At 52.4% G+C, this 50,171-nt stretch carries 39 protein-coding genes and 1 pseudogene (1 of these 40 running past the window's edge); 16 read left to right on the forward strand and 24 right to left on the reverse strand.

Annotated features, from left to right (window positions below; all coding sequences use genetic code 11):
- Positions 1-661, forward strand: partial view of a choline transporter gene (locus tag ABEH87_RS19885; protein WP_346578923.1) — the final stretch only. It extends 1,379 nt beyond the left edge of the window; only the last 661 of its 2,040 coding nucleotides appear in the window; the start codon falls outside the window, past its left edge; its stop codon occupies positions 659-661.
- An 80-nt stretch (positions 662-741) separates the two neighbouring features.
- On the opposite strand, the gene ABEH87_RS19890 is transcribed toward ABEH87_RS19885, so the two are convergent.
- Entirely contained in the window at positions 742-1,662 is a 921-nt protein-coding gene (locus tag ABEH87_RS19890) for a LysR family transcriptional regulator (protein WP_346578925.1), read from the reverse strand.
- 80 nt (positions 1,663-1,742) lie between these two features.
- Between ABEH87_RS19890 and ABEH87_RS19895 the strand changes: the two genes are divergently transcribed.
- Positions 1,743-2,696 carry an MBL fold metallo-hydrolase gene (locus tag ABEH87_RS19895; protein WP_346578927.1) on the forward strand — a complete coding sequence of 318 codons (954 nt, stop codon included), beginning with the start codon at positions 1,743-1,745 and terminating at the stop codon, positions 2,694-2,696.
- Positions 2,697-2,823: 127 nt separating this feature from the next.
- On the opposite strand, the gene ampR is transcribed toward ABEH87_RS19895, so the two are convergent.
- A complete protein-coding gene (ampR, locus tag ABEH87_RS19900) occupies positions 2,824-3,702 on the reverse strand; it encodes a LysR family transcriptional regulator AmpR (RefSeq protein WP_346578929.1) in 879 nt (292 codons plus the stop codon).
- A 110-nt stretch (positions 3,703-3,812) separates the two neighbouring features.
- Here ampR and ampC point away from each other — a divergent pair, with 110 nt between their 5' ends.
- Complete coding sequence (gene ampC, locus ABEH87_RS19905; protein ID WP_346578995.1) at positions 3,813-4,952, forward strand: class C beta-lactamase; 1,140 nt, start codon at positions 3,813-3,815, stop codon at positions 4,950-4,952.
- 177 nt (positions 4,953-5,129) lie between these two features.
- Positions 5,130-5,702: a hypothetical protein gene (locus ABEH87_RS19910; RefSeq protein ID WP_346578931.1), complete on the forward strand. Its 573-nt coding sequence runs from the start codon at positions 5,130-5,132 to the stop codon at positions 5,700-5,702.
- A 61-nt stretch (positions 5,703-5,763) separates the two neighbouring features.
- Here the strand turns inward: ABEH87_RS19910 and satP are convergent, their stop codons facing one another.
- The 3 genes from satP to ABEH87_RS19925 form a co-directional block, all read right to left on the reverse strand.
- Positions 5,764-6,330 carry an acetate uptake transporter gene (gene satP / locus ABEH87_RS19915; RefSeq protein WP_346578933.1) on the reverse strand — a complete coding sequence of 189 codons (567 nt, stop codon included), beginning with the start codon at positions 6,328-6,330 and terminating at the stop codon, positions 5,764-5,766.
- A 419-nt stretch (positions 6,331-6,749) separates the two neighbouring features.
- Positions 6,750-7,910 carry an MFS transporter gene (locus ABEH87_RS19920; protein ID WP_346578935.1) on the reverse strand — a complete coding sequence of 387 codons (1,161 nt, stop codon included), beginning with the start codon at positions 7,908-7,910 and terminating at the stop codon, positions 6,750-6,752.
- A gap of 129 nt (positions 7,911-8,039) precedes the next feature.
- A complete protein-coding gene (locus ABEH87_RS19925) occupies positions 8,040-9,038 on the reverse strand; it encodes an ROK family protein (protein ID WP_346578937.1) in 999 nt (332 codons plus the stop codon).
- 246 nt (positions 9,039-9,284) lie between these two features.
- On the opposite strand from ABEH87_RS19925, the gene ABEH87_RS19930 reads away from it, so the two are divergent.
- The gene (locus ABEH87_RS19930) at positions 9,285-9,452 is read left to right on the forward strand and encodes a YhfL family protein (protein ID WP_346578939.1); all 168 of its coding nucleotides are present in this window, start codon (positions 9,285-9,287) and stop codon (positions 9,450-9,452) included.
- A 328-nt stretch (positions 9,453-9,780) separates the two neighbouring features.
- Here ABEH87_RS19930 and ABEH87_RS19935 read toward each other — a convergent pair whose 3' ends face one another.
- Entirely contained in the window at positions 9,781-10,656 is an 876-nt protein-coding gene (locus ABEH87_RS19935) for a LysR family transcriptional regulator (protein WP_346578941.1), read from the reverse strand.
- Between the two features lie 116 nt (positions 10,657-10,772).
- Here ABEH87_RS19935 and ABEH87_RS19940 point away from each other — a divergent pair, with 116 nt between their 5' ends.
- On the forward strand, positions 10,773-11,954 hold the full coding sequence (locus ABEH87_RS19940; RefSeq protein WP_346578943.1) for an MFS transporter: 1,182 nt from the start codon (positions 10,773-10,775) through the stop codon (positions 11,952-11,954).
- Here ABEH87_RS19940 and ABEH87_RS19945 read toward each other — a convergent pair.
- Both ABEH87_RS19945 and ABEH87_RS19950 read right to left on the reverse strand, forming a co-directional pair.
- A complete protein-coding gene (locus ABEH87_RS19945) occupies positions 11,951-12,601 on the reverse strand; it encodes a Qnr family pentapeptide repeat protein (RefSeq protein ID WP_346578945.1) in 651 nt (216 codons plus the stop codon). The genes ABEH87_RS19940 and ABEH87_RS19945 overlap by 4 nt on opposite strands.
- Position 12,602: 1 nt before the next feature.
- Positions 12,603-13,709 (reverse strand): site-specific integrase, encoded by a 1,107-nt coding sequence (locus ABEH87_RS19950; RefSeq protein WP_346578946.1) that lies wholly within the window; start codon positions 13,707-13,709, stop codon positions 12,603-12,605.
- A gap of 1,312 nt (positions 13,710-15,021) precedes the next feature.
- Between ABEH87_RS19950 and ABEH87_RS19955 the strand changes: the two genes are divergently transcribed.
- Complete coding sequence (locus ABEH87_RS19955) at positions 15,022-15,426, forward strand: H-NS family nucleoid-associated regulatory protein (RefSeq protein WP_346578948.1); 405 nt, start codon at positions 15,022-15,024, stop codon at positions 15,424-15,426.
- Positions 15,427-15,461: 35 nt separating this feature from the next.
- Here the strand turns inward: ABEH87_RS19955 and ABEH87_RS19960 are convergent, their stop codons facing one another.
- Both ABEH87_RS19960 and ABEH87_RS19965 read right to left on the reverse strand, forming a co-directional pair.
- Positions 15,462-16,823 carry a pyridoxal-dependent decarboxylase gene (locus ABEH87_RS19960; RefSeq protein ID WP_346578950.1) on the reverse strand — a complete coding sequence of 454 codons (1,362 nt, stop codon included), beginning with the start codon at positions 16,821-16,823 and terminating at the stop codon, positions 15,462-15,464.
- Positions 16,824-16,826: 3 nt separating this feature from the next.
- On the reverse strand, positions 16,827-18,020 hold the full coding sequence (locus ABEH87_RS19965; protein ID WP_346578951.1) for an MFS transporter: 1,194 nt from the start codon (positions 18,018-18,020) through the stop codon (positions 16,827-16,829).
- A 91-nt stretch (positions 18,021-18,111) separates the two neighbouring features.
- Here ABEH87_RS19965 and ABEH87_RS19970 point away from each other — a divergent pair, with 91 nt between their 5' ends.
- Entirely contained in the window at positions 18,112-18,558 is a 447-nt protein-coding gene (locus ABEH87_RS19970) for a helix-turn-helix domain-containing protein (protein WP_346578953.1), read from the forward strand.
- Between the two features lie 45 nt (positions 18,559-18,603).
- Here ABEH87_RS19970 and map read toward each other — a convergent pair whose 3' ends face one another.
- Both map and ABEH87_RS19980 read right to left on the reverse strand, forming a co-directional pair.
- Positions 18,604-19,383 carry a type I methionyl aminopeptidase gene (gene map, locus ABEH87_RS19975; protein ID WP_346578954.1) on the reverse strand — a complete coding sequence of 260 codons (780 nt, stop codon included), beginning with the start codon at positions 19,381-19,383 and terminating at the stop codon, positions 18,604-18,606.
- A 5-nt stretch (positions 19,384-19,388) separates the two neighbouring features.
- Entirely contained in the window at positions 19,389-19,628 is a 240-nt protein-coding gene (locus tag ABEH87_RS19980) for a ParD-like family protein (RefSeq protein WP_346578956.1), read from the reverse strand.
- Positions 19,629-19,862: 234 nt separating this feature from the next.
- Here ABEH87_RS19980 and ABEH87_RS19985 point away from each other — a divergent pair, with 234 nt between their 5' ends.
- Positions 19,863-20,240 carry a hypothetical protein gene (locus tag ABEH87_RS19985; RefSeq protein WP_346578957.1) on the forward strand — a complete coding sequence of 126 codons (378 nt, stop codon included), beginning with the start codon at positions 19,863-19,865 and terminating at the stop codon, positions 20,238-20,240.
- Positions 20,241-20,448: 208 nt separating this feature from the next.
- Here ABEH87_RS19985 and ABEH87_RS19990 read toward each other — a convergent pair whose 3' ends face one another.
- Positions 20,449-20,793 carry a metalloregulator ArsR/SmtB family transcription factor gene (locus tag ABEH87_RS19990; protein WP_346578959.1) on the reverse strand — a complete coding sequence of 115 codons (345 nt, stop codon included), beginning with the start codon at positions 20,791-20,793 and terminating at the stop codon, positions 20,449-20,451.
- 51 nt (positions 20,794-20,844) lie between these two features.
- Between ABEH87_RS19990 and ABEH87_RS19995 the strand changes: the two genes are divergently transcribed.
- Entirely contained in the window at positions 20,845-21,837 is a 993-nt protein-coding gene (locus ABEH87_RS19995) for a threonine/serine dehydratase (protein ID WP_346578961.1), read from the forward strand.
- 139 nt (positions 21,838-21,976) lie between these two features.
- Here ABEH87_RS19995 and ABEH87_RS20000 read toward each other — a convergent pair whose 3' ends face one another.
- Positions 21,977-22,678, reverse strand: coding sequence for a helix-turn-helix transcriptional regulator (locus tag ABEH87_RS20000; protein ID WP_346578963.1), 702 nt, complete (start codon positions 22,676-22,678; stop codon positions 21,977-21,979).
- Positions 22,679-22,804: 126 nt separating this feature from the next.
- On the opposite strand from ABEH87_RS20000, the gene ABEH87_RS20005 reads away from it, so the two are divergent.
- Positions 22,805-24,181: an MFS transporter gene (locus ABEH87_RS20005; RefSeq protein WP_346578965.1), complete on the forward strand. Its 1,377-nt coding sequence runs from the start codon at positions 22,805-22,807 to the stop codon at positions 24,179-24,181.
- A 340-nt stretch (positions 24,182-24,521) separates the two neighbouring features.
- On the opposite strand, the gene ABEH87_RS20010 is transcribed toward ABEH87_RS20005, so the two are convergent.
- The gene (locus tag ABEH87_RS20010; RefSeq protein ID WP_346578997.1) at positions 24,522-32,972 is read right to left on the reverse strand and encodes a glucoamylase family protein; all 8,451 of its coding nucleotides are present in this window, start codon (positions 32,970-32,972) and stop codon (positions 24,522-24,524) included.
- Positions 32,973-34,652: 1,680 nt separating this feature from the next.
- Between ABEH87_RS20010 and ABEH87_RS20015 the strand changes: the two genes are divergently transcribed.
- From ABEH87_RS20015 to ABEH87_RS20030, 4 genes and pseudogenes are all read left to right on the forward strand, one after another.
- On the forward strand, positions 34,653-34,925 hold the full coding sequence (locus tag ABEH87_RS20015) for a hypothetical protein (RefSeq protein ID WP_346578966.1): 273 nt from the start codon (positions 34,653-34,655) through the stop codon (positions 34,923-34,925).
- Positions 34,926-35,023: 98 nt separating this feature from the next.
- Positions 35,024-35,241 (forward strand): annotated as a pseudogene (locus ABEH87_RS20020) (transposase); the annotation flags it as partial.
- Positions 35,242-35,786: 545 nt separating this feature from the next.
- On the forward strand, positions 35,787-36,494 hold the full coding sequence (locus ABEH87_RS20025) for a DUF1266 domain-containing protein (RefSeq protein ID WP_346578968.1): 708 nt from the start codon (positions 35,787-35,789) through the stop codon (positions 36,492-36,494).
- Positions 36,491-39,163 (forward strand): hypothetical protein, encoded by a 2,673-nt coding sequence (locus ABEH87_RS20030; RefSeq protein ID WP_346578969.1) that lies wholly within the window; start codon positions 36,491-36,493, stop codon positions 39,161-39,163. Before ABEH87_RS20025 ends, ABEH87_RS20030 begins: the two co-directional genes overlap by 4 nt.
- Before the next feature lie 41 nt (positions 39,164-39,204).
- On the opposite strand, the gene ABEH87_RS20035 is transcribed toward ABEH87_RS20030, so the two are convergent.
- The 4 genes from ABEH87_RS20035 to ABEH87_RS20050 all read right to left on the reverse strand — a co-directional run bounded on the left by ABEH87_RS20035 (position 39,205) and on the right by ABEH87_RS20050 (position 44,679).
- A complete protein-coding gene (locus ABEH87_RS20035) occupies positions 39,205-40,896 on the reverse strand; it encodes a molecular chaperone HscC (protein ID WP_346578971.1) in 1,692 nt (563 codons plus the stop codon).
- A gap of 182 nt (positions 40,897-41,078) precedes the next feature.
- A complete protein-coding gene (locus ABEH87_RS20040) occupies positions 41,079-42,275 on the reverse strand; it encodes a GTP-binding protein (RefSeq protein ID WP_346578973.1) in 1,197 nt (398 codons plus the stop codon).
- Positions 42,276-42,359: 84 nt separating this feature from the next.
- Positions 42,360-43,604, reverse strand: coding sequence for an LVIVD repeat-containing protein (locus ABEH87_RS20045; RefSeq protein ID WP_346578975.1), 1,245 nt, complete (start codon positions 43,602-43,604; stop codon positions 42,360-42,362).
- Between the two features lie 10 nt (positions 43,605-43,614).
- Complete coding sequence (locus tag ABEH87_RS20050; protein WP_346578977.1) at positions 43,615-44,679, reverse strand: sugar ABC transporter substrate-binding protein; 1,065 nt, start codon at positions 44,677-44,679, stop codon at positions 43,615-43,617.
- Between the two features lie 195 nt (positions 44,680-44,874).
- Here ABEH87_RS20050 and ABEH87_RS20055 point away from each other — a divergent pair, with 195 nt between their 5' ends.
- A complete protein-coding gene (locus ABEH87_RS20055) occupies positions 44,875-45,975 on the forward strand; it encodes an oxidoreductase (RefSeq protein ID WP_346578978.1) in 1,101 nt (366 codons plus the stop codon).
- Positions 45,976-46,199: 224 nt separating this feature from the next.
- Here ABEH87_RS20055 and ABEH87_RS20060 read toward each other — a convergent pair whose 3' ends face one another.
- The 5 genes from ABEH87_RS20060 to ABEH87_RS20080 all read right to left on the reverse strand — a co-directional run.
- The gene (locus ABEH87_RS20060; RefSeq protein ID WP_346578980.1) at positions 46,200-47,177 is read right to left on the reverse strand and encodes a replication initiation protein; all 978 of its coding nucleotides are present in this window, start codon (positions 47,175-47,177) and stop codon (positions 46,200-46,202) included.
- Between the two features lie 116 nt (positions 47,178-47,293).
- On the reverse strand, positions 47,294-47,602 hold the full coding sequence (locus ABEH87_RS20065; protein ID WP_346578982.1) for a hypothetical protein: 309 nt from the start codon (positions 47,600-47,602) through the stop codon (positions 47,294-47,296).
- A gap of 808 nt (positions 47,603-48,410) precedes the next feature.
- Entirely contained in the window at positions 48,411-48,623 is a 213-nt protein-coding gene (locus tag ABEH87_RS20070; RefSeq protein WP_346578984.1) for a plasmid partition protein ParG, read from the reverse strand.
- Positions 48,620-49,246, reverse strand: a complete 627-nt coding sequence (gene parA / locus ABEH87_RS20075; RefSeq protein WP_346578985.1) for a ParA family partition ATPase — start codon at positions 49,244-49,246, stop codon at positions 48,620-48,622. Before parA ends, ABEH87_RS20070 begins: the two co-directional genes overlap by 4 nt.
- 515 nt (positions 49,247-49,761) lie before the next feature.
- Positions 49,762-50,171: hypothetical protein (locus tag ABEH87_RS20080; protein WP_346578987.1), on the reverse strand; the 410-nt coding region annotated here is incomplete at its 5' end.

Genomic DNA, 50,171 nt, shown 5'->3' on the forward strand with positions numbered 1-50,171 from the left:
TGGTGTGCTGACGCTGGGGATGCTGATGGTTAACGGCGTTACGGCGTTGCAGAAAACCACGGTGATCATGGGTCTGCCGTTCAGCTTCGTGATCTTCTTTGTGATGGCCGGGCTGTATAAATCCCTGCGAGTGGAAGATCACCGCCGCGCCAGTGCCACGGTGAATACGCCGCCGGTGCCGGTATCGCGTGACGACCGTCTGAACTGGAAACAGCGTATCTCGCGCGTGATGAACTATCCGGGCACCACTCATACCCGTAAAATGCTGGATGACGTCTGTCGCCCGGCCATGGAAGAGGTGGGGCGTGAGCTGGAGCGTCGCGGCGCCAAGGTACAGGTGAACGAACTGCCTGCGGTGGAGGATGAGCGCCTGAACCATCTGGAGCTGCTGGTCGATATGGCAGATGAGCAGAGTTTCCTTTATCAGATCTGGCCGCAGCGTTATTCGGTACCGGCGTTTACCTACCGGGCGCGCAGCGGTAAATCGGATTATTTCCGTCTGGAAACCTTCCTGCTGGAGGGGACACAGGGGAACGATTTGATGGACTATACCAAAGAGCAGATCATCAATGACATTCTCGACCAGTATGAGCGCCACCTGACCTTCCTGCATATTCACCGGGAAGCACCGGGCAACGCCATGCCGTTCCCCGAAGCGTAAAGCGTATGAAAAACCAGACTCCGGTCTGGTTTTTTTTTGCGCAACCAGCGATGAACGATTGTATGGCGATGGCGCAGACCTCAACTTCTCATCTGTGACCGCAGTTTCTCCAGCAGCCACAGCAGGGCCGGATCGTGACTGCGGCGCTTATTCCACATCAGGGAAAGCGTGAAGTCAGGTACGCTGACCGGGGTGGCGCTGTGCTGCAAACCATAGTGCTCAGCCCAGCCTGCTGCCAGCCCCTGCGGAACGGTGGTCAGCGCCGGGATCTGCTTCAGCATCAGCGGAAGTGAAGAGAAATGAGGCGTAACATAGCGCACCCTGCGTGTCCGATTCATGCGCGCCAGCTGTTCGTCAATCAGGCTGTGGCTGGCGCTACGATATGAGACGAGGAGATGATCGTGCGAGACGTAATCCTCAAGGGTGATGGGCGAAGTAAGCGCTAACTGGAGGGGGTGCCACAGCGTGCAGAACCCCATGCGGGTGACCGGTTCGCGTACCGCCCCTGCAGGAACGCCCTGCCCGACAGAAATCGCCACATCGACCTTATCACGCTGCACCATCTCCTCATCAAGAAATGGATCGCTGGCGGTGGTGTATACGGTGATTTCCGGTGCCTCGCGGGCCAGCGTCGCCAGCAGCCCCGGCATCAGCCAGCGTTCCACCCAGTCGCTCATCCCCAGGCGAAAGGTGTGCGCATCCGTTGCCGGTGAAAAGGACGGCGGCTGAAACAGCAGCAGCTGCATCTGCTCCATCAACGGGAGTAATGAGGTCACCAGCGCCTCAGCGCGCGGCGTGGGCGACATTCCTTTTGCGGTTCGCACAAAGAGCGGGTCGTTAAACACCGTGCGCAGTCTTGCCAGCGCCCCGCTCACCGCCGGCTGTCCGAGATGGAGGCGCTCTGCGGCACGTGACACGCTCCCTTCACGGTGCAACACCATCAATACCGTGAGCAGATTGAGATCGATACGGCTAAAATCATTTTCTCTGATGTTATGCATTATTTTAATCAATTTGAATGATGTTAGTGCGGCAAGGATACTGGCATCCACGCAAAAAAACACCATCTGACGAGGTTAAAATGAAGACGCTGATGACGATAATGACCATTATCACCCTTTCCGGCACGGTACTGGCCGCGCCGGTGGCAGTAACGCCTGACACCCAGGCGCCAGGCTATTACCGCATGACATTGGGTAAACTGCGCATCACCGCTGTTTCTGACGGTACGGTCACGATTCCGCTAGATAAATTACTGACTAACATCAGTCCGCAACAGCTGCGTGAGAGCATGGCCAGCGATGCTATGACCCCACAGGCAGAAACGTCAATTAACGCCTTTGTGATTGATAATGGCCAGCAGCGGGTGCTGGTGGATGCCGGTGCCGGCGATCTGTTTGGCCACAACGGCGGCCACCTGCTGGATAATCTGGCGGCGGCAGGTTATCCGGCAGAAACCATTAATGCCGTACTGCTGACGCATATTCACGCCGACCATTCCGGCGGTGTTTCACGCGGCGGTAAACCGGCATTTCCGAATGCGCAGGTCTATGTGGAAAAGAAAGATGCGGACTTCTGGCTGACGCCCGGCAACGTCAACAAAGTGGCAGCCAGCCAGGCCCATACCTTTGCCGAGTCTGAACGCACGCTGCGCCCGGTCATCGCCGCCGGGCGTCTGACCACCTTCAGCGCCCCGGCAACGGTATTTGCCGGTATCCGCGCGATCCCGGCACCCGGACATACGCCGGGCAGCGTGCTGTATCGCGTGGAGAGTGACGGACAAACGCTGGTGCTGTGGGGCGATATCATTCATGCCAAATCGGTGCAGATGCCGGACCCGCATGTGGCGATCCACTTTGATGTCGATCAGAAACACGCCGTGCAGACGCGTGAGGCGGTGCTGGCGCAGATGGCTCAGGAGGGTGACTGGGTGGCGGCTGCGCATATCGCTTTTCCCGGTCTGGGGCATGTAAAACGTGACGGCAGCGGGTACCGCTGGGTGGCGGCAAATTACACGACTCAGCTCAGCCATTAATCACGACGCCGGGCGGACGTCTGCGGCCAGAATTCAGTCCCCCAGTCCGCTCTGGTTCACCGCATCTCAGGCGTTTCCTGTTGGCAGTTACCTGAAAGTGCAGCCGCTCACTGAAGATGAAGTCAGATTATTCCACGTTAAACTGCGCGCTGATCCAGCCGGAAAAAACTGTCATGGCTGCACTTTCGGCTCGTGATTTCAACCGCGTTAACCAGTAGTCGCCAAGGTTGATTTCAGCAGGAAAGGGACGTATCAGTTTTTCCGTTTGCAGCAGATGGTTGAAAACCTTACAGGGAGCCAGTGCGATGCCAGCGCCCAACAGCGCAGCTTCAATCATGGTCAGTGAAGAGTCGAAAATCATTACAGGATGCGTTGGCGAAGGTGGATATTCATTAATGCTTTGCAGCCAGTGGTTCCACTCATCACGACGAAAAGAGCGTAACAGCGTAAATTTATGCACGTCAGCAGGTTGCTGCAACTGCCGGGCAATAGCAGGAATGCACAGCGGAGATAGTGGTGCATCACAAATAAACTGCGCTTCGGTACCGTGCCAGGCACCACTGCCGAAGCGAATAGTGTAATCATGGCCTTCAGCAGCCGGGTCAACGCGATTATTGTGGGTAGAGAGTTGGAGTTCTATATGCGGATGGCGGCGCTTAAAATCGTCCAGACACGGCAACAGTAAACCTGTGGCAAAACTTCCCACGACGCCGATCTTTAACTTTTCTCGCACCTGCCCTTCAGAAAAGCGATCCAGCGTATCGGCAATAAGGTCAAATGAATCGTTTAAAACCGGCAACAGACTTTCACCCTCCGTGGTCAACATCAGTCCGCGTGAAACACGCACAAACAGCCGGCAGCCGAGTTGCTGTTCCAGCGATTTAACCTGCTGGCTGACTGCCGCATGGGTAACATGAAGCTCAATCGCTGCATTAGTAAAGCTGAGATGACGCGCAGCGGCTTCGAAAGCTCTGAGCGCGTTGAGCGGAATGTAAGGGCGAACCACGATATTACCTGTAAGATTTTCTTTTATCAGACGCTAAAATTAACAGTTTGTTGCTGTATGTCAAACAGGGCAAACTGCCTGCAAAACAACAGCCCGGAAGGTTAAAAATAGTGAAAATAGTTTGTCAGGCATTGACAGCGACAGTACTGGCATCGGTGTGTTCCGTGAGTAATGCAGCAAATACTGATGTGGAAAAGACCGTTAACAAGATAATAAAACCGCTTATGCAACAGCAGAGTATCCCCGGCATGGCGGTGGCTGTGATCGTTAAAGGCAGGCCTTATTACTTTACATGGGGTATGGCCGACGAGAAACAACATCAAAGCGTCTCAGAAGACACGCTGTTTGAACTGGGTTCTGTAAGTAAAACTTTCACTGGCGTACTGGGTGGCGTAGGTGTGACAAAAGGTGAGGTAGTACTTAGCGAACCCGTCAGCAAGTACTGGCCGGCGCTTAACACGCCACAGTGGCATCACATTACGCTGTTGCAGCTGGCGACTTACACCGCGGGTGGTTTGCCATTACAGGTTCCGGATGCCGTTAGTGACGAGAATGGACTGGTGAGCTTCTATCGACAGTGGCAGCCGCAATCAGCCCCTGGCAAAATGCGGCAGTATGCCAACAGCAGCATCGGTCTGTTTGGTTTCCTGGCGGTAAAACCCAGTGGACTGTCATTTGAGCAGGCGATGCAACAACGTGTATTGACCCCGCTGAAACTCAATCATACTTATATCAATGTACCGGATTCGGCCCGTAATACTTATGCCTGGGGCTATCGCGAGGGTAAACCGGTACGTGTATCACCGGGAATGCTGGATGCAGAATCCTACGGGGTGAAATCTTCCATAAAAGATATGGCGCGCTGGATGCAGGTCAATATGGATCCACAGCAGGTCGCAGATAAAACGTTACAGCAAGCGTTGAACCTGGCACAAACGCGTTTTTATCGCACCGGTGCGTTATACCAGGGGCTGGGTTGGGAGATGCTGAACTGGCCAGATCAGGCCGCAATGGCAGTGAGAGGTGCAGATAATAAGATCGCGCTCGCGCCACAGCAGGTGCTGGATATGAAACCACATCCCCGAGTGAAGGCGTCATGGGTCCATAAGACGGGCGCTACGGGCGGGTTTGGTGCCTATGTCGCCTTTATCCCTGAAAAACAGGTCGGCATTGTCATGCTGGCAAATAAAAACTATCCAAACCCTGAGCGGATTAAAGCTGCTATGAGCATTTTAAAAGCATTGCAATAGTCGTGTGGTTCGCCGTTCGTGGTTTTGGATGATGCAGGCGGGGAGTACTGCAGAAAGACGCCCTCAGAGCGCGTTTTTGCAGACAACCGACTGAGGTCAAAATGTGATAAGTTAGCGCCATCAGGAATATTTTCATACAGTCTGACCAACGCATTCCCGGTGAGCTAAAAAACCAAAGTGAAGATGACGGCGTACTTATTTGAGAATAAGAAAAAAACCTATCTGGCGATTGCTTTAGTATTTTTTGTTCTGGGGCTATGGATTTTCTATATGCTCTGGGCTTCCCGGATTGGAATGCGAACCGTGCTAATGACCTCGGTTCCGGTGTGGCTGACCTGTATTACTGCCGGGTCGGTTCTGGGGCTTTGCATTGCAGGGCGGGTGACCTGGTCCCGACCTTCAGGAAAAAAACCAAAATATATCATAGAGTGTTTCTTCGGTGGGTTGTCCCTGGGTATTGTCACTCTGCTGAATGTTTACGATGTCTGTGTTTATCTGCTTCCCGGCCAGATAATCCACTATCAGTCTGAATATGAAATAAAGTTTCCGGGCCCTGCTGTTGGCAAGTATTCTCACTGCGAGGCCGGGTTATGGATTAAAGATATCCATACTCAGCGCTGGCTTGAGCTGTGCACAAACAGTCAGGAGTTATATCTTCAACGGAAGCCGGGTATGAACCGAGTACAGGTAACGGCACGCACAAACAGATTTGGCTCGTATATTATGGAATATCAGTTTGTCACTCTTTAACCCGATCGGCTGTCATCTTTTTTTCCCCTTTGTGGGCCTGCGGGAGCAGGCCGGCAAAGGATCAGTGTTTTTCTCCCAGCGGCATTACGCTGCGACCAAACTGTTCATTCAGCACTTCTCCCATGGCCAGATAGATAGCGCTGGCGCCACACAGCAGCCCTGTCCAGCCCGCAACATAAATGATGTTGTGACTATCCATCAGATGGCCAGTCGCCAGCAGGATGAACAGTACCGTCAGACTCAGGAAAACAAACTGAAGCGCGCGGCAGCCTGCCAGGGTGCCAAAGAACATGAACAGTGTGAATATGCCCCACAGGCCGAGGAATACGCCGAGAAAGTGTGCGTCTGCCGCCTCTGCCAGCCCCATTTTCGGCAACAGCAGGATCGTCACCAGCGTCAGCCAGAAGCATCCGTAAGAGGTAAACGCCGTTAAGCCGAAGGTATTCCCTTTTTTATATTCCAGCAGGCCAGCGGCGATTTGTGCAATGCCGCCGTAGAAAATGCCCATCGCCAGAATAATGCTGTCCATCGGGAATAAACCGATGTTGTGCAGATTCAATAGAATGGTGGTCATGCCAAAACCCATCAGGCCCAGCGGAGCCGGATTAGCGAACGTCGTGTTACCCATAATTCCCCAGAAGATCGTGATAACGTGCAGAAAAGGTCATCGCCCGCCAGCATATCCGGCGGGGCGCGAAATCATAATCAGCGCGCTTAACCGTGTCTTTGATCCCATCAGGGGGAAATGAAACATTTGCATGTATTTTCACTGTTCGCTCAGCGAGTAATTATTGTCAGGCAAGCAATATAGTTACAACATACAATCACTGTTTTCTAAAAACCGCTCGCCACCTTCCAGCTCGGGGAACCAATATAGATTAGCATTTGCCTGTATCAGCAAACAAAAAACACGCTTACAGAATGAAATGACGGATTCCACGCTGCCCGTAAAGCATGGCTCACCCGCAGGAAATCTGAATCATTGACCCGCATATTGCTTCCCGGTAGTGTTCACTGAATAAATCATTTTATTAAAATTATGACAAGTCACTCATATTTCAATTTAAAAGCCCCTACTACAATGACCATAAACGCAGCGGCGACCAGCGCGAATGCCACATAAAGATTCGTCAGATGAGCCACCCAGCCGATCAGCGCCGGGCCGCCCAGTACACCGAGATAACCCAGCGTCGCAACCATGGCAACGGAACGATGAACCGGCATCGCCTTTTCCTGCCCAGCCAGTGTGATCAGCACCGGGACAATATTGGCCGCACCGATCCCTACCAGAGCAAACCCGCACAATGCCAGCGTCCATCCGGGCAACAACACCGCCATCAGATAACCTGCAATGCCCAGAGCCCCACCAACAATCAACACGCGTTTACGCCCCAGCACCCGCACCACGGCATCACCCATAGCCCGCATCAGTGACATGGCGATGGCGAAAGCAGCGAATCCCCAGCCGGCATGTTCCAGCGCCATACCGCGATCCTGAGTGATGAAAATACCGCTCCAGTCGAGGATCGCGCCTTCAGCCATAAAGCAGATCATGGCCATGATGGCCATCAGCACCAGTCGGAAGTTCGGCCGGCTCGGGCTACCGGTTTCCTGCTGCTCTTCATCTCCGCCGGAAGGCAGTAATGCCGGAAATGAACAGGCGGTCACGATGACAATCAGCGCAATAGCCCAGAATGTGGTGACCTGCGGCGTGATCCCTGCACCAAGCATCAGCGCACCTCCACCGGCACCAACCAGCCCACCCACGCTCCACAGGCAGTGGAACCCCGACATCAGGGGTTTTTCCGCAGCCTGCTCCACCAGGGTACCCTGCACGTTCATCGCCACATCAGCCAGCCCAATCCCCATGCCAAAAATAAACAGGCTGATGGCCAATATGCGGATATCACTTAGCGTGGACAGCAGGGGCAACATCAGACAGTAGAGGATCACCGAGACAATAATGACGCGACGGCATCCCGCCAGACCGATTATTCTGCCTGACCCCAGCATGGCGACCAGCGATCCTCCCCCAAGACACAGCAACAGCAGTCCCAGCTGTCCGGCTTCAGCATGGGTACGCATCTGTGCATACGGTACCAGCGCGGCCCACAGGCCCATTGCCATCCCGGTGACAAAAAAAATTGCCCGTGTGGCGACGCGCCGTGCAGGACTTCCTGTGTGCAGAGGGAGATCGATCACTGACATGCGTTACCATCCATTTATAAAAAACTTATTAAAAGACTATTAATAACCGCAAAAAGTATAGGAGCTGGGTGACAGAGCTGTCAATCGGGAGAGAGAATGTTTAACACCAAACGTAAGGTATAACCGGGATTATGTGTTGAATAACCGATAGTGATTGTAGTTTTGCAGCGTCAGTTCAGCGATGCCTTGCAGATAGTCCTGTCGGATAGATGGCCGGTAAACCAGCACAGGCAGGTGTTTTGGCGGGATATGTTGCCGGCAGATCTGCAAAATATCGGGAAGATGCGTCTCGCTGAGACGGGGTCCTGACAGCGCCACCGTAACCGGATTAATCATTGCCGCCAGTGAGATAACAATGTTAGCCAGCTCCTCCGTCAGCGATAATACTTTGCCAGAAGCAAAAGGCAGATGGGAAACTTCCCCGGCGAAATTATTGGCCCCGATCAGCACCTGACCGTTGATCACCATGCCACAGCCAGTGCAGGGAACCTCCGGTTTATAGATATAGGCGACCGGAGCGCTGACATCAGGGCAGTTGCTGCGATAAAACCCCCATGCCGTAAAATTGATGTCATTGCCGACCTGAATAAAGCAACCTGTACGCTGGCCGACTGCCTGCTCAACCGACATACTGGTAAACAGAGAAATATCACATGAGGTCACTACGCCGTCGACAATCACCCCAGGTAAGCCGATGCCGATAGTCTGCACGTCAGGGTGTTCAGACAACAGGGTGGCGATATGTTGGTAAAACATGTCTGCCGTCAGAGGAAGGAAAGGAATTTCTCCCTCCTCCAGGATGCCGCCCGTGGCGGAACTCAATGACCACACCAGTTCCGCAGCATCATCGCTACCTGCCGCGTAGAGACTGAGAACGGAGAAAAAATCAGGATTGCAGGCGTAACGCTGTGCCGGGCGCCCACCGCGTGAAGCTTCATGCTCCAGAGCCAGCACTTCCCCGCTGGCAGAAAGCTCATTCAGAACGGCTCCACAGGTGGCCGCGCTCAGTCCGCTCTGTACGGCAACCTCCCCCTTGGTCGCCGAACCCAGCGATTTCAGGGTGCGGGTGACCAGCGCAATATTATTTTTGCGCATTTCACGCGTTGTACGGTTCAACGGACTGTTCATTGCATCTCATCGGCTGGCGGAAAACCGGGCTAATTTAGCATAAAAATAGCCCCCTTGTTTTCTTTAGGATCTGACGTACGTATCGGGATCGCCCCTGACATCGCTTCTCAATCACTCTTTCTAACGTGTCGTTTAATATTGGTTTAATTTTTAATTAATTTAAATAAAATAACAGATTGTTTCACTATTATTTTTTACCTATTATACCGCCTCAAGTTTAATTTAATTATAAACAAGGGATGTTTAATGAATCGTATTGTGAAATTATTTGTTGTAGGCGCTGTTTTGTCCACTCTGACTGCGTGCACCGGCCATATTGAGAACAAACAAAAAGACTGTAGTTATGATTATCTGTTCCATCCTTCTGTCTCCATTTCAAAATGGATTGGCGGTTGCGGACCAACAGACAAGTAACCTTTGAAGGCCGGGTGCACTTATCCGGCCATTTAAATCAATATGTTAAGTCATAACACTGTTTATCATGGAGGTATTTACCTTCCATATAGATATCAGTCAATAACAATATGACGGTTTTTTATCCACGCCAACGGATGCATCACATCAATAAATCCCTTTCTGCGCTTCTTCTCTAAAGATCAAATCACCATTATTCTTTTAAATAAAAAAATAAATCAATCACGCATGAGAAAACAGGTTTACTCAGAATAATGATTAATTGAACCACTAAAAAACAGTGAAAAAAAACGTATTATCACTACAGCAATCACCGATGATTAAGATATTACTGAAACACTCTGGCCGTCAGGAAGTCGACCAGGGCACGAATTTTTGGTGAGGCATGTCGGCTGGCAGGCCATAAAATATGGAAGGTCCCCCGCCACTCAATATAATCACTGAGTAACGGTACCAGACTACCGTCAGTCACCAGATGGCGGATGGCAAAATCAGGCAGGCAGGCTATTCCCAGACCACGCTGTGCAAAACAGACGCGCGTTTCGATATTATTGCAGACCATAGACGTGGGTATCGCCAGGTCGGTGGCGCCACGCAGCGGCCATTTTTCCAGTTTCCCACTGTGAGGAAAGCGATAGTGCAGACACTGATGGTTCAGCAGGTCGGCAGGCCGCTGCGGCGTTCCCTTTTCCGCGAGATAAGCCGGTGAGGCAACCAGCATCGCGCTGAAATATCCCAACCGCCTGGCGGATAAACGTGAGTCTGCGGGTTCACCGGTTCTGATCACCGCATCGAACCCGTCTTCAATCACATCCACTAACTGCTCGGTAAAATCCAGATCCAGCGCAATATCCGGGTACTGACGCATAAAATCACCCAGTACAGGCAGCATCAGCGAGCTGACCAGCGGCAGGCTGATACGTAACCTGCCGGAGGGTTTTCCGCTGGCATGGGACAGCTCCAGCTGTGCGGCTTCAACTTCAGCCAGAATCCGGCGGCAGCGCTCCAGAAACAGCGCACCTTCTGCAGTCAGCGTAATACTGCGGGTGCTGCGGTGAAACAGGCGGACCCCAAGCTTTTCCTCCAGCCGGGCGACATTTTTCCCCACCGCCGATGCTGACAGGCCCAGCTGACGCCCGGCACTGACAAAACTTCGGGTATCAGCGACCTGCACAAATACGTTAAACCCGCTCAGACTGTCCATCAGCACCCCATTAGAGAAAATTGTTCCGTAGTTAAGCGAACTATACCCTGGTTTTTCTTTAATTAGCGGTTGATTAAGGTATGGGGGTGATCCACCTACTGCTAACGGAACGTTTAATGAACACCCTTTTATCTTCTCTGGACACCCCCGGCAAACTGCCCGTATCTGCTCTGCTCGCCCTTGCCGTGGCGGGTTTTATTACCATCCTCACAGAGGCTCTTCCGGCCGGTATGCTGCCAGCGATTGCTGCCAGCCTGAAGATCTCGCAGTCCCTGGCCGGTCAGCTGGTGACCGTCTACGCCGTCGGTTCGCTGCTGGCAGCTATTCCTTTAACACTGGCCACACAGCGTCTGCGACGGCGGCCCCTGCTGTTGAGTGCCATTGCCGGCTTTGCCGTTGCCAATACTCTGACTGCGCTGTCTCATGACTACCTGTTGACGTTGGCAGCCCGTTTTATTGCTGGCATTTCGGCAGGCCTGCTCTGGGCATTAATTGCCGGTTACGCCGCCAGAATGGTACACAACTCTATGAAAGGTCGGGCAATTGCCCTGGCGATGGTGGGCACACCGCTGGCTCTGTCGCTGGGTATCCCACTGGGTACCTGGATCAGTCAGATTGTTGGCTGGCGCACCTGCTTCATGGCAATCAGCCTGCTAACACTGTTTCTGATCGGCTGGGTCATCACCAGCGTACCCGATTTCCCCGGACAGAACGTCAGGCAGCAGCGCCTGTTGCCGGTACTGTTGCTGCCCGGAGTCCGCCCGATACTGCTGGTCACGCTGATATTCGTACTGGCACACAATATTCTTTACACCTACATTTCACCCTTCCTGCATCGTGCGGGTATGGGCAACAATATCAGTACCATCCTGTTGATATTTGGCCTGACGTCACTGATGGGAATCGCGGCCGTCGGCACACGCGTCGATCGCAGACTGAGAGAATTATCGCTGGTGGCGACCGCGCTGTTTGCTCTGTCGGCGCTGGCGCTGATATGGAACCACCCGTTCATCATTTATGCTGCCACAGGGATCTGGGGACTGGCCTTCGGCGGCGCTCCAGCGCTGTTTCAGACCGCGCTGGCCAAAAGTAGCGGAGAGGCGGCTGACGTTGCTCAGTCCATGCTGGTGACGGCCTGGAACCTGGCCATTGCAGGAGGTGGTGTACTGGGGGCAGCGATACTTAACAGTGTCGGGCCAGCAGGTTTTCCCCCGGTGTTATTGCTCCTGCTGCTGCTATGCTGGACCATTATCCGGGGTGCGCACCAGCACGGATTCCCTGGCGCAGACCACCGTTAGTCAATCACCACAATGCCCAGCCGTTCAACCAGAAAACTCACTTGGGCACTGTCCAGTTTAACCCCCTCCAGATCGGTATTACGAAGATCGAGCTCGCTGGTGATAGAACGCGTCAGGTCGCAGTGGGTGAAGTCGGCCGAACGCCAGTCAAAGGCGCTGAACTCACCCCCGGAAAGGTCGGAACCGCTGAAGCTGGCGCCCAGCACGTTGGTCCCCACCCAGCGGTTCTCCCACAGCTCGCACTTCTCCAGTACCGCCTTGGAAAAATTGGCGTAGCTGAGGTTAGTTTTGGTGATAAACGCACTGCAGAACCAGCTTTTTGTGGTGATCATATTCATAAAGCTGGTCCCGCGAAAATCGGCACCCTGCGCCCGGCACTCACTGATTTCGATGCCAAGGGCCTGAGCCGAGCGGAACGTGTTCATAGACAGGTCACAATGTTTAAAACTCGCGTCTCTCAGCGTTGCGCGGCTGAAATTGCAGCCCTGTTCGCTTTCCCTGTCGTAGAACTGGCAGTGAATAAAGCGCGTGTCGGTGAGATCGACGCCGGAAAAATCACAGTTGATAAACTGTCCATTTTCAACAACGCTGCCGGTAAACTGGCTAGTGCTGAATGTTTTATTACGATAAACCGGTGACGTTGTCATGCTAAGGCTCCATGTATAACAGCGCGCGCTCATCGAGCTGCAGTTTTTCGCCAGGATAGCGATGTTCCAGCACGTGATAGGACTCTGCGGCAATGATACGCTCAATACTGTCGGAGAGCGCATTCAGGGCCAGCTGCATTTGCGGCAGGTAATTGTGGGTGTCGTACACCCTGTCAATTCCTTCCAGGGCGTGGTTCATAATCTTACGCGCAACGTCGTTTGGCGTATTGAGCGCGGCCAGCCGGGAGCGTGCGCTGCGCCGCAGATCGCGCGTGGTGAACGGCTCAATACCCAGCCCGCGGTCGGCACGTATCATACGTCGAAGCACCTGAGTAATTGCCCCGCGTGACAGCGGCTGTGACAACGTCACGGGTGACGGCACCAGCCAGGGAGATCCCGGCGGGCTGGACTTCATTAGTGCATCAATACAGGTGCGCATAAGGGGCGTCAGAGGCAAGACATGTTCACGCTGCGATTTGTTGCGCGTGCCCTGTCGCCAGAGTCCGGACGTCAGATTGAATTCCTCCTTGCGTGCCTGTACCACTTCATCAGGCCTGCGCGCGGTCAGCAGACAAAGGCGAAGCGCCCAGCGACACTGCTCAGAGAGGTCCCAGGCATCTAAACCGTGCCAGAATACCCACACTTCGGCATCACTTAACGTCCGGTTTCCCGGCGGAGCGCTTCTCCCCGCCACATCACGTTTTTTCATCGCACTGAGCGGCGAGTAGCCGATGTAGCCCTGCATCTCAGCCCAGGCAAAAAACTGCTTACAGAGCGCAAACACGCGGCGCGCTTCTTCTTTTTTACCTTCGGCAATCAGGATATTAAACAGGCGGTTAAGCTGGAGCCGGGTGACATCTGCCACGGGCCGCTGGCCCATTACCGGAAGCACATGGTTAAGCAGTGACGAAATAGCGATTTCGGGACGACGACGGGTCTGTATCAGGGAAAGCCTCACCCAGAGTTTCATGACCTGCAATACGGAACCTGCATCACCGCTGGTTTCCAGCTCAGCCAGTGAGGAGGCCCGCACGGCATTCAGCCAAAGCAGAACATGACGCCCAACATGAGGCGAGGCAATAATCTCAGGATTATGAGATTCAGACATCCTGTAATCCTGAGATTACAAAATCATAGGATTTTTTCATCTTGATTATCCCGCTGAGATAGAGAGGCTGTCGGTGGAAACCCTGATTTTAACGCGTTAAACCCTGTGACTCCAGACTTAATAGGTCTGGAGTCACGAAGAGTGCGTAGCGTTGCCTTTATTCCTGGTTCCGCGACAGAATTGACGAAAGCGTTAATGAGGTGAAAATTACTGCATTACGGACAACCTCAGGTCTGGTCACCAGATGCTGACTATGACGAACAGTATCGGGATGGAGCCCCTTCCAGCACAGTCAGTGGGGATAGCGCCACGATTGCGATCCCGGATTCGTCATTAACAGGCTGACAAAAATCGCAATCTTTTATCAAAGAAGAAAGCTTGCGGAATGAAATAGTTTCACCGGTATCTGCAATACTGCAGTATCACTCTGGAGCTGGACGGAAAGACTTTCAGGAAAAAAGCGAATACTCGTTATTATGGCTCCCTGTAGCAGCAAGCATTGTGATGATTTTAACCCAGAGCAACAGGCCACGGAGGTTAAAGATATTAGCCATCACCCGTCCAGGGTCCGTACTTTTCGCTACAAAGACGCTCGCCTGGTTTATACCTGCTGGAGAAAACCTACCCTGCAATGGGCGGATGGGACGGAGATATATTTAGCGAATAAGTATGTTGTAACTAAAAAGATGACTCCACTCCAGAGCAATAGTCCGTATGAAAAAGTCCCCCGCTACTATAGCAATCCGTGGGTAAAACAAGCTTTATAATCACAGGAGGAAGAGATGATGCTCTCCGCCAGGTCAGAAAAAGACCTGATAGAGAAATATGCACGGCGGTCTACGAATCAACCTGGTTGACGCAATATTTATCAACAGGAGGATGCGGTTAAATTCCTCATTCCCTGCAGTTCTCCCCCCTGATTTATCCTCATTCATTCAATATCGGCTCACCCGGCATAACTAAAACAAGATAAAAAAGGTGATTTATTATGCCAAAAACCCTGTAAAAACCATTAATTACAATACATTGAACACACCACCGCCTTCACGGTATATCAGGAAATACGTTGTTACTATCAGGGATTAAATGGCGTTGTTCTTCCTGCATCCTTACTGACCTTGTTAAGATTTATCCCATAAGTTGTAAATATAGTGACATTGCATCTTCTCGTCAGAGTACTAAAATGATATCCAGGTAACATTTAAACTAACATTTTTCTAATTTAGTGTTTTTTCACTCTTCATTTGTCTGTACACTGAGTCTCGTTATGTCGTTACTAATTTAAACCAACTCACAGGTTACGGATTCCGTTATGAGCGAAACGCTGAAAGTATTAAATAATATTCGCACCCTTCGTGCCCAGTCTCGTGAAGTGTCTTTAGCTGAACTGGAAGAGATGCTGGAGAAACTTGAAGCGGTAGTGAACGAAAGACGTGATTCAGAAGCGGCTATTGCTTCTGAGATTAAAGAGAAAGAAGAGAAGCTGGCTAAATATCGCCAGATGCTGCTGGAAGACGGTATCGATTTAAGCGAACTGACAGCTGCAGATAATTCCACCAGCAAAACACGTGCCAAGCGTGCTCCGCGTCCTGCCAAATATCAATATACTGATGAGAATGGCGAGCAGAAATCATGGACCGGCCAGGGTCGTACCCCGGCAATTATTAAACAGGCACTGGATGCCGGCAAAAAGCTTGAAGATTTCCTGATCAAGTAATTGCCAACCGGCCGCCTGCTGGGCGGCCGGATGATTTATTCCTCCTGTAACAGCGTCTGCTGATATAACCTGCTCAGTAATTCCACCAGCTTTTCTGCATGGTGCTTTTCCGTTTTCCATGAACTAACACTGATACGTAAAGCCACCTGTCCCTTCCACACGGTTCCGGCAAACCACGCTTCACCCGACGCCTGTAATGCCTCACGCACCCGCTGGGTATGTGCATCATCCTTAGTCCGAAACAAAACCTGATTAATCATTACCCGGTTCAGTACGTCGTACCCGGCTGTCTGTAATCCGGCACTGATATCACGAGCCAGCTCACAGTGGCGTTCTACCATTGCGGCGACACCGTCACGCCCGAGCGTGCGCAACGCCGCCCAGACCGGAATACCACGCGGACGGCGGGAGAATTCCAGGGTCAGATTTTTTTGTGCGTCCTGCGCCGCGACAGAATAGACCGCATCTGCATTCATCGCCGTGGCAAGCGCAGCGGGATGCCGGCAAATCGCCATCGCACAGTCATACGGCGTATTCAGCCATTTGTGTCCGTCGGTAGTCCAGCTGTCCGCCAGTTCGACCCCGGCCGTCAGACTTTTCAACCCCGAGGCACGCGCCCAGAGGCCAAACGCGCCATCCACATGTACCCATGCTCCGGCAGCGTTTGCCACTGGAATTATCGTCGCAAAATCATCAAATTCGCCGGTGTTCACTTCACCGGCCTGTAAACAGAGGATGGTACGTTCATCAAGAGGGGGCAGGCATGTTGCATCAATCTGTCCCCGATGATTAACCGGGACGACCTGCAAATGACGCAGCCCAAAGCCCAGCACGCGCAACGCTTTTTTTACGGTGATGTGTGTCAGTGCGGAAACCACCACGCTGATTTCCGGCGCACCGGTCAACCCCTCCTGGTCCACATCCCATCCCTGTCGCTGCAACAGCTCACGCCGCGCCGTCACCAGGCAACTCAGCGTACAAGCCGTGGCGCTGGTTCCAAACCCGACGGCACTTTCGCGCGGCAGATCGAGCACCTCCAGCAGCCAGCGCCCGGCAAGCTGCTCAAGCGTGGCGGATACCGGGGAGTTATCCCAGCCGGAGGCGCACTGATCCCAGGCAATCATCAGCCGTTCGGCCGCCGAAGCCACCGGTAGCGATGCGCCAATCACAAAACCAAAATAGTTTGGCCCGTTAGATGCCGTGGTGGCAGGCGAACCCGCCTCATCCAGCAACGCCAGTGTCTGCTCTGCCGGCAGCCCCTGTTGTGGAAAGTCTTCATCAAAGCGCGCCAGTCCGGCCAGCGCAGCGGCATCGGGAAAAACCCGGCGCGTAGCCAGTGAGGCACTGTAGTTCAGTGCGCGCGCATCGGCCGCCGTCAGCAGTTCAAATTCCGTCATGGCTTACCTCTTCTTGTTGAAAATTGTCCAGAAAATCAGCGCCAGCAGGCTGACGGCGGCACCTGACAGGCACACTGCCCCCCAGCCCCCCCAGGCAAATGCCTGGGTAGCAATCATTGCACCGGCACCGCTACCGACGGAATAAAACAGCATATAACCGGCAATCAGCCGGCCACCGGCATCCTCCTCGCTGGCGAAAATCAGGCTCTGGCTGATAACGTGCAGCGCCTGACCGGCCGCATCCAGCAGCAGGATCCCGGCAATCAGAAATACTAACGAACCGGCACCCAGCCAAAGCGGCAGCCAGCTCAGTAACAGCAACATCAGTGCCACTGCGCTGGTACGCTCTGCCAGCCCGCTGTCAGCCCAGCGCCCGGCGCGGCTGGCGATCAGCGCACTGAAGGCACCCACCAGCCCCAGCGCGCCAATCTGGCCGTGCGTCAGCTGCCACGGAGGGGAGCGTAGCAGCAGCACCAGCGCACTCCAGAAAATATTAAAACTGGCAAACATCAACAGCGCCAGCACCCCGCGCACCTGCAATACCCGGTTGGTTCGCAGCAGCTGCCACAGTGAATGTAACACCTGCGTCCAGCGTGCGGGCGCCGCACGCGGTAAATCAGGCAGCCGGTACCACAGGATTGCCGCCAGCACCGTCATCAGTAGCGCAGAACTGACGTAAACCCCACGCCAGCCAGTGATATCCGACACGCCACCGGCCACCGCCCGCGCCAGTAGCAGCCCGATCACCACCCCACCGGAAACGGTTCCCACCACTCGCCCGCGCATTTCAGGGCTGGAGGCGGTAGCTGCATAAGCGATCATCCCCTGGGTCATCGCTGTGCCGAACATCCCAATGAGTAACATCGCCAACAACAGCATCAATGAGCTGGACGTCACGCTGACCAGCAGCAATGCGACAATCAATCCGGCCAGCTGACAGCGCATCAGCCAGCGGCGGTTAACCACATCACCAAGTGGAACCAGCAGCAGCAGCGACAGCCCACAGCCGACCTGAGTAGCGAAAATGACCCCACCCACAGCAGCAGGACTGATTGAAAAAGCGATTGCCAGCGCATCCAGCAGCGGCTGTGCGTAGTAAACATTGGCCACGCTCAGTCCGCAGGCACAGGCAAACAACCCCACCTGCCAGGAGGTTAAACCCACACCTTCTGCTCTTTTTTCTGCCACGGTCGTCATTTCGCCTCCAGGTGGTTTCAAATTAAAACCATTTGCAGCCTGCCCGAAGTAGTTTTAAAATGCAACCACATTCATCACTGAGGATTGCACCATGACTGAACGCATGTCTCTGAGCCAGTCATCCTGCCCGGTAGCCCGCAGCGTTGATCTGATTGGCGATCGCTGGCTGTTGATGATTCTGCGCGATGCTTTTGACGGCATTCGCCGTTACAGCGAGTTTCAGCGCAGTCTCGGTGTGGCGCGTAATATTCTCGCCGATAGGTTGAAAAAACTGGTGGAGGCAGGATTATTGCAGGTACAACCTGCTTCAGATGGCTCAGCCTGGCAGGAGTATGTACTGACAGAGCGGGCTAACGATCTGTTTCCGCTGATGGTTTCCCTGCAGCAGTTTGGCGAGCAGTATCTGTTTTCCGCTGATGAAACCCACTCCGATCTACTGGAAATTACCAGCGGAAAACCGCTGGCACCACTGCGTGTTCGCAATCAGCAGGGAGATGTGATCACTCCGGAAAAAACTCGCGTGCAAAAAATCAGCTAATCATTATGCGTGAAGCCGCCCGATGCGCGTGAAGGTTAAATACATTCAGATAGCCGGATGATAGCCATTTCCGTCAGGCCACGGCGTCAGCAGGTCAAACCCTTCTGCCGTCACCGCAACGGTGTGTTCCCACTGAGCAGAGAGCGAACCGTCCTGCGTTACCACCGTCCAGTCGTCCGACAGCACGTCGGTATCATCCTTTCCGGCATTGATCATCGGCTCAATGGTAAAAATCATCCCCGGTCTGAGCCGCATCCCGGTGCCCGCTTTACCATAGTGCAGCACATCGGGTGTGTCGTGATAGACCCGACCAATCCCGTGACCGCAATAGTCTTTCACCACCGAGAACCCGGCCTTTTCCGCCACCTGCTGGATTGCCGCGCCCACGTCGCCCAGTCGCGCCCCCGGCCGCACGGCGCGGATCCCCGCCAGCATCGACAGATACGTAACGTCAACCAGGCGACGAGCCTGTGCCGAAGGTTCCCCGACGAAGTACATGCGGCTGGTATCGCCGAACCAGCCATCGTTGATCACCGCAACGTCGATATTGACGATGTCGCCGTCCTTCAGCGTTTTATTATCCGGGATTCCGTGGCAGACCACGTGATTAACCGAGGTACAGAGCGTCCGGGTATAGCCATGGTAGCCAATATTTGCCGGGATCACGCCTAACTCATGCACGATAAAATCATGGCAGCGGCGGTCCAGTTCATCGGTGGTTACACCGGGGCGCACAAAAGGGATAATCATTGCCAGGACCTGTGCTGCGGCATGACCCGCCGAGCGCGCGCGTTCGATTTCTTCCGCTGTGTGGAGAGTAACCATATTATTCAAACCGCCTTTTCGTTCAACAGATCGCCGCTCAGGATGCGGGTAATATCCATCCCCCCCTCCAGTTCGGTCAGCACCAGCGCTCTGGCCAACTGATGATGGGTAAGATTGGGATAAAGTTCGGCCAGCATGCCGATTTTCAGCCAGTGTTCTGCCTGCGAATTAATCGACCGACTCATCGACTGGCTGGCGATGCGCAGATTCTCATGCATCAGATCAGAAATTTTGACGATTCCCATACCACACCTATACGAAACATATATGTAACGTATACTGCCATGATTTTCAGGGGACGGCTACTGGGAAAGGAACAGGATCTGATCGAGGATACCTGTTAGTTTTATACAAGCTTTACCGGGAGGCGGTTATTTCGCGACAAATTGATCCTGGCGGGGCACTCCGGCAGAGGGAGATATCGGGTCTGCCACAGTAAGAAAACCCAGAACCAGAAACCTTTATGTTTAAGGGATTTAATGAATTACACAAAAAAATTTAATGCCGTATGCATTGAATGCATCGACGAAGATGATGTACTTACGCTGGCGGTGGGTGATGACAAGCACTGTCCTGAAAACTTCTTCATCATCAGCAAATTTGATGAAGAAAACCTGTCGACTGATGATTGCATTGGATTTCAGAGCGAGTCCACGCCCTTTGAAATTCCATCGGCCATAGAAAGTGTTGAACTCAGTTGTCGTGATCTGGTGATTACATTAAATGACGACGCAGCAAAAATAGCAGGATTTAAAAAAACCCAGGCCCTGTTAAATCAGGCAGAAGATATAAATAAAATTAAAGAGTATTTACAGGCTATTTTTGAAGACAGCCGTGCTCAGTGCATTCTGAAATAGAATTTTTCAGAATGAATATGACAGCCTGTTGCCAGGGACTGCCATGCCGGCATCCAGTGGCGACTGTCGATGAGCCTTTTTATTATCGAGTTCGGTGACCGCCTGAGTGACCGCCTTTGATAGGGTCATTAAGCATGTTCACAACGATCCTTTATATCCGTCTTTTACAACCACAGCCGCCCACGCCTGCCCGTGTTAAACCGCCACTTCACTGCACATTGGGAAGTGATGCTTGCTTCACATACTCAGACAATATTTTCGATGCTTCATCTATGCGGTCATGAGAGAGTTTGTAGAACACCCAGTTTTTTATCCGTTTCGACGTCACCAACCCGGTTTTTGAAAGATAGTGAAGATGGCCTGTAACTGTAGGCTGACTCAACCCGATTTTTTCGGTGATGAATCCTACACAAACACCATCCTCGACTAAGTCGCCATCCACCTGTTCAGGAAAATGTGACCTTGGGTCGGCAAGCCACCCCACAATCTTCAGCCTGTGTTCATTTCCAAGGGCCCGGAAAATTTCTGACATTAATGTCTTATGCTTGTTCATATAGCCAATCACCTATATAGTTATTTTAATATATAACTTATGGGAGATACTATGACAGACCACAACCAAAGGGCAATGGACAGTGTGACGCTGAGGGACATTTATACGGCTGCTCAGCGAATTAAGAATACGGTACGCAGAACGCCGCTGGAGCATTCTCAGGAACTGTCAGCTCTTGTGGGAGCGGAAGTCCGGCTCAAGATGGAGAGTCTCCAGCTGACCGGAAGCTTTAAGCTGAGAGGAGCCGCAAATCTTCTTGCCAGTCTGGACCCGTTGCAGCGTACCAGTGGCGTTATCGCCCCAACGGCTGGAAATCACGGGTTGGGACTTGCCTGTGCAGGGCAATCTGCAGGTGTACCCGTATCCATATACTTGCCGCAGTCAGCAGATCCAATGAAGGTCTCTTCTATGAAGGGATATGGTGCTCAGGTGACCTTTTTTGCAGATATTGAACACGCCAGACAGGCCGCCATTGTTGCTGCAGAAACGTCTGGCATGACTTTTGTTTCTGCCTACGATAATCCGCATATGATTGCAGGGGGAGGCACCGTCGGTCTTGAGATTATGGAAGACTGGACGGATGTTGAAGTTATTCTCGTAAATATTGGTGGCGGTGGGCTTACCTCCGGCATCGCAACGGCTGTCAAAGCCATAAACCCAGCTGTCGAAGTCTGGGCGATACAAAGTGAAGCCAGTCCAACGTTCGCCAGATGGAAAGAAGCAGGCGAGACTATGCCTGTGGAAATAACATCGTCGATTGCGGAGGGTATCAGTGGCTATATTGAACCAGAGGCGATGACCTGGCCGTTCGTTCGTGACCATGTTGATCGTGTTATCACTGTTACGGAAGCAGAAATCAAATCAGCGATGCTTTTAATGCTTAATCTGCATTGTCACGTTGTAGAACCCTCCGGGGTACCTGCTGTGGCAGGAGCTATTCGTTATAAAAAGGAACTCAGGGGACGCAGAATTGCCTGCGTGGTCAGCGGCAGAAACATATCCGGTTCCCGCTATCTCAGCTTGCTGAATGAAGCCGCAATCTGAGGGAACGCATCAGAAGCACGTTTTACTGTCAGCAGAGCGTGCTTCTGTCCTCAATGATGAACATAAGCAAGGGTACTTACTGAGATGGGGTCAGCCCATAAGGTTATTTTTGTGCCACTGGCAAACTTAATAAAAGGCATTATTCTGCTGCAACAGTCCCTTCGTGCTGGCAAATCCCAAAGTGTTTCTCTAAGGCTTCCCAACCTGCCACGGTGACTTTCAGCGATCTTGATTTACTCGACCGGGTCAGCCACTTTTTCGCTATAAAAGCCGCCAGCAGTGCCGATCCAAGCGGGCCTGCGAGGTGATATTGCCGTTCGGTCCAGTCGAGGCATAGAGGATTATTTCCCGCATGATCTGCGCTGATTTCCACACCTTGCTGTTCAAACCAGCGATACCCCTGAACAGTTAGCACACAGTATTGACCCTCTCCCATGGCAATCAGATCGCGCTTAAGCATCTGCTGCATAATTACTACGCCAATTTGACCGGCTAAATGATCGTAACAACAGCGAGCAAAACGCAGCTCCTTAGCGGAGCGATTTGGTGTAGTTTGCCACTGTGAAGTGACAGGTCCAACCGAGGCCAGACTTTCTAAGAGTTGGGAGATATGTGGCCCGGCCAGGCGATAATAACGATAGCGCCCGACAGAATTCACAACGATCAGCCCGCCTTCGCGCAGTTTTGCAAGATGAAAACTGGCGGTCTGTGCTGTAATTCCGGCGGCCTCTGCCAGAGCACTGGCCGAGAGGGCATCGCCTCCAGAAAGGTGAATGAGCATTATCGCACGCACCGGCTCAGCGATGAGATGGGCCACGACTGAAATGTGAAACTGATTCATTCTGCCGCCGTTAAAAGAGAAATAGGCGTCCTGCGGTGAAAGGACACTTCGATACAGCTCGAATCATTATTTACTGGCCGAAGAGTATAGTCAATTTATCTCATCTATAGTCAATAGCCTCTGCCAATGAATAATACCTCTTCAACTCAAAAATGGTTGCTAGCTGCCACAAGTATCAGTTACATCATCGTGATTATGGATACCTCGATTGTGAACGTGGCACTTGCTCCGCTGGCAGCAACGCTGCACTCATCCATAACCGGACTTCAATGGGTCGTCAGTGCCTACACTGTTACTTTCGCCAGCCTGCTGCTCAGCGGTGGGGCTTTGGGCGATAAACTAGGTGCAAAAAAAGTTTATCTCACCGGTCTTGTGTTATTTGCATTGGCTTCGGCCGGATGTGGCCTTTCACAAACATTATCCACGCTGGTTATCTCAAGAATATTGCAGGGTATTGGCGCAGCCTTACTGGTCCCCGCCTCTCTGGCTTTAATAAACAGTGAGTTTCCGCAATCTCAACAGCGCGCTAAAGCCATCGGTGTCTGGGCTGGGTGCGGTGGAATTGCCATGGCTGCCGGCCCGTTATTTGGCGGTTTACTAATCCATCTATCAGGCTGGCGAAGTATTTTCCTGGTCAATGTCCCCATTGCACTCCTTGGGGTCATGCTGGCAGCGCGTATCCCTGTAATAAAAAAAACTGCCGATGTGGGGCCGATAGATTTTTCAGGGCAGTTAATGGCCATCATCGCGCTGGGATTATCTGTTGCCGTGCTGATTGAAGGTCTCCATCGAGGATGGCATGACCCTTGGATTTGCGGTGGAATACTGGTGGCAGCCCTTGCATGGTTTTTTTTCATTTTTACCGAGCGCACAATCAGTCAACCGATGCTGCCGATGAAGCTCTTTCGCATTGCAGATTTTTCCGCCTCGGTTATCGTCTCACTTGTTTCAGGATTAGTGTTTTATGGCCTGTTTTTTTTGCTCAGCCTGTACTTCGAGACTGAGCGCGGCTGGTCATCGCTGGATACGGGTCTCGCCTTTCTTCCCTTGACCGTACTGGTCACGATGGGCAGTTTTAGCGCTGGAAAACTTAACCGTCGGTTTGGCCCACTGGTGCTGATAGCCGGCTGTTGCGGGCTGTATGCTGCCGGATTCGCAGGCTTAATTTTAGCCGGAGACAATGCACCCTACTGGCGGATTGCGCTCTGCTTCCCTGCCCTCGGTCTTGCCGCGGGGATTATAACACCGGTCGCCACGGCGACGGTTATGGGCTCGATAGTCAAAGAACAGGCAGGAATTGCCGCCGGGGTACTCAACGCCAGCCGACAAATGGGCTCAGTGCTGGGCGTCGCAATCTTTGGCGGATTGCTAAACGCTGTAAAACCTCTCGCGGCCGGTATCTATTTTGCCGCCTGCCTCGCCATTGCCCTGTCACTGCTCGGCGGCCTGTTATGGGTTACCATCCTTAGCAGGGGGTCAGCAAATAAGAAACACACCCCGTGAAAGTATGCACAGATGGCTTATGATCCCATCTATTAAGGGCGGTTCTTGTTAGTGATTCGCGATCGCTACTGGTCGGAGTCGAAGGCATCCAGGACCCTCAGTAGAAAACACTTTCTGACCCGCCAGTTTTAGGAAACGAAGGGTCCAGCGAACTGAGCTCCATTCAGCCTGGCCAGTGCTGGCATGGCGGAAAAGACAAATTTGTCTTTTTTGGGTATCAAGCGTGACGCCATTTTTGAGCTGTAGACATTCTGTACGTGTAGTCACACACATAACTGGCGTGGGAGAGACGGTAAGACCCGCCTCCCTTCCGTACCCCTAACTTATGGCCATTTCCACATCACGACCCGAGACCTATCTCAACAGCATGTCTTTGCCCGTCATCAATCAGCGGAATGGTGTTTCCCGCATGCAACACGCCATTCAGCGTAATCTCATACTCCCCATCGCTACGCGCGGCGTTAATATGATAGTGGCTCTCCCCATGCCGGTAAACGAGGCTTACTGAAAGCCATGCATCAGGCAGTAATGGACGAACCGTTAACCCGTTCCCATGTCGCTGAACACCCAGCAATGTTTCGAGAACTAAACGATATGCCCACCCTGCCGATCCCGTGTACCAGCTCCAGCCCCCCCGGCCAATGTGAGGATCAACGCTGTAAATGTCTGCCGTCATCACGTACGGTTCAACCTTATAGCGCTCCATGTCCTCTGGCATGCGCCCGTGATTAACCGGGTTGATGAGAGACCAGAGCTGCCAGGCACGTTCAACGTTACCATTGCGGGCAAATGCCATGACTGCCCAGATAGCCCCGTGAGTATACTGTCCTCCATTTTCACGTACGCCCGGCAGGTAGCCCTGTATATAACCGGGATTTGGCCCGTTGCCGTCAAATGGCGGAGCGAGCAGTTTTATCAGTCCGGCCTCGTTATCAACCAGCCGCTCATCCAGCATCTTCATGGCCTGTGTGCAACGTTCCACGGACCCAGCGCCGGATAAGACTGCCCAGCTCTGTACAATGGCATCTATCTGGCATTCTTTTGCGACCTGCGATCCCAGCGCTTCACCGCTGTCAAAATATCCCCGGCGATACCATGCTCCGTCCCAGGCTGAAGACTCAATATTGACCTGCAGCTTTGCTGCCTCTTTGCGGCAAAGTATGGCCGTGTCGTTGTCGTGGATCTGATCCGCAAGATGCGCAAACTTCTGTAATACTTCATAAAGGAAGAAGCCCAACCAGACACTTTCGCCCTTACCTTCCAGTCCGACGAGGTTCATCCCATCATTCCAGTCACCTGCGCCCATTAGCGGGATCCCGTGCTGACCAAAACGCAGGCCATGGCGGATGGCTTTTATTCCGTGCTGCCACAGTGTGTCTTCATGGGTACTGATACGAGGCTGTTCGTATACTGACTCTTCGCCGGGCTGTAATATACGTCCCTCAAGGTAGGGCAGACGATGCTCGAGGATGCTGAAGTCACCTGTCGTTTCAACGTAATGGCACATGGACAGAGGTAACCACAGGTAATCATCCGAGCAGCGGGTTCGAACGCCATGGCCTGTCGGAGGATGCCACCAGTGCTGAACGTCTCCCTCGATAAACTGGCGTGATGCGCACAGCAGTATCTGCGCATGAAGACGCTCAGGCGCAGCATGACTGAGAGCCAGTGTATCCTGGAGCTGGTCGCGAAAACCGAATGCACCGCCAGACTGATAGTAACCGCTGCGGGCCATCAGGCGGCATGCAATGGTCTGATACAACAGCCATCCATTGCTCAGTAAATTGACAGCCGGATCGGGAGTGGCTATGACCGTCTGATCGAGAATGCGATGCCAGTAGTCGTGCACCTTTGCCTGCTCATTCCGGGCGGCATCTTCGCTGAGATACTGGTTTATGATTGATTCCGCATCCTGCGGGTTCTGCCCTATGCCGAGTACAAAGACAAACGTCCGCTGATCGCCATCTATCAGCGTGGTTGCAGACTGAACCGCGGCGCACGGATCTAATCCTGCGCCGGTGTTGTCCGACAGTGTTCGCATTTTCAAGCCCGCAGGGGAACGCGGTGAGCCGTTGCGCCCCAGAAACTCACGGCGATCGCCGGTCACAGAGCAGTGCACGCCCGTCACCGCGAAGAAGGCCGTCCTTTCCGAACCATTGCTGCTGTAGAAGTTGTTTGCCAGCACGCCACAGCCTCGCCCTGTGGCCGACTTGCATGTCTCAACATGCATTGCTGATTTGCTGCGCGATTCACCCAGCGTCCATTCCACATACCCGGTAACGGACAATTTTCTCGTGCGGCCCGAAGAGTTACTGAGTACCAGTATCGCAATTTTTACCGGGGCATCTGCTGCCACCAGTACTGTCAGCTCAGTATCAATCCCGGTTTCACGGTGCGTGAAAACGCTGTAGCCAAAGCCGTGACGTGTAAGATAGTGTCCGCTACCGCTAACGGGTAACGTCGTCGGGGACCACACAGCCCCGCTTTCTTCATCCCGCACATAGTACGCCTCACCCGATCGATCGCTGACAGGATCATTTTCCCACGGCGTGAGCCGATATTCATGCGCGTTCTCATACCATGTATACGCCTGACCCGCTTCAGAAATGACGGTACCAAAACCCTCATTGGCCAGCACGTTAGACCAGGGCGCGCGGGTTTTGTTTTTTTCATTCAGCAGTATCTGATACTCCCGCCCATCTTCGGAAAAACCACCAATACCATTGAAAAACAAAAGGTTTAGAGTATCAGGTTCCCACAATGTGTGTTGATTGACCGGAACAGTTGCACCAGGAATAAAAGGCAGCCCTAAGGGATCAGTCGGCTTAAGCCGCTGATTAAGCTGTTCCTCCAGTTCACCAGCACGGTCATCAAGCATGACCTGAGCCACACTGAGCAGCAGAATCCTTTCCTCCTCCAACATATGTGCCCCGTTGCGTACAAAAATCCCGCCATGTCTGTCCATCTGGCTGGCTTCGTTACTGCTCATGATAAGTTCTACAATCTGATTCTGCAGCGCCTGCTGGTAGCCGTCAGAACTGTCGTTAAGGATAACGAGATCCACTGCCAGACCTTTCAGTCGCCAGTAGTGGTGCGCCTGAATAACCCGGGTAACCAGCAGAATGCTTTCATCTCGCGTAACGTTAAGGACAACTATCGGAAGATCCCCTGAAACAGACCATCCCCACAGTCCTGATTGCCCCTTGCGATTTTTGCTGAGTATTTTAGGGCCGGCACGCATTTCAGGGCAGGGAAACAGCACCGCGCTGGCGAGCCGATTAAAGAGTGTGGCGTCATCCTGGTTGGCATTGATCTGTCTCAGAACAACCTGGCTGTGTGACCACGCCAGTTCAAATACGCGGTCGGCGATGGGATGATCGTGATACTTCTCGACCAGGGCGTGGCTTCTCTGGCGGCTTTCGGTCACCCCGTAAATAATATCAACCGTTACGGGCATGCCGGGCTGCAAAATGACGGTGCGCCGGATGGCCAGAATGGGATCCAGTACCGACCCGTCACTGTTGCTCAGTGAACCACTCTGTTCTGCCGAAGCTGCGTTGGACGGTGTTCTTCCACGGCCAAGGAATTTAGCCCGGTCGGTTTCGAAAGAGGTCCCGGCCTCGGTCTGCCCGTGTATGATCACGGCATGCAGCATCCACGGACAGCGCTCATCTGGTGAGCGCGGGCGACGGTGGCACAGGATGGCATGCTGCTCAGGAACCCGCTCGGTCTGAATAAACAAATTACTAAATGCAGGATGCGCCAGGTCGCTCTCGATAGGGGCGAGGACCACTTCCGCGTAGGTAGTGAGCTCAATAGTGCGTGCCTGCTTTCCGCGGTGTAACAACGTGACGCGACGAAGCTCAATGTCATCTTCCGGTGAAACCACAATCTGGGTTTTAACACTGATGGTTCCCGCGAGAAGCCTGAACTCTGCTCCGGCATCGTTGAATACCGCGCTGTAGTGGCTTACTGATCCCCCCTTAGGTTGCCAGGTATTGCTCCAGACCTCACCCGTACAAGGATCGCTGATATAGCAAAACGAGCCCCAGCTATCGCAGGTGGCATCACTGCGCCAGCGGGTTAAGGCTAAATCATTCCAGCTGCTGTATCCCCCGCCAGACTGGGTGATCATCAGGTGATAACTGGAATTAGACAGTAACTGAACTTCCGGGATGATGCTGTCCACGCCGTTAAATTCCCGCGTTTCGTATAAGGCGGGTTTCAGCACCCCTTCGTTATACTCGAAATGACGTCGCGGGCTGTATAACTCAACGGCATCAGGAACACGCTCCTGCAACAGCAGGCGGGCCGACTGAAAGGACGGGCTGGTCATAAACCGGTCTACCATGGCAGAGCCTAGCAGCACGTGAGAAAGCGCCTGAAATGCCATGCCCTGATGGTGCGCCATCCATGAACGCACCAACGCGAATGTCTGGCCGCTGGCAAGACGTGATGGTGTATAGTCCAGCGCTTCATAAAAACCGTACTCCCCCCGAGCACCCTGCATTTCCAGTGTTTGCAGATTTTCGCAGGCCTCAAGAGGTGAAACGACCAACGCCAGCATCGTGGCATAGGGCGCAATGACCATGTCATCCGCAAGCCCCCTGCGCAAGCCCAGTCCCGGAACGCCAAAGGCGTGGTACTGGTAGTTCTGTAGCGCATCAAAGGAGTAATAACCCGATTCAGAAATTCCCCACGGCACGCCACGCTCTTTACCCCAGTCTATCTGGCGTTTTACCGCTGAATGGCTCATCTCTTCCAGTAAACTTCCGGGATAGGTTGGCATGACCAGATTGGGCATCAGATATTCAAACATTGAGCCACTCCACGACATCAGTGCCGTTTCGTTATCAATGGTGGTAAACAGACGGCCCAGCGCGAACCAGCTTTTCAGCGGCAGCTGGTTGGTGGCAATAGCAAGGAAGCTGGTCAGGCGGATTTCAGAGGGCAGCAGGTCATAATGACTGCTATCAAGTTTATCACTATCGCAGTTATAACCCACGCTGAGAAGATGGGTGGATTTATTGTAGAGAAAAACGAAATCCATTCGCGCATGTTCGCTCAGACGGAGTTCGAGTCCGGCAATAATTTTCAGGCGTCTGCGTGCATGGCGGATGGCCGTCTCCGGGGGCATGGTCTCGTCGGTATGTTTTGCATGCGCAAGCCAGGACAACGTGGGGAGTGCGTCACTGTCCCAGGTGGCCGGAAGCCAGCTGAGAAAATGCGTCCACTCGTGGCAGATCAGCACTAACTGGTTATGGAGGTGGCCGAGCCAGCGGCGGACGGGTGAATCTTCAGCGCTGCAAAGGGCGTAAAGACGATGGCACTGCGTCCGCATGAGCTTCAACTCAGTTAAAAGTAATGACGGATGCAGGGCGGCCGCGGTTCGGCAGTGATTATGCAGAAGACGAAGAGGCGTTGGTGCATGCTGTCCCCACAATTTAACGAGGATCCGCAGCGTATCGTCCAGTCCCGACAGTAACCGGGTGCAGTTACAGATCGGCTGGTCAGACAATGCTTTTAAACCTGCGCTGAGGGTTAGCAAATGTCCGGCCATATTACCGCTGTCAACGCTTGAGATATAACGGGGGGTAAGCGGCTCCAGCGTCCGGGTGTCATACCAGTTGTAAAGATGCCCCCGGTAATGCTCCATTTTATCCATGGTATCAAGCGTCAGGGTAATGCGTCGCAGCATATTCCCCTGAGGTATATAGCCAAAGTCACAGGCGGTGAGGGTCGCCATTAGCGACAGACCTATATTGGTTGGCGACGTACGGTGGGCAATGACAGGACGCGGAATTTCCTGATAATTATCCGGCGGCAGCCAGTTTTCTTTATCCGTAACAAAGGTGTCAAAGAATGCCCAGATCTCCCGACTGCTCTGACGCAACAGCCGTTTGTGTTCTGCATTAAAGGTGATTATCCGGCGCGCAGGCTCACGACTCATCCAGCTTAATAACAGCGGGGCAAGCGACCAGAGCACACCGATTTTTAGCGCAATAAGCAGCAGCCCGGAGGAAAAAAAATACGTGAGAAGGATAAGTGCCATTCCGGCTGCAACGTTGAACCACATTGCCCGATAAAAGCGCCCGGGTGAGCGTTTTGCAGACTCTGTGTTCTGGTCAAAACTGGCCCACTGGCTGAGGTTGTTATGGCTTATCCCCAGCCGCCACAGCGTGACGGCAATAGCGTGGAGTGAGTAACCCGCCTCATGCGGAAGGGTGAGGAATCCGAGGCTGATGCGCAACAGGCGTTTCAGCCCGCCGGAAGACACCAGAATCAGATGCTGAAAAAAGGGCCGGCGTGCCGGCTTGCTGATGAGATTGTGGGCCAGGCCCAGCGCGGTAGGAAGTAATAATACCGCGGCCAGAACACCTGCCCAGTATAACGGGTTGGGAACCAGTAAAATGGCACAAAACACCAGAGCCAGTAATGACGGGGCCACCAGACTGCGACGCAAATTATCCAGAAGTTTCCAGCGCGAAAGTATACTCAGCGCATTTCTGTCATGAGTTCCATCTGCTTTTCTGACGTTCAGTCTGAGCCAGTTAAGAAGCTGCCAGTCACCGCGGATCCAGCGTGTTCGCCTTGCCACGTCGGTAAGGTAGTTGTCAGGATACTGCTCATAAAGCAGGACCTCACTGAGCAATCCTGAACGGGCATAACACCCCTCCAGCAAATCATGGCTGAGAACGAGATTTTCAGGGCAGGTGTTGCGGGTGGCGCGCACAAACGTGTCGACCTCGTATATGCCTTTTCCGACAAAAGAACCTTCCCCAAACAGATCCTGATAAATGTCAGACGACATCATGGAATAAGGATCGTTACCGGGCACGCTGCTGCACATCGCCGCATAGCGCCCCTGCCCGTGACGCGGGATTTCTTCCGCCAGCCCGGGTTGCAAAATACCGTAGCCTGACACGACGCGTTGTCTGTCGGGGCAGTAAACCGGATGATTAAGTGGATGCGCCATGGTCGCCACCAGTTTATGGGCGGTATCCCGTGGCAGAACGGTATCGCTGTCCAGCGTGATGATGTACTTAATCCCTGCGGGAGGAACGACCGCCCTGTGCTGCACGTCGTAAAACGGTTCAGCGGCGCCCCTCAGCCAGCTGTTGAGCCTCGACAGTTTGCCGCGTTTACGCTCGTAACCCATCCACACTTTTTCCTGTTCATTCCACTTAGCAGAACGGTGAAGCAGAAAAAAAAGTGGCCGCGAAGCAGAAGCATATTGCCGGTTCAAGCGTTGCACTTGCTCTTCAGCCCTGGACATAAGCGCATCATTTCCCGGTGCAGTTTCTTCTGGAGAATCAGCAAAATCAGTCAGTAATGCAAAGTACAAATTAGCCGTGTTGTTGCCGAGATGACAGACTTCCAGGCTATTGAGCAGCCTGTCTGTACTCTCCCCACTGGTGAGCAGGCAGGGGATAACGACCATCGTCGCAGATTCAGCGGGAATGCCGCCCGAAAAATCCATGCGCGGCAGGGGAAGAGGTGAACGGAATCGGGTCGTCATCTCGTTAAGCAGGTTGACGGCTAACTGGCTTAGCACGACCACAAGCGGCAACGACAGGAAGATCATCGGCCAGGTCATGCCCTGTTCGTGAGTACGGAACAGGACATCGGCGGTGAAAGCCACCGTCAGGAGACCGAGACTGCCTAACCAGGAGAGGAGCGGAGTTTGATTGAAACTGTGGCGTAACCGGACAACCCGCGATGTATTTATCACCAGATGCTGCTCAAGCTGCGGGCGACCGTCTCCGATTAAGTAATACCCCACATGACGCTGTATTTCCTGGAGGTCTGGCGCCTGCGCCATATTTAAAATGCATAGGGCAACCCCGGCTTCGCTGTAGCTGCTCTGTCGGGCAAGCATCTCAATAACATGACGATAGTGGTCGCGGGTATCAAAATGCATTGCCGGATAAATTCCGGAGGGGTCTTTTCGCAGTGTCTGTTCAGCCACGCTCATGTCTTCGGCAAAATCTGCCCAGTTAGTTTCACCTAACAGACGCAGGCCGGTGATGCTGTTACTGACGGAAAGGTGACTTGAGGCCAGTTGCTGATTGAAACGATGAATAACCTGTTCCGTGGTGATGCCTTTTTCTGCCAGACGCTGTTCAACCCAGGTCAGGGGTAATGAGAGCATTTTACCCCGGTCCTGCAGGCGGCGAACCATTTCTGCCACAAACGCACTGCTTAACGGTGGACGTGAACGCGCCATTTCGGCGGTAACCATAATCAAATCCGCCGGCTTGTTTTCAGCACAGTCAGAAATGCGCTTGACCCACATGTCAGCCAGATTACGTTCTTTTTGCGCCTCAGCCACGCAGATGCTGACACGACGCAAATTTTCAATGAGGGCCAGACGTAGCATCCCCGGCAGCGCCCAAAGTTCGCCCAGCGTTAATGGTGTGACCTTTTGATAGGACTGAATATAGTGGGTAAGGCTTGTGGGATCCCATCGCCCATCTGCATGCGCGACAGCTTCAGAAGCGATGTCGTAAATACGAGGGCAGTTATGCGGAGAAGCCAGCGGGGGAAGCCCTTTACCAAAATTTTTCGGCAGATGATGACGAACCACGCGTATCTGCTCTTCGATAAGATAATAGTTATCCAGCAACCATTCACCGGCAGGCGTCATGGCAGCTTTGTCACCTGCATTTAACAAATAACAGTTACTGGTGATAACCGATTCATTATCTTCCAGCCGTTTAAGTAAATAATAAGGTAGCTTTTTACTGGATAATTTATGGGAATGTGCGAGTTTTTGACCATAGCGTTCCATCTGTTCAGCTGAAAACAGCTCAGCTTTGATAGGAATACCGTCCGGAGAGTCAGTATCAGACCCGCAGATTATTTCCGGTGGTTTTTTAAGTGACTTACGTGCAGTAACCCACTTTTTAATGTTTATTTTCATGGAGTTGCTCATCAGGCGATGTAAACGCTCAGGAGCAGTTGTTCAATCAGATCAGAAACGTTCTCTCAGGATGGGGTGTCAGGCATCAGGGATTTAACAGCTGCAGAAATTATCGTTAAATTATAGGTCGCTTATACCCGTTTGTCTGGCGGGCTCGTCAACTGTGCGTGCAGTGAAAAATAATTAATCTGGAACAACAAAGAGTGATTTACACTTTGGACAGATCAATGCCTGCCCCTGACGAATTTTACTGGCAGGCTGTGAAGATTTTTCTCCACAAATCGGGCAAGTGACTTTATCGTTCAGTGCATTTGCAAAGCGCTTTATTACGGACTCCAGGAAAGACATAATAATCGGCCTGTCAGGAAATGAAGCTCATCGTAACATGTACTGAAAAAATGACGCACAGTTATCCTTGTGCCGCTATCGATGCCGCCACCAGTTATGGCTTTGCCATTTTTTCTGCCCCATTTTGATAATTAACAGCGTGAATTCATATTTAGCCTCCATTTTATTTTCGGATAATAATGTTTAAACCACACCGATCATAAGAATAAACCTCTGCTACCGTTAGCTTTACGGATGACAATAAAAAATGCACTTTCCACTGAGGACCATGCCTGTTAAATCAAATAACATTACGCCTCCCTGGTCTGTTTATAAAAAATATTCTGTTAATTGATAGGGTTAAAAAACGCTGTTAAATGAATTTCTGTAACTCTCTGATGAAAAGTGAAAATGTTGCGGGGCCAGCTCCTGTCCCGACAGGCCTGCCGCCTGCTGCACGATATGCTCAGGCAACGGCACGCAGAAGGAAAGATTCACGAGAAGCCTCGCATCATAAATGTCCCGGTAATCCTTCACAAAAATTCGTTGATTTTCAGAGCCACTATTTTAAGAGAACAGATATTTAAGTGTTTAAGTTAAAATTATTCAGATCCACTGATTCCTGAAGGTTTAAATAATTCACTTAACCGGGGGATAAGACTGTCGCTGTCACGCAGACAGGATCCATTATTTACACTTACATTATCTCGTTTTCAGAGGTAAAAATAATATATTAATTTCATTTTTTTATTTAATTGATTGTAATCATAGGCTTGTAAAACAGGTTGATTATTACTAAAAATGGGCTACAATCACTTGCCGGCCAGATAAGTGCCTTTCCTTTTTAATGGGGAACGATCTCATCAAAACAGCACCCTCTCAGACTGGCTAAAAGCTATCTTCACCTGAATTCATTAACATCACGCTGGGTATATTTTTTAATTTAAAAAAATAAAGATCTTATTTAAAATACATACAGCAACATTTTATCTTAATATGACATTTAAGGTCGATATTTTAATGTAGCAGTAATGGCGCTACGTTCCGCCCATGATTTTTACAGATGGGGATATCATAGTCTGATTTTAATTCCTGACATTTCATTAATCCGTGCAATGCAATATTGATTTATTTTTTACAGCAAAGAAAGTTAATGTTTAAAGACCGCCTGTAAAACTTATCGTTATTTTCGATGGTAATTTAAAAAATTAAAGGGGCGAAATGGAAAAGATAAATCTATATAGAAAACTCGACAGATGGTCTGGAATAAAATTTGACCACGTCAAGGTAATAAAAAAAAGTAATATTGACATAAAGAATGAAGGCGGTGATTTATATGCTTGTGATATAAGTGAAACCCGTGCCCAGCTTTTCATCTGCCATCTTTCTTCAGATACAAATCCGGACGACGTTGTAGCTATGTACAATAACTGGGTTAAGGAATATAGCAAAAAAATTAAGCCTCATAGAAACCTGCCTGAAAGCAAAAAGTAAGCGTAACTGAGGCCGTCATTAAAATTTTTTTCATTGCCTGTTTTTGATATTTTCACTCCAGTAACGGAGACAGGCAAATGATGGAAGAAAAGAAACTCAAAGCGGTAACAGAGTGGCAAAACCCACCTCTGCCTTCACTGTACCCCATTGTTTATATTGATGTTATCGTGGTGTGATCGCCTCACGGCGGCAGCGGGATTAACAAAGCAGTATTCCTGGCGCCGGGCATTAATACCGAAGTCCAGAAAGAACTGTTGGGCATGAGGCTGGCAGAAAACGAGGGGGAAAGTTCTGGTTCAGTGTGCTGACAGCGCTTTATCAGGTCGCTGAACAGCGTTATCAGTGCAGCCATCAAAAGCGAAAGGTGTTCCCAACAAATTATCCGGTGCGAAAAGTTATTTATCTGGCCGATGAGACTTTTTATTATCGAGTTTGGTGGCCGCCTGAGCGATCGCCTTTAATACGGTGGCAGTGACACAGAATTATTTACAGGGTCGCCCCCCCTCTGACCGTGGTGATCTAAATGCCCCTATCCCCTGCAAATTATCTTTCACGCCAACAAATGCCTTCCATCATACGACAGATATCCAGCATTTATTTGCTGATATCGATTCCGGCCTGCTACATTTCTGTTTCTTCTTTTCACACTGTTAGCCTTGTATATTCATAGTCGTTTCCCTGTTCCCCTGTGTGTATGACTTACCGGGCGGGACAGGTGACCACCTGTAAAACACGGCAGACTGACAAAGACGGTAAAACACGTTTCGCTAACAACAGTAAAAAGACCGTTCCGGCCCTAAAAGCGGCATAATACTGAAATGACAGTATAAAAGCTGATGTACCACACAGGAGAAGTTCTCAGTGATTGATGATTCCGCACGACGCTGGTTGCTCGCGCTTTCAGCACCGATGGTGGCGATAAATGCCGGGCCGGGTGCGGCCTACGACTGCGATCAGTTTTATCCCTTTGATACCCGCGTTGATTTGAAGGGTAGCTGGGGCATTGATTCACGCGAACAGCTGTTTGAGATGATTCTTAGAATGGTCGACAACGGCCATGCGGAGGATCTGGCCCATTATTTCAGACTGTGGCACCGACTAAGCCTGACAGAGTGGCAGGATTATGTCGCGCATCAGACGCCGGACATACAGACTCAGCTGGCTTTGGTGGCGGACAGCGCCGTGATGTGTGGTGACGGCGGGATCCGTGCCTGGGATTTGGCAAGAATGGGTTTTCTTTGCCGTATCGGGCTGCTTAACGACTGGATAACGCCGCCGGAAAACCTGTGGTTGCACAGCCGCCTGGGCGTGCGGGCCCGCTACTATTACACCAGCTGGCAGCACTACAACGCCGGTTTCATTATCGGCAGACTCTACTGGCAGTCACTCAACGCCTCTGACGCCGATACCCGACGTTATGCCTTTAGCGCAGACGCCGGTAGCACCACTAACATTGAATTAATGCGCCAGCTTTACACGCATCCGGAGAGCCCGATATCCCAGCTTCCATGGCATATCGAGATCCCCGGGATGGATAAACCCGCATCATTGCCGGAGATGGACCTGTGAGAAACCCGCTATGTTGGGAAATACTGGGCATTGAACCAACGCAGGATCAGCAGGTAATTCGCCAGGCCTATCGCGACCTGCTGCCCACTTTTCATCCGGAAAACGACCCGGAAGGTTTTAAGCGTCTGCGTGAGGCCTATGAACAGGCGCGCAAAGGCGTAGATGAACCCACCACTCTGTTGCCTGCTGAGCCTCCGGCTACGGTGCCAGAAGCGCCAGAAGGCGATCCCACTGGCCTGCTTGATGCCTTCGGCAAAATGCTCGCCTCTCCTGCTGAGCGTTATCTGCCGGTGAGCTGGCTTCGGTTTATCAGCCGGCTGGACGAATGCCCCGTCACCACTATCGATGAGCTTCGCTGGCCGTTGCTGGAGGCCGTTTTGCAGGTGTACCCTATTTCTGCCGACTGCCTTTTACTTCTGGCTAACCGCCTGCAGTGGCGGATGCGTCTGCCGGAGCTTGATCAGGACACGGCGCGGCGGGCAGACGAGCTACTGGACTTTGCCGACAGAGGCGACATGTTCGATCTTGCCACGCTGGCCCCTCTCAGCCTGGCAGCACAAGACGAAACGCGGAGCTATTTCCATCAGGCCCGGCATTTTTACTGGGAACAACCGACGGGCTGGTTGCGTTATCTGCTGGAAGAACCGCGTGTCATATTCTGGCCATCGTGTCCTCGCCTGATGAATCAGGTCGTACGCTGGTTTAATGTCGCGGCCACGTCGAACGCGGTAGTGCGTGACTACTGTCTCGGGCAGCTTGAACGCCATCCGCACGACCCGGACTGGCTCTATCTGAGCGCCAGCCACTGCGGCATGATGGGGGATAATGAAACAGCCTTCCCACTGTGGCTGACCCTGCATGAGCAGTACCAACATGCTGAAGCTGAGCAATGGTTGCTGGCATGGTGTGCCCGGCACTTTACGGATTATCTTCCCCTGCTGATTCAGGCCCTTGACCGCCCGGAATTTGCGCCTGCTGATTCCGCCACTGGCGATCATGAAAGCGCTTACCGGCCACAGGCACAGTCCCCGCAAACGCTGGTGCGCTGGGCCGAAGCGACGCAGGTCGATGTTTCTCCCCTGGCCGCTGACTTCATCAGCTGGAAATCGGGCCGCTATCGTCCACAGATCATGTTCCCGCATCTTTTGCAGGAAGATGGCACGGATGAACTGCTGCATCTTTACTGGCAGGCCAGCATGTTAACCATGGGCAATGAAGCCCTGCTACAGGCGATCGTTGACCAGCCTGTTTCCGGCACACCGCTGCAAATGATTATTTTACGCGGCCTGCAGCGCCAGGCCCTGCAGCGTCTGGCGTGGCTTCAGGACTCACCTGTGGTGGCAGAGTTCAGCGCGTGGTTATCTGCGCCAGAAGAGACCCCGTTGCCTGAAATTTTTGCCGACAGCGATGGTGCGGCCTGGGCGCAAAGCATCGCCTGGTTATGGCACTGGCGGCCGCTTCCCCATCACAGCCTGACCAGGCTGGCGCAGCATCCGGCGTATGGCGAAAGCGTATTGCCGGCGCATACCAGCTGGCTGTGTTATCTGATCGAAAATGCCTCTATTGTTCTGCCGGAAGAGAGCCAGACTCCACCGCGTGATGCGCTTCGTCAGGTGATGCTGCTGGAGACGATGCTCGACCTTAAGGTTGATAACATCGCCCTGCTCAGCCAGCTGAAAGATTTTCCGCTGGATGAACAGCACCCCTTCTGGTCGATGTATCAGGTATTTACCCAAATTGACCCGGCCCGGGGTGATGAAGTCAGCCAGCTGAAAAGCCACCTTGAGTTGAATAATTCATTGCATTTCAACTGCTGGACCCGGCTACCCGTCAGTATCGAAGAGTATATTTCCCGGCGTGATGAGATCTCGTCCAATGCCGCCCACTACTTCTATCGTTATCAGCCAGAGTGGCAGGAGCGCGTGGGGCAATCCCCCTTCCCATACCGGGCACTTTACCATGCGGTCTTTCTGTCGCATGACAATGCGCGTTATGCCCAGGATAACCTGGAAGCACTGGAGGCGCTCACTGCCCACTCGCCGGAAGACGTGACCTTCAAACAGCAATTGCTGTTGCGCCAGCAGCTGGTGTTCCCTGGGGACGAAACGTTGGCCAGCGGGGCCATTCACGCCCCGGCGGTCGCCCGCGGCATCCAGCAGATTGGCAGCAGTCCGGAATATGTGCTGGACGCAACGCTGCGCGCCGCTGCCGAACGCTGCGTTGACGATCCCGGAGCAGATATTGCATTGCGATTAGCGGCAGCGACAATGCTGCAGGAGAATACCAGCCGTCAGAACGCGTTTGCGCAGTACCCGCAGCGGCGCAGTTATTTCTGGCAGTTCTGGCGAGTGAATTCACGCCTGGGAAGGATGGGGCTGGTATTGCAGATTCTACTGGGAAGCAAGCTCGCTGTCTTACTGGTGAACATGATTTTAGTTGAGGGGCAACTGGCGAATACCGCACTTTCAGCACTGTTGATCGTGATGAACCTTTACAGCGCTGTCGTTCGCCGCGGACGGGATTTAGGCCTGGCATCCGCAGATAAACTGAAAGAAATTAAAATACCTGTACTCAGGCTGCTGGGGATGTACCTGTTCAAACGCGGGATGCGTGAGCCGAACCGCTTTGGCCCACCGCCCGGCTGGTGGCGAAAAAACAGCAAAAAATAAGTGTCTGCCGCCCTTATTCCCGGGCGGCAGATTTTTTGATATTACAGGGTCATATCCTGAAGCAGCCCTTCCAGACGCTGACGCAACGGTGCAATATGACTTTCCTGCTGGCTGGCTAACGCCATTTCAAACTCCTCTAACCACAGGCCAATCTGTCCACGGGTATCGCCCAGCGACTGCGCCCAGGATTTCTCTAAACGCGCCAGCAAGTTACGATTCACCAGCGTGTCACGGGGATGAATTTTGACCGCTGCTAACCTTTCACGACTGCGCTGTTGCTGCTCAGAACTCAGGCCAATCGGACTGTGGTCGATCACTTTACTTAGTGATTCACCGCTGTCAGGCAGGTTCACATCCACTTCCAGCAATCCGTTAATGTCATAGCTGAAACGCACGTCGATATTCTGCAACGCGCCGTTGGGTTTCACCGGCACCTGTAATTCATCGATAAATATGTTATTAGCGACCAGAGGATTCTCACCCTGATAAATAGCAATACGTATAAACGTCTGTTCGACGTAACGGGTAGTAAATGTCTCCACCCGTGAAGCAGGTACGACAGTATTACGCTCAAGGATGGGGGAGAAAATCCCGTTCCTTTGCTCGCTGGCGGTGGCAATGCCAAGCGTATAGGGGCAGACATCGGTGAGGATCACCTCTTCGATATCTTCATTACGCAAGCGACAGGCCGCCTGTGCAGCAGCACCCAGCGCCACAATCGTGGCGGGGTCCAGATGTTGGTGAGGTAATTTTCCGAACAGTTTCACGACCAGTTTCTGAATCACCGGCATACGCGATGCTCCACCTACCAGCACCAAATGGTCAAGCTGCTCCGGACGCAGACGTGCATCGTGCAGCGCCTGTTCGATGGGGGCACGCAGCCGGGTCATCAGCGGCAACCAAATCTGTTCAAGTTTCTCTTCATCAAATGAGAGCGTCCAGGTCTGCTCCTGCCACTGCCAGCGCAACTGCTGTGTAGCATTATGCTGACCGAGCTGGCATTTAAGCTGTTCAGCGCAGTCGTACAGCCGCGCCAGTTCAGTCGCGGGGATGGTTTCCGCATTGAGCTTCCATTCAGTAAGACAGGCCTTAATTATCGCCTGGGTAAAATCTTCGCCGCCCAGATAATTGTCACCAGCTGAACCATGCACTTCAATCAGCGGCAGATCATATTCCAGTACCGTGACGTCAAAGGTTCCACCGCCCAGATCAAATACCAGCGTACGGCCGGTATTCTGGGTGTGTAATCCGTAGGCCATAGAGGCGGCGGTAGGTTCGTTAATCAGCCTGACCGCATTGAGCCCGGCCAGTTCTGCGGCAAACCGGGTCTGTTTGCGTTGTTCATCGCTGAAATAGGCGGGAACAGAGATCACCACGTCTGAGATGTCATGGCCGAGGTAGCTCTGAGCATCCGCTTTCAGGGATTTAAGCACCAGTGCCGATAACTCGGGAGCATCAAAGTTTTCTGTCTCAAGTCGATACTGTTTCTTGCTGCCCATAAAACGCTTAAAGAGCGCCGCTGTTCGCTGCGGATGTGTTGTCAGACGCGAAAGTGCCGGGCGGCCAACCAGCATACGGCCATCGTCATCCAGACTTACCACAGACGGCGTTAAATATTCATTTAATGCATTGGGGATTAGCCGGGCCTGACCATCTTGCCAGACGCTGATTAAACTGTTGGTGGTGCCTAAATCAATGCCGATCGCCGGGACAGCCATCTTCAGTTCCGTCATGATTCTTTCTCATCAATGATGTGTTCCATAGATTTTATTCAATCACATTGAATTATAGAAGCATTTGTAAAACACCGGAGTGACAACACTGCCTGAAGCCCGGAGAATACCGGACTGACCGCGCTCTGACATCCGGCAAAGTGGCCTGGCAGCCCGACGCGTCGCTGCTTGTCGACCAGCGATCATCCCTTCAGCCGTCCCACCCTCTGCGGCCACGGATCGTCAAACTCACCCCCGGTCTGCCACCACGCAATTTCCGGCTCGGTAAGAAAACAGCGGCGTAATGCCCGGCAGAAATCCTCCAGCTGATGATGCTGTCCGATCACCGTCAGGCTGCAGCGACGGTCGCCAAAACGTCCGGGCAGCGCATCCAGCTGCTGCTGCAGTGCACGGCGTTCCCCCTCACTCAGATGATTGTCCCGGTGAGCGAGTACCCCGGCCTTCCAGTAACTGATAAATTCCAGGCTGATACTTCCCGCTGCCTGATTCCACAGCAGCGCCAGATCGTCCCGGCCAGGCAGCCAGAAAAAACCCTTGCTGCGGTGGATACCCTCCCCCATATGCTGTTGGCAGGTATCCCACAGCCGCCTGGGATGAAAGGGGCGATCGTCAAGGATCACGCGCGATTCAATATTATAGGGCTGCGTGCCGCTTAACGGGCGCTCAACAGCCAGCTCCAGTTCTTCAATCAGCGTGGAAACGCGGTGAAAATCATAGTCGGGCATCGCCAGCACGTCAGCCAGCTCCATATTGCCCCAGGGAAGCGCCGTCACCGGCACTCCGGGGTTGATCTGATGGAGAGTACGGGCAATATTCATCACTGCACCGGCGGCCAGACGGTCAACTTTGGTGAGCATCAAATGACTGCAGAACAGCAGCTGTTCCGCCAGAAGGTCTTCGACTCCCCTGCGCTGCTGGCTGACATTCTCCTGCCAGCGCGGCAGCAGCGAAGTGCCTCCGGCATAATCGTTTTCCAGCATCACCGCATCCATCAGTGACAGCAATCCCTGTAACCTGATGCGAGGATGGTTGCGCAGCAGCTTAATCAGCGGCAGCGGGTGGCTGCTGCCAGAAGTCTCAAGAAAGATATGGTCCGGCCGCTGGTGTGCCACCAGCGCTTCCAGCGCGTCGGCGAGCCGGACAATTCCGCTGTGGCTGCTGATGCTGTCGGCAGAAACGGTGATGAAATTATGCTGTTCACGCCCGACGATTTCCGTATTGGCAATCAGCACACCGTCAATATCCAGCTCACTCATATCATTGACGATTGCGCTGACGGAGAGATGCTGGCGGTGCGCCTGTATCAGCAGGCTTTTTAGCAACGTGGTTTTGCCTGACCCCAGGAATCCATTGAGAATGGTTAACGGTATGCGCTGCATCGGATGGTGTGATCCTGACTCTGACGTAAATGATTATCGATATGTTATATCATAACAATAAAAAATACAGCGCGATGGGAGCAACTATCCGAGATACTCAATCACCGACAGTCCGCCGTTGTAATCGGTGCTGTAGATAATCCCCCCTGCATCGACAAATACGTCGCAGGACTGGATCACCTGCGGACGGCCTGGGCGACTATCCATCATCCGCTGTGGTGGTGCAGGCACCAGCGCACCGGTCTCCACAGGACGGTAAGGGTTGCTGATATCGAACGCGCGAACCCCGGCGTTCTGCCAGGTGGCAAAAATCAGCGTGGAGCTGACAAAACTGCCCGGGCGGTTCTCATGCAGGTTATGCGGGCCAAAATGTGCCCCTTTCGCCGCATAATCCCGCTCTTCCGGCTGCGGGAAGGTAGAGATACTGACCGGGTTAGCCGGTTCGCGGATGTCAAACAACCAGATGTGCTTCTCACCGTCCTCCTGATTGTCCAGCACGGCTTCATCCAGCACCACCAGCAGGTCGCGATCCGGCAGCGGCAGTGCGGTATGCGTTCCGCCGCCAAAGGGTGGGCTCCAGTTACGGTGGCTGATTAACTCTGGCTTTGTCCGGTCACTGACGTCGAGCAGCGTCAGGCCCCCGTCGCGCCAGCTGCCGTAGGCGACATCGCCGCTGATAATTGCATGGTGCAGAGCGTAACGCTTCCCGTCTTCCCAGTCAGGCTTCTCTCCGGCGGCAGCATTCATACCCGGAAGCCACCAGCGCCCCGCCACTTCCGGTCTCAGCGGATCGGCCAGATCGATAGTCAGAAAAATGTAATCGCTGAAGCCGTCAGTAAGCGCCGAAACATAGGCCCAGCGGCCGCCAGCGTACCAGATACGGTGAATACCAATGCCGCTCAGAGACAGAAAGCCGACCTCACGCGGTTTATCCGGGGTGGAAATATCAAAAATACGCAGCCCCGCGCTCCAGCCTTTGTCCTGCACGTCACTCACTGTTTCCCCTACCGAACGGGTGTAATAAACCTTCTCATCGGCAAAACGCACGTCGGCAAACAGATCGCGGGCATTGATCACCAGCAGCAGATCGTCATGAGCCTGCAGGTGGACATTCCAGGTACCCGGCGGTGCAGGAATATAAGCCACTGCGCGGGGGTGTTTAGCATCGCGCACGTCAACGACTGAAAACCCCTGCGACACCATATGCCCAATATAGGCATAGCCGCGATGCACCATCAGCTGCACACCATCCGGGCGCCCACCCTGATCGCTGTGCCCAATCAGCCGCATATTGCGGCTGTACTCTGGCGTAGGAAGAATGTGACTCATCGGCCGTTCCTTATTTTTTGTACTTCGCTTCCAGCGTGGCAAACCACGGAGCGATAAAGTCCTCAGTCTGACCCCAGCCCGGGATCGCTTTACTCAGGCCGGAGACACTGACCACACCCGGCTGGCTGACCAGAAGCGCCTGTGGGATCGCCGTGGCTTTGAAGTCATAACTGGCGGGGGTGGCCTCCCCTGCCAGCTTGAGGGCAATCAGTCGCACGTTGGTGGCGCCGATCAGCTTGGGATCCACTGCGGCGGTGACTTTCCACGGACTGCCGGCTTCGCGCATCAGTTGCAGATCCTGGTTCGAAACATCAATGCTGTATAGCTTGATCTCGCTGCGCCCGTTCTCTTTCAGCGCCTTCAGCGCCCCCTGGCTGAACGCATCCCAGGTTCCCCAGATCGCATCAATTTTTCCTTTCGGATATTTAGCCAGTAGCGCACCAACCTTGTTGGCCGTGTCGCCCTGTACATCGGACGACACGGCTCCCACTGACTCCAGTTCGTGGATGCCCGGATTCTCCTGCAGCAGCGCCCTGTAAGCTGCCTGACGACGTTCCATCGGCGGATAGCCCGCTACCCACAGCTTGATGATATTGGCCTTACCGTGGTGGTCGCTGATCAGCTGACCGAAGGAGAGCGCGGTAAGTGATGCATCATCCTGCTGCGTCACGGTTGCCCCCGGCAGATTCCCCTCAACCGCCGTATCAAACACCGACACGGCAATCCCGCTGTCGGTAATTCGCTTAATCAGACCGGTGGAATAAGGGGCGCGACCCTGTGACAGGATAATGCCGTCGTACTTCTGGCTGATAGCCTGATTGACGAAGTCCTGAAAACGGGCGTCATCACCGTTGGTCAGAAAAGTACTGACTCTGAAGCCCAGCGCTCTCCCCTGCTGCGTGGCGCCCTGCACGAACTGGGTGGTGTTATCATCCGATCCCAGGTTACGGATCACCGCAATACGGATGGGGCCATCGTGGCTGGCAATTTTTTCCGGAACCGGAGCCTGCGTGGCAGCCTGAGTGGGCAAACTGCTGACAGCCCAGATGACCAGTAAAGAAATTAGTGGTTTCATCGGTGAATCCCTGTGGCGAAATAAGAAAAAATGGCGTCTGTTTTTTGGCAGGTGCACTCTCTGCCAACCCGCTAAGTCACTTTTTCACAGCTGGCAACCCACTGACAAAGAAGTAAAAAGAATAACCCGGTGCAAAAAAAGTATTAGCCTGATGCCGTTGACAGCCCCACGATAGAAAAAAATCAGGGGACGCTTATGAACAATACCGATATTCAGGTCGTGGCCGGTCCGGCAAACTTTTATTCTCATCCGGGGGCTCTGCTACGCCTGGACGACTTTTACAACCAGGATCAACTTTCTCGCGCTTTGTGGATCTACGGCGATCGCGCGATCGCGGCCGCCAGACCCTGGCTGCCCGCCAGTTTTTCCCTGCCGGGTGCGCTCCATCTACCCTATGGCGGACACTGTACGGAACAGGGTCTGGCTGCGCTTTCACAGGCGTCGGGAGACGACAGGCAGGTGGTGATCGGCGTCGGTGGCGGTGCCCTGCTGGATACCGCCAAAGCGCTGGCACGCCGTCTTAATGTATCCTGCGTGGCCATTCCAACCATTGCCTCAACCTGCGCTGCCTGGACTCCACTGTCCGTCTGGTACAACGCCGCCGGTCAGGCCTCCCATTATGAAGTGTTTAAGGATGCTAACCATCTGGTGCTGGTTGAACCCGAAATTCTGTTGCAGGCACCGGTGGAATATCTGCTGGCCGGGATCGGCGACACGCTGGCGAAATGGTATGAAGCAGTGGTGCTGGCCCCTGAACCGGAGAAACTGCCCTTAACGGTGCGGCTGGGGATCGACACGGCAGCCACGCTGCGTGATGTGCTGCTGAACCAGAGCGCTGCAGCGCTGGAGGATCAGTACCAGGGCGTGTTGAGTCAGGACTTTCGCGATGTCATTGATGCGATCATTGCCGGTGGCGGCATGGTCGGCGGGCTGGGCGAGCGCTATACGCGCATTGCTGCCGCTCATGCGGTACACAATGGCCTGACTATTCTGCCGCAGACTGCCCGCTATCTGCACGGAACGAAAGTGGCTTACGGCATCCTGGTTCAGTGCATCCTTCTTTCACAAACCGAGATGGCGCAACAGCTGATCGCCGCCTATCAGCGGTTTAATCTGCCTACCACGCTGGCAGAGCTGGATGTGGATATCCGCAACCAGCGGGAAATCGATCGGGTGATAGCCCATACGCTTCGCCCGGCAGAGTCGATTCATGCGCTCTCTATCCCCGTTACCCCTGAAACACTGCATGCCGCTTTGATGAAAGTGGAAGAGCTGGGCCAGCAACCTCACGGTTGATGACCCGAAATGGCGTTTTTACTCTGTCAGTTTTTTTGCGTTTAGCCGGAAACTGGCTGGTGCTGATGTGGAAAAATTTTCTGTTAATCTCGCTTCTACAGGTACCCAGGGAAAGACCAGATACAGGAAATTTATCCACAGAAACGGGGGATAATACGGTGTGTAACATCCTTCAACCAGAGATAAACTTATCGCCATCAGAAGATATCACACTGATTTAACGTCTATTTTTTAGCGCGTTCAGCGACTTCACTCATCACTCGCTTATGGCTGACTTTATCACCAATGACCTTGTACCAGCCCGCCAGTTTTCTGACATCCGTAAGCGGGACTTTTTCTGCCCGATCGTAAGCCGTCAGACGGTTGCGGTACTGTTCCATGATGGTAATGCAGCGTCGTGCCCAGTCACCCTCCAGCTCTGAACCGGCCAGTGCACGCGGGCGGCGCGGGAATTTAGGGCGCAGCGGTTTACTGGCTTCTGGAGTGGATTCATCCACATAAGAGAACTTGATCGACACCACGGTGCGGCCTTTTTTTACGGGTTCCCAGATCACTGAAATGTCCGTATTAGCGTTAATGCGCGCCAGCGTGGGTTCAAGCAATTTCTGGCGAAAGTCGCGGTAATCCTCATACTTGCCCTGCAGTCCGGCCTTTTCCCGCATCCAGTCCAGTGCCAGCGTCACCTCAATGGCTTTACTGGATTTACGGCCATAAAGATTTTTCGCCTTGATCAGCCAGCCGTAAAGCCTTACGGAAAACGACGTATCCAACTTGGCAATATTCGCAAAATTCAGCTTGGTAAAAGACTCTTTCAGCTCATAGAGATAGGGGGCTACATCCTGGCCAAAGCGCAGCACAACGGCACTTTGCTCATCGCTGCTGACATATTCAAGACGTGAAAACCATGACAGCTGCACGGTACGCATCTTGCCCGTTTTACGATCGGGCAGGTAGATAGTGACGGGTTTTTTCATCAGGCTCTCGGCTGCTTCCCGTAACTGACGATGGCTGCTGGTGGGATTCAGGCCGTAAATACGTTGATAATCATGGGGAAACAGACGGTAAAGCGCATCCGGCTGAGGTTTTCTGCTGTCGATCTGCGCCAGAGCAAGATTAAGCAGACGCATTTCATCAAGCGTCACGCTGTAGGCCCCCTCAAGGAGGTCATTACCCTGCACTACGGTCAGTTTGTTCAGCTCCATGTCGCCGGATCCCTTTGTGGAATGTTCAGCAAAGTATTCCACACAAAAAATATCGAGGTAAAGTGAAAATTACCTCTTATTTATTCTTTTATATCAATGAATTACTTACATCACATTCATATCAAGACATAAAATCTTTCCACATTGCCTGCCCTGAAGATCGTAAATCCTTTCACAGGGATCCTTTCAGCTCCGTCCGCGAACATAAAAAGACTCCACATATTTCTCGCCAACCTAACAGAAAAAAACTCCACCTTTGCTCCTCTCTCTGCAGAAAATTCTTCCACATTAGGCTGGTTGTTCACAATCTGGCAGCGTATACCGCAGAAATTTTTCATGATGAGGTTATTTATATTATTTATTTTCAATAAATTAGAATAAAAACCATCAGGAAATCCTTCCACATTATCTGGTATATGGGTCATCTTTGAAGGTACTCAACCTCGTGTAAATGGCGTTCTGCAGAAAATCACTCCACATATCACAGGAAATCACTCCACGTTTCATCGTCAGACAACGTGGTTGCGGGGGACAGCATAAAATCATTCCACGTTTTATGGAAAAAGTGACATTGTCACCCCCTCCAGTCTGCAACAGAAAATCTCTCCACATTTAATGTTAATCAGTACCGATAGCAGTGAACAGAAAATCACTCCACATAGGCTAAGTAAGAAAATGATGAGCAGAAAATTCTTCCACGTATACATAGAGGTATTCGCATAACTTATTGGTGTTACTTGAAAAAGGTACGTGAGGGTGTGTAACCTTTTGGCGTTAGTGATTGAATGATTGTGACCCAGTCACTTTATGAATTGCGGTCAACAGAAAATTTATCCACCTTACTGACGAAAGAATGGAACACAGGGATCGGGAAAGAAGATCGTCAGGAGAGACTGCGAAGAGAGTTATCCACAGAAAATCTCTCCACATAAGAATATTCTAATAAATCAGAAAGTTATCAACAGGAAAAAACTCTACATATAGCAGGAAATATCTCCACATAAGACAGAAAATTACTCCACCTGACGCAGGAAATCACTCCACGTAATGCTCTGTAAGTTATTGATTTTAATAAGCAATATGACCCCTAAAAGAGAAAGATCTAAACTATAAAAAGAAAAACAAACACTATGGGATCTTTTTTTAATAACGATCCTTTCCAGTGATCCCACTCTGAACGGTAAAGGCCTGACCGGAGAGGATCGCTGATCCGCCCAGCCAGGGTATATACAATCAGCGCGTTTCATTCTCAGGCAGCCAACCTTCGATAAGCTCTGTAAGAACGTCTTTCATTTCACGGCCCTGCATAAAACAGGCAGTCTTGAAGCGACGATGGAGTTCTTCATCGATATTCGTCTGCAGCTTTTTGACGCCACCGCCTACCGGTTTGCTCACGGCATCAAGAGCGGGTGCCAGCTGGCGATGCTGGCCGAGTTTCATTTTCATACCAGAAGCTCCAGAATTTCGTTAGTCATCACTTCAATCTCCCCTTTCGCGTTACCGTCTGAGGTATCGAATACGGTACCTCCGTCCAGCATGGTACGTATGTATACCTGACGCTGCGTTGTTGCGGTTTTCAGCGCCGGAACACCCGTATCGGCAATGGATTCTTTCAACACTTCAAGCATGCGCGTGGAGGCCACTTTTTTGGTGATCAGAAAACGGGCTATTACCGGCTGCAGGTTCTCGCGCGCTTCAACGACGGCCAGAATCGCGCCACAGGCAGCAAAATCGAGCGGTGAAGGTGTTACCGGGATCAGAACCAGGTCACTGACCATGACGGCAGCCGATGATATGGCAGTAATTGCCGCAGCCCCGTCGATCACCACGAAGTCATAATCTTTTAGTTGCTTACGTACGGTATACACTTCTTTTTCAGAAGCCGCCTCGGCAAGGTCAAACTGGCATTTCGTTTCATCATACCAGTTGCTGATACTACCCTGAGGATCGGTATCGACCATCACGACCTTGTGTCCTTTGCGCGCAAGACAGGTTGCAATATTGATGGAGGTTGTGGTCTTCCCTACCCCACCTTTTCCGTTTAGGAAAGAGATGATTTTTGTCGCCATTAGGCACTCCTGCAGGAATCTGGCTGGTATCCCCGGATTACAGAATCCTGAGATTATAGGATTTATAAATCACAGGATTATATCATCCTGTGATGCAAAGATACCGTAATCAACACTTGCACACAACGTCCGGAGAATCGATAATCATGTAATCATGTAATCATGTAATCATGTAATCATGTAATCATGTAATCATGTAATCATGCTGTTTTGTGATATTGCTCGGCCACCTGATATCGTCGACGACTTCTAAGGTTCACGGGTGGCAAGTGTCTGGATCGCAGAATTTAAGGGCAGTTTTGGGCAGGCGTGTTTCGATGCAGAGTGGGTGTCGCAACAGGGATAAATCATGCCGGGAGACTGGGCAGTACGGCCTTATGACTAACACGCAGAAAGCGTATATCATCATTGACCCGGCACGAGTGTATTCCTTTGTACCCGAAGGTGTACGCGATCTACTCCCTCTTACTGATTCAATGATTCCAGAATCATTGAATCTCAGGATTCTAGAGCCATTAAAAATTGCTTCCTGATATTTTCAATGACCCTAAAATAATCCTGAAATCCTGAAATCCTGAAATCCTGAAATCCTGAAATCCTGAAATCCTGGCGTTGACATTAGCAGGGAGAAAGGCTGTTGTATGCTGAGATGCTGAGATGCTGAGATGCTGAGATGCTGAGATGCTGAGATGCTGAGATGCTGAGATGCTGAGATGCTGAGATGCTGAGATGCTGAGATGCTGAGATGCTGAGATGCTTAGCATTGCCATTGCCAGTAGGAAGCAAAAAATACCTGCCTGAATCCCTGAATCCCTGAATCCCTGAATCCCTGAATCCCTGAATCCCTGAATCCCTGAATCCCTGAATCCCTGAATCCCTGAATCCCTGAATCCCTGAATCCCTGAATCCCTGAATCCCTGAATCC

Source organism: Erwinia sp. Eh17-17 (assembly GCF_039675725.1).
In the GTDB taxonomy this organism is placed as follows: domain Bacteria; phylum Pseudomonadota; class Gammaproteobacteria; order Enterobacterales; family Enterobacteriaceae; genus Erwinia.

Bases quoted from the DNA above. Each gene is read 5' to 3' on its own strand.
- ABEH87_RS19950 (WP_346578946.1), bottom strand. From the start codon at position 13,709: ATGTCTGAATCTCATAATCCTGAGATTATTGCCTCGCCTCATGTTGGG.
- ABEH87_RS19985 (WP_346578957.1), top strand. From the start codon at position 19,863: ATGAATTACACAAAAAAATTTAATGCCGTATGCATTGAATGCATCGAC.
- ABEH87_RS19930 (WP_346578939.1), top strand. From the start codon at position 9,285: ATGAATCGTATTGTGAAATTATTTGTTGTAGGCGCTGTTTTGTCCACT.
- ABEH87_RS20015 (WP_346578966.1), top strand. From the start codon at position 34,653: ATGGAAAAGATAAATCTATATAGAAAACTCGACAGATGGTCTGGAATA.
- ABEH87_RS19995 (WP_346578961.1), top strand. From the start codon at position 20,845: ATGACAGACCACAACCAAAGGGCAATGGACAGTGTGACGCTGAGGGAC.
- ABEH87_RS20065 (WP_346578982.1), bottom strand. From the start codon at position 47,602: ATGACCCATATACCAGATAATGTGGAAGGATTTCCTGATGGTTTTTAT.
- ABEH87_RS19935 (WP_346578941.1), bottom strand. From the start codon at position 10,656: ATGGACAGTCTGAGCGGGTTTAACGTATTTGTGCAGGTCGCTGATACC.
- ABEH87_RS19960 (WP_346578950.1), bottom strand. From the start codon at position 16,823: ATGACGGAATTTGAACTGCTGACGGCGGCCGATGCGCGCGCACTGAAC.
- satP (WP_346578933.1), bottom strand. From the start codon at position 6,330: ATGGGTAACACGACGTTCGCTAATCCGGCTCCGCTGGGCCTGATGGGT.
- ABEH87_RS19970 (WP_346578953.1), top strand. From the start codon at position 18,112: ATGACTGAACGCATGTCTCTGAGCCAGTCATCCTGCCCGGTAGCCCGC.
- ABEH87_RS20035 (WP_346578971.1), bottom strand. From the start codon at position 40,896: ATGACGGAACTGAAGATGGCTGTCCCGGCGATCGGCATTGATTTAGGC.
- ABEH87_RS20040 (WP_346578973.1), bottom strand. From the start codon at position 42,275: ATGCAGCGCATACCGTTAACCATTCTCAATGGATTCCTGGGGTCAGGC.
- parA (WP_346578985.1), bottom strand. From the start codon at position 49,246: ATGGCGACAAAAATCATCTCTTTCCTAAACGGAAAAGGTGGGGTAGGG.
- ABEH87_RS20050 (WP_346578977.1), bottom strand. From the start codon at position 44,679: ATGAAACCACTAATTTCTTTACTGGTCATCTGGGCTGTCAGCAGTTTG.
- ABEH87_RS19920 (WP_346578935.1), bottom strand. From the start codon at position 7,910: ATGTCAGTGATCGATCTCCCTCTGCACACAGGAAGTCCTGCACGGCGC.
- ABEH87_RS20060 (WP_346578980.1), bottom strand. From the start codon at position 47,177: ATGGAGCTGAACAAACTGACCGTAGTGCAGGGTAATGACCTCCTTGAG.
- ABEH87_RS19895 (WP_346578927.1), top strand. From the start codon at position 1,743: ATGAAGACGCTGATGACGATAATGACCATTATCACCCTTTCCGGCACG.
- ABEH87_RS20055 (WP_346578978.1), top strand. From the start codon at position 44,875: ATGAACAATACCGATATTCAGGTCGTGGCCGGTCCGGCAAACTTTTAT.
- ABEH87_RS19965 (WP_346578951.1), bottom strand. From the start codon at position 18,020: ATGACGACCGTGGCAGAAAAAAGAGCAGAAGGTGTGGGTTTAACCTCC.
- ABEH87_RS19990 (WP_346578959.1), bottom strand. From the start codon at position 20,793: ATGAACAAGCATAAGACATTAATGTCAGAAATTTTCCGGGCCCTTGGA.
- ABEH87_RS20010 (WP_346578997.1), bottom strand. From the start codon at position 32,972: ATGGAACGCTATGGTCAAAAACTCGCACATTCCCATAAATTATCCAGT.
- ABEH87_RS20005 (WP_346578965.1), top strand. From the start codon at position 22,805: ATGAATAATACCTCTTCAACTCAAAAATGGTTGCTAGCTGCCACAAGT.
- ABEH87_RS20000 (WP_346578963.1), bottom strand. From the start codon at position 22,678: ATGAATCAGTTTCACATTTCAGTCGTGGCCCATCTCATCGCTGAGCCG.
- ABEH87_RS19925 (WP_346578937.1), bottom strand. From the start codon at position 9,038: ATGAACAGTCCGTTGAACCGTACAACGCGTGAAATGCGCAAAAATAAT.
- ABEH87_RS19945 (WP_346578945.1), bottom strand. From the start codon at position 12,601: ATGACAACGTCACCGGTTTATCGTAATAAAACATTCAGCACTAGCCAG.
- ABEH87_RS19980 (WP_346578956.1), bottom strand. From the start codon at position 19,628: ATGGGAATCGTCAAAATTTCTGATCTGATGCATGAGAATCTGCGCATC.
- ABEH87_RS20045 (WP_346578975.1), bottom strand. From the start codon at position 43,604: ATGAGTCACATTCTTCCTACGCCAGAGTACAGCCGCAATATGCGGCTG.
- ABEH87_RS20070 (WP_346578984.1), bottom strand. From the start codon at position 48,623: ATGAAAATGAAACTCGGCCAGCATCGCCAGCTGGCACCCGCTCTTGAT.
- map (WP_346578954.1), bottom strand. From the start codon at position 19,383: ATGGTTACTCTCCACACAGCGGAAGAAATCGAACGCGCGCGCTCGGCG.
- ABEH87_RS19890 (WP_346578925.1), bottom strand. From the start codon at position 1,662: ATGCATAACATCAGAGAAAATGATTTTAGCCGTATCGATCTCAATCTG.
- ABEH87_RS19955 (WP_346578948.1), top strand. From the start codon at position 15,022: ATGAGCGAAACGCTGAAAGTATTAAATAATATTCGCACCCTTCGTGCC.
- ABEH87_RS19940 (WP_346578943.1), top strand. From the start codon at position 10,773: ATGAACACCCTTTTATCTTCTCTGGACACCCCCGGCAAACTGCCCGTA.